Annotated in this window: 50 protein-coding genes (2 of these 50 only partly in view); 22 read left to right on the top strand and 28 right to left on the bottom strand. The window is 60.5% G+C overall.

Annotation, left to right across the window (positions count from 1 at the left end; all coding sequences use genetic code 11):
- The 5 genes from AB4O12_RS21425 to AB4O12_RS21405 form a co-directional block, all read right to left on the bottom strand.
- Window positions 1-415, bottom strand: the 5' portion of a protein-coding gene (locus tag AB4O12_RS21425; protein ID WP_423663693.1) for a metal ABC transporter substrate-binding protein. The gene continues 461 nt to the left of window position 1, outside the view; the window shows 415 of its 876 coding nt (coding positions 1-415); it begins with the start codon at window positions 413-415; its stop codon lies off the left edge, out of view.
- Between the two features lie 11 nt (window positions 416-426).
- Window positions 427-1,296: a metal ABC transporter permease gene (locus AB4O12_RS21420; protein WP_460059701.1), complete on the bottom strand. Its 870-nt coding sequence runs from the start codon at window positions 1,294-1,296 to the stop codon at window positions 427-429.
- Window positions 1,296-1,964: a metal ABC transporter ATP-binding protein gene (locus AB4O12_RS21415; protein ID WP_457264863.1), complete on the bottom strand. Its 669-nt coding sequence runs from the start codon at window positions 1,962-1,964 to the stop codon at window positions 1,296-1,298. Before AB4O12_RS21415 ends, AB4O12_RS21420 begins: the two co-directional genes overlap by 1 nt.
- Window positions 1,961-2,857 (bottom strand): GTP cyclohydrolase FolE2, encoded by an 897-nt coding sequence (folE2, locus tag AB4O12_RS21410; protein WP_460059700.1) that lies wholly within the window; start codon window positions 2,855-2,857, stop codon window positions 1,961-1,963. Before folE2 ends, AB4O12_RS21415 begins: the two co-directional genes overlap by 4 nt.
- An 83-nt stretch (window positions 2,858-2,940) precedes the next feature.
- A complete protein-coding gene (locus AB4O12_RS21405) occupies window positions 2,941-3,318 on the bottom strand; it encodes a glutamine synthetase (protein ID WP_460059699.1) in 378 nt (125 codons plus the stop codon).
- Window positions 3,319-3,527: 209 nt separating this feature from the next.
- Between AB4O12_RS21405 and zigA the strand changes: the two genes are divergently transcribed.
- Together zigA and AB4O12_RS21395 are read left to right on the top strand one after the other, a co-directional pair.
- The gene (gene zigA, locus AB4O12_RS21400) at window positions 3,528-4,733 is read left to right on the top strand and encodes a zinc metallochaperone GTPase ZigA (protein ID WP_460059698.1); all 1,206 of its coding nucleotides are present in this window, start codon (window positions 3,528-3,530) and stop codon (window positions 4,731-4,733) included.
- On the top strand, window positions 4,733-5,383 hold the full coding sequence (locus AB4O12_RS21395; protein WP_150743153.1) for a DUF1826 domain-containing protein: 651 nt from the start codon (window positions 4,733-4,735) through the stop codon (window positions 5,381-5,383). The genes zigA and AB4O12_RS21395 overlap by 1 nt, the downstream gene beginning before the upstream one ends.
- Before the next feature lie 4 nt (window positions 5,384-5,387).
- On the opposite strand, the gene AB4O12_RS21390 is transcribed toward AB4O12_RS21395, so the two are convergent.
- Window positions 5,388-5,744 (bottom strand): NADH:ubiquinone oxidoreductase, encoded by a 357-nt coding sequence (locus AB4O12_RS21390; RefSeq protein ID WP_375122895.1) that lies wholly within the window; start codon window positions 5,742-5,744, stop codon window positions 5,388-5,390.
- A 40-nt stretch (window positions 5,745-5,784) separates the two neighbouring features.
- Here AB4O12_RS21390 and AB4O12_RS21385 point away from each other — a divergent pair, with 40 nt between their 5' ends.
- Window positions 5,785-6,750 carry a CobW family GTP-binding protein gene (locus AB4O12_RS21385; protein ID WP_460059697.1) on the top strand — a complete coding sequence of 322 codons (966 nt, stop codon included), beginning with the start codon at window positions 5,785-5,787 and terminating at the stop codon, window positions 6,748-6,750.
- 6 nt (window positions 6,751-6,756) lie between these two features.
- On the opposite strand, the gene AB4O12_RS21380 is transcribed toward AB4O12_RS21385, so the two are convergent.
- Entirely contained in the window at window positions 6,757-7,170 is a 414-nt protein-coding gene (locus AB4O12_RS21380) for a DUF3301 domain-containing protein (RefSeq protein ID WP_038861179.1), read from the bottom strand.
- Between the two features lie 117 nt (window positions 7,171-7,287).
- On the opposite strand from AB4O12_RS21380, the gene pdxY reads away from it, so the two are divergent.
- On the top strand, window positions 7,288-8,160 hold the full coding sequence (pdxY, locus tag AB4O12_RS21375; protein ID WP_042608042.1) for a pyridoxal kinase PdxY: 873 nt from the start codon (window positions 7,288-7,290) through the stop codon (window positions 8,158-8,160).
- Window positions 8,161-8,265: 105 nt separating this feature from the next.
- Here the strand turns inward: pdxY and AB4O12_RS21370 are convergent, their stop codons facing one another.
- Window positions 8,266-8,748, bottom strand: coding sequence for an acyl-CoA thioesterase (locus AB4O12_RS21370; RefSeq protein ID WP_016772447.1), 483 nt, complete (start codon window positions 8,746-8,748; stop codon window positions 8,266-8,268).
- 279 nt (window positions 8,749-9,027) lie between these two features.
- Here AB4O12_RS21370 and AB4O12_RS21365 point away from each other — a divergent pair, with 279 nt between their 5' ends.
- Window positions 9,028-10,791 (top strand): cation:proton antiporter, encoded by a 1,764-nt coding sequence (locus AB4O12_RS21365; RefSeq protein ID WP_095181199.1) that lies wholly within the window; start codon window positions 9,028-9,030, stop codon window positions 10,789-10,791.
- Window positions 10,792-10,812: 21 nt separating this feature from the next.
- On the opposite strand, the gene AB4O12_RS21360 is transcribed toward AB4O12_RS21365, so the two are convergent.
- From AB4O12_RS21360 to uvrD, 3 genes are all read right to left on the bottom strand, one after another.
- Window positions 10,813-11,220: an SMI1/KNR4 family protein gene (locus AB4O12_RS21360; protein ID WP_460059696.1), complete on the bottom strand. Its 408-nt coding sequence runs from the start codon at window positions 11,218-11,220 to the stop codon at window positions 10,813-10,815.
- A gap of 135 nt (window positions 11,221-11,355) precedes the next feature.
- Window positions 11,356-12,231 (bottom strand): Tim44 domain-containing protein, encoded by an 876-nt coding sequence (locus tag AB4O12_RS21355; protein WP_016772449.1) that lies wholly within the window; start codon window positions 12,229-12,231, stop codon window positions 11,356-11,358.
- A gap of 300 nt (window positions 12,232-12,531) precedes the next feature.
- On the bottom strand, window positions 12,532-14,715 hold the full coding sequence (uvrD, locus tag AB4O12_RS21350; RefSeq protein WP_016772450.1) for a DNA helicase II: 2,184 nt from the start codon (window positions 14,713-14,715) through the stop codon (window positions 12,532-12,534).
- 256 nt (window positions 14,716-14,971) lie between these two features.
- Between uvrD and AB4O12_RS21345 the strand changes: the two genes are divergently transcribed.
- The 3 genes from AB4O12_RS21345 to AB4O12_RS21335 all read left to right on the top strand — a co-directional run bounded on the left by AB4O12_RS21345 (window position 14,972) and on the right by AB4O12_RS21335 (window position 19,275).
- Window positions 14,972-17,845, top strand: a complete 2,874-nt coding sequence (locus AB4O12_RS21345) for a putative bifunctional diguanylate cyclase/phosphodiesterase (protein ID WP_460059695.1) — start codon at window positions 14,972-14,974, stop codon at window positions 17,843-17,845.
- A gap of 127 nt (window positions 17,846-17,972) precedes the next feature.
- Entirely contained in the window at window positions 17,973-18,839 is an 867-nt protein-coding gene (gene hexR / locus AB4O12_RS21340; protein WP_007962240.1) for a transcriptional regulator HexR, read from the top strand.
- A gap of 232 nt (window positions 18,840-19,071) precedes the next feature.
- Window positions 19,072-19,275: a PA3496 family putative envelope integrity protein gene (locus AB4O12_RS21335; RefSeq protein ID WP_080902479.1), complete on the top strand. Its 204-nt coding sequence runs from the start codon at window positions 19,072-19,074 to the stop codon at window positions 19,273-19,275.
- Here the strand turns inward: AB4O12_RS21335 and AB4O12_RS21330 are convergent.
- Window positions 19,217-20,179: a LysR family transcriptional regulator gene (locus AB4O12_RS21330; protein WP_252868494.1), complete on the bottom strand. Its 963-nt coding sequence runs from the start codon at window positions 20,177-20,179 to the stop codon at window positions 19,217-19,219. The genes AB4O12_RS21335 and AB4O12_RS21330 overlap by 59 nt on opposite strands.
- A gap of 190 nt (window positions 20,180-20,369) precedes the next feature.
- Between AB4O12_RS21330 and AB4O12_RS21325 the strand changes: the two genes are divergently transcribed.
- Together AB4O12_RS21325 and oadA are read left to right on the top strand one after the other, a co-directional pair.
- Window positions 20,370-21,785 carry an acetyl-CoA carboxylase biotin carboxylase subunit gene (locus AB4O12_RS21325; protein ID WP_024014853.1) on the top strand — a complete coding sequence of 472 codons (1,416 nt, stop codon included), beginning with the start codon at window positions 20,370-20,372 and terminating at the stop codon, window positions 21,783-21,785.
- A gap of 11 nt (window positions 21,786-21,796) precedes the next feature.
- Entirely contained in the window at window positions 21,797-23,605 is a 1,809-nt protein-coding gene (gene oadA / locus AB4O12_RS21320; protein WP_252877141.1) for a sodium-extruding oxaloacetate decarboxylase subunit alpha, read from the top strand.
- A 211-nt stretch (window positions 23,606-23,816) separates the two neighbouring features.
- Here the strand turns inward: oadA and AB4O12_RS21315 are convergent, their stop codons facing one another.
- Window positions 23,817-26,006 carry an autotransporter family protein gene (locus AB4O12_RS21315; protein WP_460059694.1) on the bottom strand — a complete coding sequence of 730 codons (2,190 nt, stop codon included), beginning with the start codon at window positions 26,004-26,006 and terminating at the stop codon, window positions 23,817-23,819.
- Window positions 25,909-26,196, bottom strand: coding sequence for a hypothetical protein (locus tag AB4O12_RS21310; RefSeq protein WP_252878200.1), 288 nt, complete (start codon window positions 26,194-26,196; stop codon window positions 25,909-25,911). The genes AB4O12_RS21315 and AB4O12_RS21310 overlap by 98 nt, the downstream gene beginning before the upstream one ends.
- Before the next feature lie 179 nt (window positions 26,197-26,375).
- Here AB4O12_RS21310 and AB4O12_RS21305 point away from each other — a divergent pair, with 179 nt between their 5' ends.
- Together AB4O12_RS21305 and AB4O12_RS21300 are read left to right on the top strand one after the other, a co-directional pair.
- The gene (locus tag AB4O12_RS21305; protein ID WP_460059693.1) at window positions 26,376-27,725 is read left to right on the top strand and encodes a HipA domain-containing protein; all 1,350 of its coding nucleotides are present in this window, start codon (window positions 26,376-26,378) and stop codon (window positions 27,723-27,725) included.
- A complete protein-coding gene (locus AB4O12_RS21300; RefSeq protein WP_041476582.1) occupies window positions 27,722-28,000 on the top strand; it encodes a helix-turn-helix domain-containing protein in 279 nt (92 codons plus the stop codon). Before AB4O12_RS21305 ends, AB4O12_RS21300 begins: the two co-directional genes overlap by 4 nt.
- A gap of 7 nt (window positions 28,001-28,007) precedes the next feature.
- On the opposite strand, the gene AB4O12_RS21295 is transcribed toward AB4O12_RS21300, so the two are convergent.
- Both AB4O12_RS21295 and AB4O12_RS21290 read right to left on the bottom strand, forming a co-directional pair.
- Window positions 28,008-28,844 carry an amino acid ABC transporter permease gene (locus tag AB4O12_RS21295; RefSeq protein ID WP_122698746.1) on the bottom strand — a complete coding sequence of 279 codons (837 nt, stop codon included), beginning with the start codon at window positions 28,842-28,844 and terminating at the stop codon, window positions 28,008-28,010.
- Window positions 28,841-29,659 (bottom strand): ABC transporter substrate-binding protein, encoded by an 819-nt coding sequence (locus AB4O12_RS21290; protein WP_095181205.1) that lies wholly within the window; start codon window positions 29,657-29,659, stop codon window positions 28,841-28,843. Before AB4O12_RS21290 ends, AB4O12_RS21295 begins: the two co-directional genes overlap by 4 nt.
- 113 nt (window positions 29,660-29,772) lie before the next feature.
- On the opposite strand from AB4O12_RS21290, the gene AB4O12_RS21285 reads away from it, so the two are divergent.
- Window positions 29,773-30,675 (top strand): homocysteine S-methyltransferase family protein, encoded by a 903-nt coding sequence (locus tag AB4O12_RS21285; protein ID WP_460059692.1) that lies wholly within the window; start codon window positions 29,773-29,775, stop codon window positions 30,673-30,675.
- A 122-nt stretch (window positions 30,676-30,797) separates the two neighbouring features.
- Here AB4O12_RS21285 and AB4O12_RS21280 read toward each other — a convergent pair whose 3' ends face one another.
- From AB4O12_RS21280 to AB4O12_RS21270, 3 genes are read right to left on the bottom strand one after another with little or no spacing between them, the layout of a single operon-like run.
- Window positions 30,798-31,469, bottom strand: a complete 672-nt coding sequence (locus AB4O12_RS21280; RefSeq protein WP_460059691.1) for a GNAT family N-acetyltransferase — start codon at window positions 31,467-31,469, stop codon at window positions 30,798-30,800.
- 12 nt (window positions 31,470-31,481) lie between these two features.
- The gene (locus AB4O12_RS21275) at window positions 31,482-31,928 is read right to left on the bottom strand and encodes a GNAT family N-acetyltransferase (protein ID WP_236167797.1); all 447 of its coding nucleotides are present in this window, start codon (window positions 31,926-31,928) and stop codon (window positions 31,482-31,484) included.
- A 10-nt stretch (window positions 31,929-31,938) separates the two neighbouring features.
- Entirely contained in the window at window positions 31,939-32,562 is a 624-nt protein-coding gene (locus AB4O12_RS21270) for an FMN-binding negative transcriptional regulator (protein WP_236167796.1), read from the bottom strand.
- A 93-nt stretch (window positions 32,563-32,655) separates the two neighbouring features.
- On the opposite strand from AB4O12_RS21270, the gene pdxR reads away from it, so the two are divergent.
- Complete coding sequence (pdxR, locus tag AB4O12_RS21265) at window positions 32,656-34,206, top strand: MocR-like pyridoxine biosynthesis transcription factor PdxR (protein ID WP_460059690.1); 1,551 nt, start codon at window positions 32,656-32,658, stop codon at window positions 34,204-34,206.
- On the opposite strand, the gene AB4O12_RS21260 is transcribed toward pdxR, so the two are convergent.
- The 7 genes from AB4O12_RS21260 to aspA all read right to left on the bottom strand — a co-directional run bounded on the left by AB4O12_RS21260 (window position 34,163) and on the right by aspA (window position 46,954).
- On the bottom strand, window positions 34,163-38,767 hold the full coding sequence (locus AB4O12_RS21260) for a dermonecrotic toxin domain-containing protein (protein ID WP_460059689.1): 4,605 nt from the start codon (window positions 38,765-38,767) through the stop codon (window positions 34,163-34,165). The genes pdxR and AB4O12_RS21260 overlap by 44 nt on opposite strands.
- A gap of 141 nt (window positions 38,768-38,908) precedes the next feature.
- Entirely contained in the window at window positions 38,909-40,003 is a 1,095-nt protein-coding gene (locus AB4O12_RS21255; RefSeq protein ID WP_460059688.1) for a polyamine ABC transporter substrate-binding protein, read from the bottom strand.
- Entirely contained in the window at window positions 40,000-41,025 is a 1,026-nt protein-coding gene (locus tag AB4O12_RS21250) for a histone deacetylase family protein (RefSeq protein ID WP_460059687.1), read from the bottom strand. The genes AB4O12_RS21255 and AB4O12_RS21250 overlap by 4 nt, the downstream gene beginning before the upstream one ends.
- Window positions 41,026-41,180: 155 nt before the next feature.
- Complete coding sequence (locus AB4O12_RS21245; RefSeq protein WP_460059686.1) at window positions 41,181-42,176, bottom strand: AraC family transcriptional regulator; 996 nt, start codon at window positions 42,174-42,176, stop codon at window positions 41,181-41,183.
- 245 nt (window positions 42,177-42,421) lie between these two features.
- A complete protein-coding gene (locus tag AB4O12_RS21240) occupies window positions 42,422-43,426 on the bottom strand; it encodes an asparaginase (protein ID WP_460059685.1) in 1,005 nt (334 codons plus the stop codon).
- A gap of 171 nt (window positions 43,427-43,597) precedes the next feature.
- On the bottom strand, window positions 43,598-45,046 hold the full coding sequence (locus AB4O12_RS21235) for an alanine/glycine:cation symporter family protein (RefSeq protein ID WP_016772471.1): 1,449 nt from the start codon (window positions 45,044-45,046) through the stop codon (window positions 43,598-43,600).
- Window positions 45,047-45,529: 483 nt separating this feature from the next.
- Window positions 45,530-46,954: an aspartate ammonia-lyase gene (aspA, locus tag AB4O12_RS21230; RefSeq protein WP_016772472.1), complete on the bottom strand. Its 1,425-nt coding sequence runs from the start codon at window positions 46,952-46,954 to the stop codon at window positions 45,530-45,532.
- A gap of 180 nt (window positions 46,955-47,134) precedes the next feature.
- On the opposite strand from aspA, the gene AB4O12_RS21225 reads away from it, so the two are divergent.
- The 5 genes from AB4O12_RS21225 to AB4O12_RS21205 all read left to right on the top strand — a co-directional run bounded on the left by AB4O12_RS21225 (window position 47,135) and on the right by AB4O12_RS21205 (window position 50,950).
- A complete protein-coding gene (locus AB4O12_RS21225) occupies window positions 47,135-48,043 on the top strand; it encodes a LysR substrate-binding domain-containing protein (protein WP_024014837.1) in 909 nt (302 codons plus the stop codon).
- Window positions 48,044-48,378: 335 nt separating this feature from the next.
- Window positions 48,379-48,870, top strand: coding sequence for a 5-(carboxyamino)imidazole ribonucleotide mutase (gene purE, locus AB4O12_RS21220; protein ID WP_007920220.1), 492 nt, complete (start codon window positions 48,379-48,381; stop codon window positions 48,868-48,870).
- Between the two features lie 10 nt (window positions 48,871-48,880).
- Entirely contained in the window at window positions 48,881-49,963 is a 1,083-nt protein-coding gene (locus tag AB4O12_RS21215) for a 5-(carboxyamino)imidazole ribonucleotide synthase (RefSeq protein ID WP_041476593.1), read from the top strand.
- Window positions 49,964-50,074: 111 nt separating this feature from the next.
- A complete protein-coding gene (locus AB4O12_RS21210; protein ID WP_016772475.1) occupies window positions 50,075-50,320 on the top strand; it encodes a GlsB/YeaQ/YmgE family stress response membrane protein in 246 nt (81 codons plus the stop codon).
- A gap of 93 nt (window positions 50,321-50,413) precedes the next feature.
- The gene (locus AB4O12_RS21205) at window positions 50,414-50,950 is read left to right on the top strand and encodes a DUF3299 domain-containing protein (RefSeq protein ID WP_056790934.1); all 537 of its coding nucleotides are present in this window, start codon (window positions 50,414-50,416) and stop codon (window positions 50,948-50,950) included.
- A 213-nt stretch (window positions 50,951-51,163) separates the two neighbouring features.
- Here AB4O12_RS21205 and AB4O12_RS21200 read toward each other — a convergent pair whose 3' ends face one another.
- Both AB4O12_RS21200 and AB4O12_RS21195 read right to left on the bottom strand, forming a co-directional pair.
- Window positions 51,164-52,063 carry a D-hexose-6-phosphate mutarotase gene (locus AB4O12_RS21200; RefSeq protein WP_150637181.1) on the bottom strand — a complete coding sequence of 300 codons (900 nt, stop codon included), beginning with the start codon at window positions 52,061-52,063 and terminating at the stop codon, window positions 51,164-51,166.
- A 57-nt stretch (window positions 52,064-52,120) separates the two neighbouring features.
- Complete coding sequence (locus tag AB4O12_RS21195; RefSeq protein ID WP_460059684.1) at window positions 52,121-52,525, bottom strand: acyl-CoA thioesterase; 405 nt, start codon at window positions 52,523-52,525, stop codon at window positions 52,121-52,123.
- A gap of 377 nt (window positions 52,526-52,902) precedes the next feature.
- On the opposite strand from AB4O12_RS21195, the gene AB4O12_RS21190 reads away from it, so the two are divergent.
- The 3 genes from AB4O12_RS21190 to AB4O12_RS21180 all read left to right on the top strand — a co-directional run.
- Window positions 52,903-54,201 carry an MFS transporter gene (locus AB4O12_RS21190; protein WP_016772479.1) on the top strand — a complete coding sequence of 433 codons (1,299 nt, stop codon included), beginning with the start codon at window positions 52,903-52,905 and terminating at the stop codon, window positions 54,199-54,201.
- 234 nt (window positions 54,202-54,435) lie between these two features.
- On the top strand, window positions 54,436-55,434 hold the full coding sequence (locus AB4O12_RS21185; RefSeq protein WP_016772480.1) for a phosphate ABC transporter substrate-binding protein PstS: 999 nt from the start codon (window positions 54,436-54,438) through the stop codon (window positions 55,432-55,434).
- A 250-nt stretch (window positions 55,435-55,684) separates the two neighbouring features.
- On the top strand, window positions 55,685-56,877 hold the 5' portion of the coding sequence (locus tag AB4O12_RS21180) for an ABC transporter permease subunit (RefSeq protein WP_460059683.1). Its footprint extends 1,093 nt past the window's final position; the window shows 1,193 of its 2,286 coding nt (coding positions 1-1,193); its start codon is at window positions 55,685-55,687; its stop codon lies off the right edge, out of view.

Raw genomic sequence — 56,877 nt, 5'->3', positions numbered from 1 at the left:
CCTTGGTGATGTTGGCGACGTACAACTCAGCGTTCGCCAGATTGTGCCAGGCGTGTGGATCCGCAACAGTCTCGCCGTCTTCATCGAGCGAACGTGGAATCACCCCGCGACTGGCGCTGATCACCGTCGCCTTGCTGTCGGTGCTGGTCACCAGGCGATCCAGCCAAGGTTCGAAACCCAGGCCGTTCTTGATGATCACTTTGGCTTTGAGCAGCGCCTTGGCATCGTCCGGTGTCGGCTCGTAGGTGTGCGCATCGGCGTCCGCGCCGACCATGTTGGTAATCTGCACGTGCTCGCCGCCGACCTGATGAACCATGTCGGCAAGGATGCTGAAGCTGGTGACCACCGGCAGTTTTTCGGCGGCCGACAAGGACATCGACAGCATCAGGCTGAACAGCACAAGTAGAGCGCGCATCGGGAAACACCTCATTGGGATGTGAGCAAAGGCGGGCGGCGCAGCAAACCGTGAACCGGTCCAAACACCACCGACAGCAGATAGCCGACCCCCGCGACCAGCACGATGGCCGGGCCGCTGGGCAGCGAGTAGTAGAACGACAGCAGCAAGCCCAGCCACACAGACACGCAGCCCATGACGGCGGCGACGGCAATCAGTATCGGCAGACGACGACTCCAGAATCTCGACGCGGCAGCCGGAAGCATCATCAGTCCCACTACCATCAGCGCGCCGATGGCCTGAAAACCGATCACCAGATTCAGCACGACCAGAGTCAGGAACACGCCATGAGCCAGTGGCCCGAGACGACTGACTGTGCGCAAGAACAGCGGGTCGAGTGTGTCCAACAGCAGGGGTTTGTAGATCGCCGCCATGGCCATGAGGCTGATGGCCGAGACCCAAAGCATGCCGGTCAGCGTCGGTCCATCCACGGCTAGCGCCGAACCGAACAGCAAGTGCAGAAGGTCTAGGCGCTTGCCGGCGATGCCAAGGATCAAAACGCCGCTGGCCAGTGAGATCGGATAGATCGCGGCGAGGCTGGCATCTTCTCGCAACCCCGTTCGCCGGGTGATCCAGGCCGCAAGTCCGGCCATGCTCAGACCGGCTCCCAAGCCACCGAGGGTGAGTGCGGGAAGACTCAAACCGGCAAACCAGAATCCCAGCGCTGCACCAGGGAGAATGCCGTGGGCGACAGCGTCGCCGATCAGGCTCATCCGTCTGAGAATCAGAAACACGCCCAAGGGCGCCGTGCTGCACGCCAGCATCAGGCCACCGAGCAGGGCGCGGCGCATGAACACGAATTCGCTGAACGGCTGCCAGAAATGGCTGACGGTGGCGAGCATCAGGCGACCTGCATGTGCGGTGTCGGCTGGATCAGTTCTCGGCTGGTTCCGTACACGCAGTGGCCGTTTTTGATCAGCAGCGTATGTGGAACATGTTCTCGTACCGCCGCCAGGTCATGGCAGACCACGACCAGTGTCCGGCCCTCGGCGTGCCAGTGGTGAATGTGTTGCCAGAGCAATTGCTGGCCGAGATCGTCGAGTGCGGCGTGCGGTTCATCGAGCAACAGCACCGGGGCGTCAGCGAGGCTCAGTCGTGCGAGCAGGGCACGTTGTAGCTCACCGCCGGACAGGGCCATCAACGGACGCTGTTCGAGGCCACTCAAGTGCCAGTCTTCCAATGCGTTTTTCAGTCGCTGCGTGCGCAGTTGCGTCGACAGCCGGCGGCCCCAGAAACCTGCGGCGATGAGTTCTTCCAGGTTTATTGGAAATTGCCGATCCAAGTGCTGTTGCTGCGGCAGAAAGGAAATTCCGCTTTGGCGTGGAACAGCCATTTCCACTTTGCCAGCGAGAGGCTTCTGCAATCCGGCGATGACCTTTAGCAGGCTGCTTTTGCCGCAGCCGTTGGCGCCGATGATGGCGGTCAGGCTGGCGCTCTCGAACTCAAGACTCAGAGGCGTCGTCAGCGGTTGACCGGGAGCGCCCCAGACCAGCGATTGGCAGCGGATCATATTTGCTCCCGCTGCCAGCTGCTTTCGGCGACGGCGTCATGAGCATGCAGGCTTTCGGCGTGGATCACGCGGATATGCAATTGTTTGATGCCGGGTGTGCGTTGCAGTGCTAGGTTGAGGCGGCGCGCGGCGTCTTCGCAGAACATCAGGTTTTGCCCATTGGCGAGTGCGAAGGCTTGCTCGTCGGGGCGCTTTACTGCGGTCTGCACGGCTGTGCCGAGGGCTGCTTCAGCGTCATCGATGATCGCTGTCAGCGGTAGCTCGTCGATGAAATTGTCGAGATGCAGGTGCAGTTGCGCATAGCTACGTTGGCTGTGCGGCGTCGCTACGATCCCTTTGGTTGAGCCAAGCCATGCCAAAACATCGGCATGTTGCAGAGCGTTGTTGGCGAAGTCGTCGATGAATTGCTGCTGGATCAATTGCCTTGCCAAGGCTGCCGAGCAGGGGCATGTCGAGGAATAGGGCACCTCGAGTTTTAGTTCCACGTGGAACATTTGCTGTTTCAGGCTTGCTGAAATGGTTGTCGGATAGGATTTCCAGCCGGCTAGGGGGCTGACTAACGCCGGCCGTTTCAGCAATAAGTCGGTGTGAATGTTCAGATATGCGCAGGCGGATAGACCTTGGTGACTTATCAGAAAACCCTTGAGTACCTGATGCAGCAGAGCGGGAGAAAGGCTTCGCTGTTCGAGGGCTTCGAGTGCCAGATACAAGCGCGACATGTGAATACCACGCGCTTCACCATCATCGAGACTCACGCCAGCGTCGACTCTGGCGCTGAGGCGTTGGCTTTCGAGCACAACGGGTAGGGCAATCCCACGCATGCCTACCCAATCGAGTGGCAGTGCCTGGCGCGCAGATTGGGCGGCAATATCCGGGAGAGTAAGAGCATTCATGGTTGAGACCGTCGTATTGATCTCTATTTACGTTACATTATAACAATCCATTGGGCGATGCTTTTTTCATGAAGAGGTTTTCACTAGCAGCCCGTCATCCGGCTGCAAGTGAATCTGGCGCTGCTCCCTCCCGAGCTGGAAAAACGGTTGATGGTCGTCCAGCCGACACGACGGGTATAGCCAACCCAAGCCTCGCCATCGGAGGCTATGCCGGTAAAGAAGGTTAATTGGCCGAAGCGGCTGTTGGTTTGCGCCCAATAGCGATGGCCGTCCTTCTCGAATCCGCGCAGGTAAAGCGTGGTGTCGACCGTATTGACGCTATAGGCATTGCCGTCGGCGTCTACGCATGCCAGCAAATTAGCGCTGCGTGTGCAGTGCGCAAGCGAGGGCATCTGCGCTTGGGCTTGGCCGGCCAGCGACATAGCAAAGCTCAAAAGCAGGTATTTCAACCCATTGTTCATTGAGAATTTCCACGATCGGTGCTGCGGCAATTTGCGAAATCTCCTGCGTCGGACTGGCAAGCTCAAGTTGTTATACTATAACATCAACCGCCACCAGCCTGAGCTGCCGATCACAATCGTTTGCCTTCATTGTCCCGAGTAAATGGAGCGCAACACGCCAAGCGCACACCTGAAAGCGCAAATCGGCTGCCATTTAAGAGGATTATCCAATGTCAGCCAAATTGCCCGTCACCGTACTTTCAGGATTTCTCGGCGCCGGAAAAAGTACACTTTTGAATTACGTACTACGTAACCGAGACGGCTTGCGTGTAGCGGTGATCGTCAACGATATGAGCGAAATCAACATCGATGGCAGTGAAGTCCAGCGCGATGTCAGTCTTAACCGTGCGGAAGAAAAGCTCATTGAGATGAGCAACGGCTGCATTTGCTGTACGTTACGCGAAGACCTGCTTGAAGAAGTCAGCAAACTCGCCCGCGAGGATCGTTTTGATTACCTGCTGATCGAGTCCACTGGCATTTCCGAACCGCTTCCGGTCGCTGAAACCTTCACCTTTCGCGATGAACAAGGGCAAAGCCTCGCCGACATTGCTCGCCTGGATACCATGGTCACCGTGGTCGACGGTGTGAATTTCCTGCTCGATTACCAAGCGGCCGAAAGCCTCGCCTCTCGCGGCGAGATTCTCGGTGAAGAAGACGAGCGCTCCATCACCGATCTGTTGATCGAGCAGATCGAGTTCGCCGACGTCCTGCTGATCAGCAAAATCGACCTGATCAGCCAGCACGAGCGCGAAGAACTTACCGCGATCCTCAAGCGCCTCAATGCCCAGGCTGAAATCATTCCAATGGTGATGGGCGAAATCCCCCTGGAGAAAATCCTCAACACCGGTCGTTTCGATTTCGAGAAAGCCGCACAAGCCCCGGGATGGCTGCAGGAATTGCGCGGTGAGCACGTCCCGGAAACACAGGAATACGGCATCGCCTCGACGGCCTACCGCGCCCGCCGGCCATTCCACCCGCAACGCTTTTTCAGCTTCATCGACCGGCCTTGGCTGAACGGCAAGCTGCTGCGCTCCAAAGGCTTCTTCTGGCTCGCCAGCAAACCCACCGACGCCGGTAGCTGGTCGCAGGCCGGTGGTTTGATGCGGCATGGATTCGCCGGGCGCTGGTGGCGTTTCGTAGCAAAGAATCAATGGCCCGAAGATCAGGAAAGTGTCCAGGCGATCATGGAAAACTGGACTCCAAGCGTAGGAGATTGCCGCCAGGAGCTGGTTTTCATCGGTCAGAACATCGATTTCCTACAGCTCTCCGCCGAACTCGATGCCTGTCTTTTGACCGACGAAGAAATGGCCATGGGTGTAGAAGGCTGGCGTTTGCTGCCTGATCCATTCGGCCCGTGGCACGACGAGGCCGCCTGATGCTCGCACTCAAGGATCAGCCGCTTCTTGCCCGTCATCAGTACCAGGGCCTGACCCCGCAAACGTTGACGCGAATCCTCGAAGATCAGACCAATCTCGCCGTCTGGCAACGCCAGCTACCCGTGCACATCGCCGATTTTGCGCAATTGGTGCTGTCGCTCAACGAGCCCTTGGCGGAGTCGCTGTGTCTGGAATTGCCCGACGAAGATGCCGAACCGGATCTCGCCGGTCTGGCTGCAGGGCTGTGTGATCTGCAAGGATTCGAAGGCTTCATGAGCGACCTCAAGTGGCTGATCAGTGCCTTCGCCTGTCTGTTGGGCGCGCGGCGTATCGGCGTGCGTTTGCGCGTGCTGGACAAGGCCATGTGTCCGCGTTTCCACGTCGATCACGTGCCGGTGCGCCTGATCACTACTTACGCTGGCATCGGCAGCCAATGGCTTGAGGAGGGTGCGATGGACCGCGCGCAACTTGGCCAGTCCAATGCCGAACCGCAAGATCCAGCGTCGATTCGTCAGCTCAACAGCGGCGACGTCGCGCTGCTCAAAGGCGAAAAGTGGCACGGCAATGAAGGCTTCGGCCTGATCCATCGTTCGCCGCAACCGGCACCCGGTGAGCGCCGTCTGTTGCTGACCCTCGACTGGCTCGGCTGACACATCAGGGCTTGCGCCAGACGCCCTGGCTCTGGCCTTCGCAATATGGCTTGAGATACGCCGCATCGGTGGCCACGCCGTAATAGTGGATATCCTGGCGATAGGGCATATTGGCGACTTGCGCGTTGCTGCACACGCCGAAAGCGCCGCTCGGGCACTGGTCGACGTATTGCACCTCGACCTTCTGCCCGGCCAGCGTCGGTTGGCAGAAGCCGTCATTGAACAATTTCTGCGGAATCGTCCGGTTCTGCTGACAGACTTTGACGTCGAGCCGTTCGCCCTGTGTGTGCACCACGCAGGCCTCGGCCCACGCTTCACTCGACAGCAGCGCCAACAGCAACGACCATCCCGACCAGCGCATCTTCGATCTCCTCAATAACTGTCCGCAGAAAGTAGCCGCCATGTTGCAGAACATTCCGACCCACGTCATCGCCGGCCCGTTGGGCGCCGGCAAGACCAGCCTGATTCGCCAGTTGCTGGCGCAACGGCCGGCGGACGAACGTTGGGCGGTACTGATCAACGAGTTCGGCCAGATTGGTCTGGACGCCGCGTTGCTGACTCGCGACGACGATGGTATCGCACTGGGTGAGGTGGCCGGGGGCTGCCTGTGTTGCGTCAATGGCGCGCCATTCCAGATCGGCCTTGGCCGCCTGCTGCGCAAGGCCAGGCCGGATCGACTGTTTATCGAGCCATCCGGGCTGGGCCATCCGGCGCAATTGCTCAAGCAACTTAACGAGGCGCCGTGGCCGGGCGTGCTGGCGGTTCAGCCCTGTGTTCTGGTTTTGGACGCTCAGGCATTGCACGCAGGTAGAGCCTTGCCGGACGCCCAGCAGCAAGCGTTGGCCAGCGCGGGGTTGTTGCTGTTGAACAAGGCGGAAGATCTCGATGAAACAGCTCGAGACAGAATCGCCAGCCAGTTGCCGCCCGTCAGGCTGATCTGGACGCAGCAAGCCCAGCTGCCTCTGAGCGAGCTTCCGGGGCTGGCAGTAAAAGCGAACGAAGGCGCAGGGCATCTGCCGCTGCCCACTGGATTGGCACAGCTGCCAGCGCTCTGGAGCGATCCGGCCGAACCGATTTGCCTGAGTCAGGCGCAGGAGGGTGGGTGGAGCATCGGTTGGCGCTGGCATCCGCAGCAGGTATTTGATCAAGCACGCATCGCCTATTGGCTGAGCGCGCTCGACTGGAAGCGGGCGAAACTGGTTATCCACAGCACGGATGGCTGGGTTTCGGGCAATGCCCTGGAGCATGCCGAGCTGAGTTGGCAAGCCAGCGAATGGCGAAAAGACTCAAGAATCGAGCTGATCTTCGCTGAACCGCAGAACATCGAACAGCTGCAAGCCGGTTTGGCTGAATGCCGGATTCAGTGAGTCAGCTCAAGGCTTCCACTTGGTATGTTCCTGGCGCCACTGGCTCAGCTCAATGACTTCTGCGCGAGGCTTGTGCACTTCGACCACCGGCGGCGTGTCGTCGAACGGCGCCGGGTAGGGCGCCAGTTCAATCTGCGCACTGTGCGCGCCGAACTGGGTGACGGTGCCGTTGTGGCGGCTTTCACCAGTCACGGTGAACTCGAAGTTGTAGACCCGCGCCAGTCGTCGGCGACCGTTGGCATCCCTGATCAGCCCGATCTTTTTCAGCGCGACGTTACCGTCCAGCAGCTCGACGCCGACATTGGTGCAATGCTGTTTGACCCGTTCCAGTGCACGCTCGCGCAAGCCGTGGTTGTGCCATAGCCAGGCACCAGCGGCGGCGAACAGCATCAGCACGAAGATGTTTTCCAGGGTCAGCATCGACATCGAACTCCAAAAGATGGCGTCAGCTTAACTGTCTCGCCGGTCTGTCGTACAGGCTGTGTTTCGTCGCATACTGCGCGGCTTGAATTTCAATCGTTTTACGGAATGACCCGAATGAAACGTACGCCTCATCTGCTCGCCATCCAGTCCCACGTGGTGTTTGGCCACGCCGGCAACAGCGCTGCGGTTTTTCCGATGCAGCGCGTCGGGGTCAATGTCTGGCCGCTCAACACCGTGCAGTTCTCCAACCACACCCAGTATGGTCAGTGGGCCGGTGAAGTGCTGGCGCCGCAGCAGATTCCCGAGCTGATCGAAGGCATCGCTGCGATTGGCGAGCTGGGCAATTGCGACGCGGTGCTGTCCGGCTATCTCGGTAGCGCCGCGCAGGGCCGGGCGATTCTCAGCGGTGTGGCGCGGATCAAAGCGGTCAATCCGAAAATGCTGTACCTGTGTGATCCGGTGATGGGCCATCCAGAGAAGGGTTGCAGCGTGCCCACCGAGGTCAGCGATTTCCTTCTCGATGAAGCGGCTGCCGTGGCGGACATCATGTGCCCGAACCAGTTGGAGCTGGACAGTTTTTCCGGGCGCAAGCCGCAGTCGCTGTTCGATTGCCTGGCGATGGCACGGGCGCTGCTGGCGCGCGGGCCGAAAGCGGTACTGGTCAAGCATCTGGATTATCCGGGCAAACCGGCGGATGGCTTCGAAATGTTGTTGGTGACGGCTGAGGGCAGTTGGCATTTGCGCCGTCCCTTGCTGGCGTTTCCGCGTCAGCCGGTGGGGGTGGGCGACCTAACGTCCGGCCTGTTTCTGGCGCGGGTGCTGCTGGGCGACAGCCTGCTCGCAGCGTTCGAATTCACCGCAGCGGCGGTGCATGAGGTGTTGCTGGAAACCCAGGCGTGCGCCAGTTATGAGCTGCAACTGGTGCGGGCGCAGGATCGCATTGCGCATCCGCGGGTGAAATTCGAGGCTACCGCGATCAGTCTGTAATTTCGTCGTTGTTCAAAAAAGATCGCAGCCTTCGGCAGCTCCTACATGGGTTTGCATTCCAAAATGTAGGAGCTGCCGAAGGCTGCGATCTTTTGCTTTTTGGTCTCAGGCGTCGCCCTTGATCTCCTGATAACGCTTCTCCAGTTCCTGACGAATCTGCCGGCGCTGCTGCGCCTGCATGAAGCGGCGTTTGTCTTCGCTGTTCTGCGGTTGCAACGGCGGCACGGCGGCCGGTTTGCGCTGATCATCCACCGCGACCATGGTGAAGAAGCAGCTGTTGGTGTGGCGCACCGAGCGTTCGCGGATGTTTTCGGTGACCACTTTAATGCCAACTTCCATCGACGTGTTGCCGGTGTAGTTGACCGAGGCGAGGAACGTCACCAGTTCGCCGACATGAATCGGCTCGCGGAAAATCACCTGATCCACCGACAGGGTCACCACGTAGCGCCCGGCATAACGGCTGGCGCAGGCGTAGGCCACTTCGTCGAGGTATTTGAGCAGGGTGCCGCCGTGAACATTGCCAGAGAAGTTGGCCATGTCGGGGGTCATCAGTACCGTCATCGACAGCTGGGCGTTTCCGGGTTCCATAACGTTCTCACGGATCAAGGCTGATTGCAGGAAGCGCCTCTGCGGGCACCTGGTGGCTTTTCAAGAAGCACCGTTATCGGGACGCCGCGCGGCGGGCCGCCGTCACGCCGGTAGCGATCTGTTTCCATATATTGCACCGGCTTCCAGAGCGAAGTCGCGGTGTTAACCTGCAAAAGCCCTGCCCAAGGGCAATTCCTACATTAAAAGCGGATTTTTACCCTGCTCGCGCAGAACGTTCTGACGTCTGTCCGCGCGCCTCGTCATCAAGGAGCCCACGCCATGCATGCCATCAGTTTCATTCAGGATCTGGCAGTGATCATGCTGGTCGCGGGCGTAGTAACCGTACTGTTTCATCGTTTCAAACAACCGGTGGTGCTCGGCTACATCGTCGCCGGCTTCATCATCGGCCCGCATACGCCGCCGTTCGGCCTGATTCACGATGAAGAAACCATCAAGACCCTGGCCGAACTCGGGGTGATCTTCCTCATGTTCTGCCTTGGCCTGGAGTTCAGCCTGCGCAAGCTGTTCAAGGTCGGCGCCACGGCGTTCATTGCCGCATTTCTCGAAATCATCCTGATGATCTGGATCGGTTACGAAATCGGTCGCTGGTTCGACTGGAACACCATGGATTCGTTGTTCCTCGGCGCGATTCTGGCGATCTCCTCCACCACGATCATCGTCAAAGCGCTGAATGATCTGAAGATGAAAAACGAGCGCTTTGCGCAGTTGATCTTCGGCGTGCTGATTGTCGAGGACATCCTTGGCATCGGCATCATCGCGCTGCTGTCGAGCATCGCCGTCAGCGGCACGGTGAGCTCGGGGGAAGTGTTTTCCACGGTCGGCAAGCTGTCGCTGTTCATGATCGTCGCGCTGGTCATCGGCATTCTGTTGGTGCCGCGTCTGCTGGCTTATGTGGCGAAATTCGAAAGCAACGAGATGCTGCTGATCACCGTGCTCGGCCTGTGTTTCGGCTTCTGCCTCCTTGTGGTCAAGCTCGAATACAGCATGGTTCTCGGGGCTTTCCTGATCGGTGCGATCATGGCCGAGTCGAAGCAGTTGTTGAAAATCGAGCAGTTGGTCGAGCCGGTTCGCGACTTGTTCAGTGCGATCTTTTTTGTCGCCATCGGCTTGATGCTCGACCCGCTGATTCTCATCGAATACGCCTGGCCGATTGCGGTGATTACCGTGGCCGTAGTGCTGGGCAAGATGTTGTCCTGCGGCCTCGGTGCGTTTATCGCTGGCAACGACGGACGGACCTCACTGCGGGTCGGCATGGGTCTGTCACAGATCGGCGAATTTTCCTTCATCATCGCCGCGCTGGGTATGACCTTGCAGGTGACCAGCAACTTCCTCTACCCGGTCGCTGTAGCCGTGTCGGTGATCACCACGCTGCTGACGCCGTACCTGATTCGCGCGGCAGATCCGTTGTCGATCAAGCTCTCGGCAGTCGTGCCCAAGCGTCTCGGGCGTGTACTCGGCATGTATGGCGAATGGTTGCGCAGCATCCAGCCGCAAGGTGAGGGCGCGCTACTGGCGTCGATGATCCGGCGGATCCTGTTGCAGGTCGGGGTCAATCTGGCGCTGGTGATTGCGATCTTCTTTGCCGGCGCATACTTCGCCGAGCGCATGTCGTTGTGGCTGCAGGACTGGATCAGCGATCCGAGCTGGCAGAAGGCACTGATCTGGGGCGGTGCGTTGCTGGTCTCGCTACCGTTCCTGATTGCGGCTTATCGCAAGCTCAAGGCGCTGTCGATGCTGCTGGCAGAGATGGGCGTCAAGCCGGAGATGGCCGGGCGTCACACGCAGCGAGTGCGCCGGGTGATCGCCGAAGTGATCCCGATTCTCTCGCTGCTGGTGATTTTCCTGCTGTTGGCAGCCTTGTCGGCCAGTATCCTGCCGACCAACAAGCTGCTGGTGCTGATCGCCGTCGTCGCGGCCGCCGTTGCGGCGCTGCTCTGGCGCTGGTTCATCCGCGTGCATACGCGGATGCAGGTGGCCTTGCTGGAAACCCTCGACAACCATAAGGAATCGTCGGGGCATTGACCCACAGGGGCGTTTGGCGGCTCAGCTTTCCAGCCAGACGTCCCGCGCCCAGTGCCACACCGATTCCCAGGTTTCTTCAGCAATCAGTTCTTCTTCGGCCTGCCACAGCACCACGGTGCCGTCTTCTTCGACACAGTAGTAGTCATCGTCGTCCTGACAGATCGGGATCAAGCTGCGATCAACACCCGCGTCCCATGCATTGGCCGCCACGTCCGGCAGATAGGTGCGCGATTGCGGATCAGTGACGGTCACTGGCTCAAGGCTGCCATAGACCACATCGCTGACGGTCAGCAAAAATTCTTTGAAGACGAACGGAATGTCGATGAACAGTTGTTCTTCGATTTCCACCAGCAGGTCTTCGTCAGGCAATTCCAAAGGAACCGGCACGGGTTCGTTGGCTTCGCGCAGTTGTTCGATGATTTCTTCCACGTCCGGGATCCTCTTGCTGAATGGCGCGGTTTATATGGGCCGGTTTATACAGTAGCTCGCCATAGATGCAACCGTGAAATGAAAAACCCCGGCCGGGGCCGGGGTTCTGTTACCGCAAGTGAAGCGCAGCAGGGATCAGCCGTTCTGGCGGATACCGGCGACCAGCCAAGGCTGGTTGTCGCCCTGCGGACGTTCCATGTTCCAGCTTTCGCTGAACACTTCGCCCTGGTCGAAACGCGAGGTTTTCGACACGCCGGTAAAGGTCAGGGTGGCGATGGTCTTGTCGGCACGATCGTCGACGCCGTCCAGTTGCACCTGCAGGTTGTCGATGTAGGTCGACTGGAAGCCATCGCCCAGATCCGCACGCTCACGCTTGAGGAACTCAAGCATTTGCGGGGTCACGAACTCGGCGATCTTGTCCATTTCGTTGGCGTCCCAGTGCTGCTGCAGCGACTGGAAGTGGCTGCGCGCAGCTTCAAGGAAGCGTTCTTCGTTGAACCAGGCCGGTGCGTTGATCACTGGACGGGCGGCAGCCGGAGCAGCCGAACCACCGAAGATCGAACCCATGGCGGCAGGCTTCTGCTCGAACACTTCACGCTGCATCGGCGCGCCGGCTGGAGCGAATTGCTCCTGCTGCTTGCGACGACGGGCGGCGATGAAGCGGAAGATCACGAACGCGATCAGGGCCATGATCAGGATGTCGAAGATCTGCATGCCCTGGAAACCGTCGCCCATGAACATCGACGCGAGCAGGCCACCGGCGGCGATGCCCGCCAATGGGCCGAGCCAGCGCGAAGCACCGCCGGCCTTGGCCGCGGCGCCAGCAGCACCGGCAGCGCCAGCGGTCGCTGCTGCGCCGCCCACGCCTGGAGAAGAAGGAGCCATCTGGCTGGTCTGGTGCGTCGGCGCAGCGCCGGCGCTTTTGCCACCACCAAAGCGCTTGGCGTTGGCGTCGAGGCTCATCGTCAGGCCGATGCACAACGCCATGGCGATGCTAAGAAAACGTTTCATAAAGGGTATTCCCGTTTTGTGGAGACACGCGCGCCATGTTGCACAGCTGAAGTGTTACTGGCTAGCGAGAGAGTGTTTCGGGCTTTTGCCTGACAGGTTGCGTTCAGCTTGGCGAGGCAATCAGCCGATGTACTTTTGTCTGTAGGAAAAGGCGATAGGTTCAGAGGGATTGATGCACTTGCGTCGCATAACCTGTGGGAGCGAGCCTGCTCGCGAAGGTGTCGTGTCAGGCAAATGATTGCTTGATGACACAGCGCTTTCGCGAGCAGGCTCGCTCCCACATGGGTTCAGTGCCGGTGATTAGATCGCTTCCAGCTTGGCATAGCCGAGCATCAGCCACTTGCTGCCTTCGCTGAAATTCACCTGCACCCGGGCCTGGGCGCCGGAACCTTCGAAGTTGAGGATCACCCCTTCGCCGAAGATCGAGTGACGTACGGCCTGACCGAGCACAAAACCGGTTTCCGGAATCTCGCTGCCGCTGAACAGGCTGCTGCCGCTCATCGACTGGTTGCCGCCGAACGGTCGGCTGACGCTATTGGACAGGCGCACTTCCTGGATCAGGCCTTTGGGCACCTCGCGGACGAAACGCGATACCTTGTTATAGGTTTCGCTGCCGTACAGGCGCCGGGTTTCCGCGTAGGTCATGACCAGATTCTGCATCGCCCGGGTGATACCGACGTAAGCCAGACGCCGTTCTTCCTCGAGACGACCCGGTTCTTCCAGGCTCATCTTGTGCGGGAACAGGCCTTCTTCCATGCCAACAAGGAACACGTAAGGGAATTCCAGACCTTTGGCGCTGTGCAGGGTCATCAACTGAACACTGTCTTCGTGCTCGTCGGCCTGAGTATCGCCGGCCTCCAGCGATGCGTGGCCGAGGAAGGCCGCCAGTGGCGTCAGTTCTTCGTCCTCTTCGGTGTTCTCGAAGTTACGTGCAGCGCTGACCAGTTCCTCAAGGTTTTCCACCCGGGCCTGGCCTTTCTCACCTTTTTCCGCTTCGTGATAAGCGATCAGGCCGGATTGCTCGATGACGGTTTGCGTCATCAGGTGCAGCGGCATCTCGGCGCACTTGGCGGCGAGGTTCTCGATCAGTTCGATGAACGCACCGAGCGCACTCGCGGCGCGCCCGGTCAGGCCTTTGTTGGCCACCAGTAGGCGCATCGCTTCCCACATCGACACGTCGCTGTGTCGCGCATGCTCGCGGATCGCTTCGACGGTTTTCTCGCCGATGCCCCGCGCGGGTACGTTGATCACTCGCTCCAGCGCCGCGTCGTTGCCACGACCTTCGAGCAAGCGCAGGTAGGCCATGGCGTTCTTGATTTCCGCGCGTTCGAAGAAGCGCTGACCGCCATAGATGCGGTACGGGATGCGCTCGCGCAGCAGGGCTTCTTCGAGCACCCGCGACTGGGCGTTGGAGCGGTACAGAATCGCAATATCGCTACGGGCCAGACCGGTTTTCAGCGCGCTTTCGATGGTTTCCACCACGTAACGCGCTTCGTCGTGTTCGTTGAACGCGGCGTACAGGTTGATCGCTTCGCCGTCGCCGCCGTCGGTCCACAGCTCTTTACCGAGACGCCCGGTGTTGTTGGCGATCAGCGCGTTGGCGGCTTTGAGGATACCGGCGGTGGAGCGGTAATTCTGTTCCAGACGAATTGTTTCGGAGTCCGGGAAGTCCGAAGAGTACTGATGGATGTTCTCGATCTTCGCCCCGCGCCAGCCGTAAATCGACTGGTCGTCGTCGCCGACCACCATCAGGCTGTCGCCGCCCTTGCCGAGCAGGCGCAACCAGGCGTACTGCACGGCGTTGGTGTCCTGGAATTCGTCGACCAGAATATGGCGGAAGCGCTTTTGGTAGTGCGCCAGCAGGCCCGGGTGATCGCGCCACAGATCGAGCGCGCGCAGCAGCAGTTCGGAGAAGTCGATCACGCCAGCCCGCAGGCACGCTGCCTCGTAGGCTTCGTAGATGCCGCGCATGGTGGCGAGGAACAGGTCGCCGCTGGCCTGAATGTGTTGCGGCCGCAGACCTTCGTCTTTCTGGCCGTTGATGAACCACTGCGCCTGACGCGCCGGCCAGCGTTGCTCGTCCAGGCCCAGTTCGCGGATCACCCGCTTGACCAGACGCTGCTGGTCATCGCTGTCGAGAATCTGAAAGGTCTGGCTCAGGCCCGCTTCCTGCCAGTGCGCCCGCAGCAAGCGGTGCGCGAGGCCGTGGAAGGTGCCGACCCACATGCCGGCCGGGTTGATGCCCAGCAACTGCTCGATGCGATGGCGCATCTCGGCAGCGGCCTTGTTGGTGAAGGTCACCGACAGGATGGAGTGAGGCGAGGCGTTTTCGACCTGGATCAACCAGGCGATACGGTGCACCAGCACTCGGGTTTTACCGGAACCGGCGCCGGCCAGGACCAACTGACGGCCAACGGGGGCTGCTACGGCCTGGCGTTGGGCATCGTTGAGGGAGTTCAGCAGAAGGGAGAGATCATCGCGCATCGGGGCATTCTAGGGTGCGCCGCAGGCCCGGGCAAACCGTGCGTTGCATTAGCCGATGAAAGTGCTGCCGATGACGACCGGTCGGTCACTGGCTGCAGGCTTCGGCCCGTCTCGCCTGAGGGGTTGCAGCGGTGCGCAAGCGGCGGAAAATTTCCCCGCAATTGTGATCGGCAGCAGTTTGGCATCGGGATCGGCTTGTGTATGCTCCGTCCACGTTTCGGGCGCACGCCCTCCTATAAGAACAAGAACGTTGCCCATGATCCTCAGCGCCGAACTGTCGGGGCCCTCCGTGGACCCCCGGGTGATCCGCAAGCACTATGCCGTCGAAATGGCGGTGGAGCGCACGCGTCTGCTGTATCAGGGCTCGTTGTTGCCCACGCTTTTCATGTTGATCAATGGTCTGGTCTGCGCCGCTTTGCTCTGGAGCCCGCAGCGCTACTTTGTGGTCAGCGTCTGGCTGGTGTGGCTGCTGTCGCTGGTCGCGCTGCGGGTGATTCAGGTGGCCGCGTTCGATTCGGCGATTCCCGATCGTCAGGCCCGGCCGATTTGGTTCCGCATGTTCCTGCTCGGTTCGACCATGACTGGCCTGACTTTGGCCGGAGCCGGCATCGCTCTGGTACCCGCTGACAACTTCATTCAGCAGGCCTGGGTATTCGGTCTGATTGGCGCGGCAACGTTGTCGGCCAGTGTCGCCTACGCGGTGAGCCTGCCGGCGTTCCTCTCGTTTACCTTACCGTGCCTGCTGCCAGCGATCGGTTACCTGTTCTGGGGCGGCGACGATCAGGCGCGGGGCTGGGGCTGGCTGGGGCTGATCCTGCTCGGTTCGCTGAGCGTGGTGGCATGGCAGGTCAATCGGCTGATCGACCGTGGATTGCTGCGGCGTTTCCAGAATGAGCACCTGATCGAGCATTTGCAGCAAGCGCAGACGCGCAGCGAACAACTCAATCAGGAGCTTGGCAAAGAGATCGAACAGCGCCGCTGTGCCGAGGCGCAATTGCGTGAAGCGCAGGTCGATCTGGAAGATCGCGTGGCCCAGCGCAGCCGCGAACTGGATGCCGCCAATCAGGCCCTGAGCAAAAGCGAAGCGCGCCTGGCGCTTGCGCTCAAGGCCAGTGAGCTCGGATTGTGGGACTGGAACCTGCAGACCGACGAAGTCCATCACACACAGATTCAGGAACTGTTTGGCCTCGCCCCGGAGTACGTCACCGCGCTGCTGCGCGACCTCAAGCCACGACTGCACCCCGAAGACGTGCCGTCACTCAAGTTCGCCCTGGTCGAGCATTTGAAGGGGCGCACCGAGGATTATCAGGTTGAGTATCGCCTGCGCCACGGCGACGGCCACTGGGTGTGGATCGAGGACCGTGGCCGCGCCGTAGAGCGCAGCGCCAGCGGCCGGGTGATCCGCATGGTCGGCACTCGCCGCGATATCAGCGCCAGCAAAAGCCTTGAAGAGCAGCAGCGGCTGGCGGCCACGGTGTTCGAAGCGGCCAGCGAAGGCATCGTGATTCTCGACCCGAACTACGCGCTGATTGCGATCAATCAGGCTTTTAGCCGGGTCACCGGTTACGAGATCGACGACATGCTCGGGCGCAACGTCGTCGAGTTGCCTTGCAGCCGCGATGCCCATCGCCACTATGTGGCGATCCGTCATGCACTGGAGCAGCACGGCAGTTGGCAGGGTGAGTTGGTGGAAACCCGCAAGAACGGCGAGTTGTACCCGCAGTGGTTGCAGCTCAACGCGGTGCGCGACAGCCGGGGCAATGTCAGCCATATTGTCGGCTTCTTCGCCGACCTCTCGGCACGGCGTGCGTCGGAAGAACGCCTGCGTTATCTGACCCATTACGACGAGCTCACCGGCCTGGCCAACCGTTCACTGTTCCGCGAACGCCTGCACGAAGCCCATCAGCGGGTGCGGCAGGGCGGGCGCCGCAGTCTCGCATTGCTGCACATCAATCTGGATCGCTTCAAATTGCTCAATGACAGCCTCGGCCATGAAGTCGCCGATCAGCTGCTGCAAAAAATGGCGCGGCGGCTGGTCAATGCCTTGCCTGAGGCCGACACCATTGCGCGCTTGTCCGGAGACGAGTTTGCCGTGCTATTCGATGCCTACGGCAATCTGTCGAGCCTGGCGCGGGTGGCGACGCGGTTGTCGGCCAAGCTGCGTTTGCCGCTGAGCGTCGACGGGCATGAACTGGTGGTCAGCGCTTCGATGGGCATCAGCCTGCTGCCGGACAACGCGCGGGAGATTTCCGCGCTGGTCAGCCAGTCGAACATGGCCATGCAGCATGCCAAACATCTGGGCGGCAACAATTTCCAGTTCTTCACCGACAGCCTGCAAGCCAGCACACTCGAACGCTTGCAGCTGGAAAACCACCTGCGCAGAGCTATTGAAGAACAGCAACTGACGGTGTTCTACCAACCGAAACTGTGCCTGCAAACCGGCCGCATGAATGCCGCTGAAGCGCTGGTGCGCTGGGATCATCCGAGCATGGGCCAGGTGCCGCCGGCAGATTTCATTGGCCTGGCCGAAGAGACCGGTCTGATCGGGCCGATCGGCGAATTCGTTTTGCGTCAGGCGTGCTGGCAAGCCTGCGAATGGCAACGGCAGGGGCTGGCGCCGATCCGCGTGTCGGTGAACCTGTCGGTGCATCAACTGCGCCAAGGCAAGCTGGTCAGTCTGGTCCGGCAAGTGCTGGAAGAAACCGGGCTGGCGCCGCACTACCTCGAGCTGGAGCTGACCGAAAGTCATTTGCTCGACAGCGTCGAACACATCATTGCGACGTTCCAGCAACTGCGCGATCTGGGAGTGAAACTGGCGATCGATGATTTCGGTACCGGGTATTCGTCGTTGAGTTACCTCAAGCGCATTCCGGTGGATTACGTGAAGATTGATCAGGCGTTCATTCGCGGCTTGAGCGAGGGCAGTGCGGACGCGGCGATCACGCGCGCGATCATCGCCATGGCTCACGGACTGGCCCTCAAAGTCGTCGCCGAGGGTGTCGAGCGTGAGGATCAGCTGGCATTTCTGCGCGCCGAACGCTGCGACGAAGTGCAAGGTTATCTGATCAGCCGGCCGGTGGACGCTGCCCGTCTGGCCGGGCTCTTGCGTGATCAGGCAAATCCGCAGTAAGGGCTACATGCACCTCAGCGCGCCTGATGCCGGGACATCGAGTTACGCATTGAGCAGGCAAAATGCCCATTCATGTAGTATAACTACAAGCTTGCTACATCCTTGCCCACAAGAAGAGTCCAGCCCCTTGAATCTGCTGCAACACATCGCCCAGTCACGTCACCTGTTACGCAAGTCGGAGCTCAAGGTCGCCGACCACGTGCTGCTTGACCCTGCGGCAGTGATGCACAGTTCCATGGCCGACCTGGCTCACAGCGTCGGTATCAGCGAGCCGACCATCGTGCGTTTCTGCCGCGCCATCGGTTGTTCCGGCTTTCAGGATCTCAAGCTGAAACTGGCGCAAAGCCTGGCCGCCGGCGCCAGCTTCGGCCAGTTCGCGATCCACGAAGATGACTCCGTCGCCGACTACAGCCTGAAGATTTTCGACACCACGCTGCACACCCTGATGGAAGTGCGCGAGAAGCTCGATCCAGTGGAGCTGCAGCGCGCGGTGACGCTGATGTCCCAGGCGCAGCGTGTCGAGTTCTATGGCTTCGGTGCTTCCGGAGCGGTGGCCGCGGATGCACAGCACAAGTTTTTCCGTTTGCTGCTGACCGCGGCGGCGTATTCCGATCCGCACATGCAGGCGATGTCGGCTGTGACGCTGAAGCCGACCGATGTGGCGATCTGTATTTCCCAGTCAGGGCGCTCCAAGGATTTGCTGATCACCGCTAACCTCGTTCGCGAGAGCGGGGCATCGCTGATCACCCTGTGCCCGAGCCAGACGCCGTTGGCCGAACTGTCGACCGTCAATCTGGCGATCGATGTGCATGAAGACACCGAAATCTACACGCCGCTTACCTCGCGAATCGCCCATCTGGTGGTGATCGACGTGCTGGCGATGGGCGTGGCCATGGCGCGCGGGCCGAGCCTGGTCAATCATCTCAAGAGCGTGAAGCGCAGTCTGCGCAGTCTGCGCTTGTCGCCCAAGGCCGTGAAAGCGCTGGACGATTGAGCAAGGTCGTTCCGACCTTGTTCGCGAGCAGGCTCGCTCCCAGAGGGGGCTTCTGAGAACATAAATTCTGGGTCATAACGGGATCAAATGTGGGAGCGAGCCTGCTCGCGAAAGCGTCCTCAACAACAGCACATCCCTGCGCACATTTCATCACATTGTCATCCCCGCGCAGCCAAACCGTCATCCCCCACGCCTATCGTGAAACTCCCGTACTCGCCCTGGGAGACTCGAAATGGCTCAGCCCTACGAAGAACGCAACAGCGCCGCGAAAACCCGTCGTCAGCAGGAAGATCAGCGCCGCATGGAATTTCGCCGCGCAATCGAGGATCGCTTCGAACTTCGCCAGCTTCAGGCCGAGATCGGCGATTTTCCCGAGATCACGCACTGGCAGGCAGCGCCCGCCGCTTCCCGTCGAAACGCTCAACCAGCGCAATAATCTGCGCCCGCTCGCTGCGGATGAACGCCAGGAAGGCGTGCGCCACCGGTGACAGCCGTTTGGCTTTGGCTTGCACCAGACACCAGCTGCGCATCAGCGGCAACTCCTCGACCGGCAGCTCGATCAGGCCGCCGGTCGCCAGCTCCAGGTTCAGGGCGTGGCGCGTTAGCAGCGCCAGGCCCAGACCCGCCAACACGCATTCGCGCTGAGCTTCGGCCGAGGCCACTTCCTGGGTCTGAGTGAAGTGCACGCGCTTTTCCTTGAAATATTCTTCGCAGGCCAGACGTGTGCCCGAGCCCGGCTCGCGGATCAGCAGCGTATACGGCTCCAGATCCTGCAAGCGCAACGGGCCCATGTGTGCCAGCGGATGATCCGGGCGCGCCACGGCGACAATCGGATTGTTGAGGAATGGCAGGAATTCCAGGCCCATGTCCTGCGGCACCATCGACATGATCACCAGATCATCGCGATTGTCCGAGAGGCGGCGGATGACCTGGCCACGGTTGACCACGGTCAGCTGCAAATTGACTTCCGGATGCTGGCGCTTGAACGCGGCGAACAGATGCGGCACGAAATATTTGGCGCTCGATTCCACCGCCAGTTTCAGCTGACCCTGCAGTGAACCCTGCATGTCCGACAGTTGCATGTCGAGGTTTTCCAGGCGCCCGAAAATGTCGCGGCTGGCGCGCTGAAGCGCTTCCGCCGCCTCGGTCATGTAGAGTTTTTTGCCGACATAGTCGAACAGCGGCTGGCCAATCAGCTCTTCCAGCTGACGAATCTGTAGGCTGACGGCCGGTTGTGTGAGGGACATTTCCTCGGCGGCGCGGCTGTACGAGCGTAAATCACACACCTCATTGAAGATCTGCAATTGACGCAATGTCATACGCATCAATGACTTACGCATAGTTTTCAGGCTCGGTCAGCGGTCAGGTAATTCAACTATAAGTGTTTGCTTATGCCTGACCCAATTTTTATTCATTTTTGTTAATCCCTCAGCAGCGCTAGTGTGGACCTGCGACTGAATTGAAACATTTGGTCACGCGTCGACCTGGGTCTAGCAGGTCGTGGTGCCACCGGCTCAAGGGAACCTCCAAGTGATAAAAAAGATCCTGATCGCCAACCGTGGTGAGATTGCCGTACGCATCGTACGAGCCTGCGCCGAAATGGGCATTCGCTCGGTTGCGATTTTCTCCGACGCCGATCGCCATGCCTTGCATGTGAAGCGTGCGGACGAGGCCCACAGCGTGGGTGCCGAGCCACTGGCCGGCTATCTGAACCCGCGCAAGCTGGTGAACCTGGCGGTGGAAACCGGCTGCGATGCGCTGCACCCCGGCTACGGCTTCCTTTCGGAAAACGCCGAGCTGGCGGAAATCTGCGCCGAGCGCGGCATCAAATTCATCGGCCCGTCGGCGGAGGTCATCCGGCGCATGGGCGACAAGACCGAAGCGCGCCGCAGCATGATCAAGGCCGGCGTACCGGTAACGCCCGGTACCGAAGGCAACGTCTCCGGCATCGAAGAAGCCTTGGTCGAAGGCGACCGTATCGGTTATCCGGTAATGCTCAAGGCCACCTCCGGTGGTGGCGGGCGCGGTATCCGTCGCTGCAACAGCCGCGAAGAACTCGAACAGAACTTCCCCCGGGTCATCTCCGAAGCCACCAAGGCGTTCGGTTCGGCGGAAGTGTTCCTGGAAAAATGCATCGTCAATCCCAAGCACATTGAAGCGCAGATCCTTGGCGACAGCTTCGGCAATGTCGTGCACCTGTTCGAGCGTGACTGCTCGATCCAGCGCCGCAACCAGAAGCTGATCGAGATCGCGCCGAGCCCGCAGCTGACCCCGGAACAGCGCGCCTACATCGGCGACCTGTCGGTACGTGCAGCCAAGGCTGTGGGCTACGAGAACGCCGGCACCGTGGAGTTCCTGCTCGCCGAGGGCGAGGTGTACTTCATGGAAATGAACACGCGGGTGCAGGTGGAACACACCATCACCGAAGAAATCACCGGCATCGACATCGTCCGCGAACAGATTCGCATCGCTTCCGGCCTGCCGCTATCGGTGAAGCAGGAAGACATTCAGCACCGTGGCTTTGCATTGCAGTTCCGTATCAACGCCGAGGATCCGAAGAACAACTTCCTGCCGAGCTTCGGCAAAATTACCCGTTACTACGCCCCCGGCGGCCCGGGCGTGCGCACCGACACGGCGATCTACACCGGCTACACCATTCCGCCGTTCTACGACTCGATGTGCCTGAAACTGGTGGTCTGGGCGCTGACCTGGGAAGAGGCGATGGACCGTGGCCTGCGCGCCCTCGACGACATGCGTCTGCAGGGCGTGAAGACCACCGCCGCGTACTACCAGGAAATCCTGCGCAACCCGGAATTCCGTAGCGGCCAGTTCAACACCAGCTTCGTTGAAAGCCACCCGGAACTGACCAACTACTCGATCAAGCGCAAACCCGAAGAGCTGGCCCTGGCCATCGCCGCCGCCATCGCCGCCCACGCAGGCCTGTGAGGAATACAAGAATGAGCAAGAAAATCTTCGTAACAGACACCATCCTGCGCGACGCTCACCAATCGCTGCTCGCCACCCGCATGCGCACCGAAGACATGCTGCCGATCTGCGACAAGCTCGACAAGGTCGGCTACTGGTCGCTGGAATGCTGGGGCGGCGCGACGTTCGACGCCTGCGTGCGCTTTCTCAAGGAAGACCCGTGGGAGCGCCTGCGCCAACTGCGTGCGGCGCTGCCCAACACCCGCCTGCAAATGCTCCTGCGCGGGCAGAATCTGCTCGGCTATCGCCACTACAGCGATGACGTGGTCAAAGCCTTCGTCGCCAAGGCAGCGGTGAACGGCATCGACGTGTTCCGCATCTTCGATGCGATGAACGATGTGCGTAACCTGCGCGTTGCCATTGAAGCAGTGAAAGCTGCAGGCAAACATGCGCAAGGCACCATCGCCTACACCACCAGCCCGGTGCACACCATCGACGCTTTCGTCACCCAGGCCAAGCAAATGGAATCCATGGGCTGTGACTCGGTAGCGATCAAGGACATGGCCGGTCTGCTGACCCCGTATGCCACTGGTGAACTGGTGCGTGCTCTGAAAGCCGAGCAGTCGTTGCCGGTGTTCATCCACTCCCACGACACCGCCGGCCTGGCCGCCATGTGCCAGCTCAAGGCGATCGAAAACGGCGCCGATCACATCGACACCGCGATCTCCAGCTTCGCCTCGGGCACCAGCCACCCGGGCACCGAATCAATGGTTGCCGCGCTCAAGGGCACCGAGTACGACACCGGCCTGAATCTGGAGCTGCTCCAGGAAATCGGCCTGTACTTCTATGCCGTGCGCAAGAAGTACCACCAGTTCGAAAGCGAATTCACCGCCGTGGATACCCGTGTGCAGGTCAACCAGGTACCGGGCGGGATGATCTCCAACCTCGCCAACCAGTTGAAAGAGCAGGGCGCTCTGAATCGCATGGGCGAAGTGCTCGCAGAAATCCCGCGCGTACGTGAAGACCTCGGCTTCCCGCCGCTGGTGACCCCAACCTCGCAAATCGTCGGCACCCAGGCGTTCTTCAACGTACTGGCCGGCGAGCGCTACAAGACCATCACCAACGAAGTGAAGCTGTATCTGCAGGGCGGCTACGGCAAGGCACCGGGCGTGGTCAATGAAAAGCTGCGGCGTCAGGCGATCGGCAGCGAAGACGTCATCGACGTGCGCCCGGCCGATCTGCTCAAGCCGGAAATGACCAAGCTGCGTGCCGATATCGGAGCACTGGCCAAATCCGAAGAAGACGTACTGACCTTCGCCATGTTCCCGGACATCGGCCGCAAGTTCCTTGAAGAACGCGCCGCCGGCACTCTTACGCCGGAAGTGCTTTTGCCGATCCCGGAAGCGGGCGCCGTTGCCTCGGCGAGCGGCGAAGGCGTGCCGACCGAGTTCGTCATCGACGTCCACGGCGAGACTTACCGCGTCGACATCACCGGTGTCGGCGTCAAGGCCGAAGGCAAGCGCCACTTCTATCTGTCCATCGACGGCATGCCGGAAGAAGTGGTGTTCGAACCGCTCAACGAATTTGTCGGTGGTGGCAGCAGCAAACGCAAACAGGCCTCGGCACCAGGCCACGTGAGCACCACCATGCCGGGCAACATCGTTGATGTGCTGGTCAAGGAGGGCGATACCGTCAAGGCAGGCCAGGCGGTACTGATCACCGAAGCGATGAAGATGGAGACCGAAGTCCAGGCTGCCATCGGCGGCAAGGTCACGGCGATTCATGTGGCCAAGGGCGACCGGGTCAACCCGGGCGAAATCCTCATCGAGATCGAAGGCTGAGATAACAGTCGCGATCCAATGCTTTAAACCTCGGGGGGGCATGTGCTCCCCTTTTTTTTGCCTGTGATTTTCCGACCTGTCAGGTCATTGTCAGGGACCGCATGTGGGAGCGAGCCTGCTCGCGAATGCGCCAGGTCAGCCAATAGCATCTTTTGTATGATGCACCGCTTTCGCGAGCAGGCTCGCTCCCACAGGAGGCGTGCTTAATCCATCAGAACGCCATGCGCCATTGACCCGCCACGCCATACGTTCGGCTGTCGCTGCCCAGCTCACCCGTCAAGCCCACGCCCAGTGTGTGCGCCGCCGAAAGGCCAAGATCGAACCCCGCATCCAGCGACAGACTGTTCCGATCCAGTGCCGCGCCGTTCACTTCGAAGCGCTTGCCGCCCTTGCGCAGTTGCTGGCGGGTGTCACTGTTGATGTCACCGTAGGTATGTTTCCAGCCTGCGCTCAATCGCGGGGTCAAATGCATGCCGTTATCCAGCGTATTGACCTGCGCAACACGCAGACCGAAGGTGCTGCTGAAGTTGTCGCGGGTCTGGCCGTAGACTTTCAACGCCGCGTCGCCGCCCTTTTCGTTGTAGCTGTCGCGCTGATAGCGCTGATAGCCGAGGCTGGCGAAGGGTTCGAGGGTCACGTTGTTGCGGCCCAGGTTGAACCCGGCCTCGGCAAATGCTTGCTGAGTATTGGCGTCGTAATTGCCCTTGAGACGATCGCTGAAACCCTTGAACGCTACCCGCCGTGTGCTGCTGCCGTCATGGCTGGCGTAGGTCGCGCCGAGACGCAGCGACAGCGGGCCGTCCTGACGCACGGCATAGGCACCGAGGTGCCAGCTGTCGAGGTCGCCGTCGTACTGGCGGGCATCGAGTTTCGTCTGCGATTTGCCGCCAAGCAGGCCGACATGCCAGTGCTCGTCGAGTCGCCAGTCAGCGCCCACGACCAGTCCTTGCGTGGCATGTTGGAGGATGCCGTCAGCGTCGCGGTCAACCTTGCCGCCGTGGCCCAGCGCCTGAACCCACACCCGTCCGGAGTCTTCGTTGCCTGCGGCCTGACGCGGTGAACTGCGCGAGCCGTAGGTCGAGGCGGAATGATTGTCCAGCTGCCGCATCGCCGAAAGCATGCTCGCACTGACCGGCGTGATACTGCTCAGCGTGGCTTTGGCGAGGTTGGCATTGCTGCCTGCGGCAAGTTGATCGAGCGCGATGGGTGCGGTGGTTTTATCGCTGGTCAGCAGTGCGGCGACGGCGGTGTTAATGGGCTTTGCAGGCTCCGACGCGGGCTGTGCGGTGGTTTGTGCAGTTACGATTTCGTCGGGTATCGATGATTCCACCGATGCGGAGTCTTCAATCAAGGTCGCAACTGAGGTCAGGGCGGGGGCTGGAGTTGCGATCCCCGCTGTCATTGAAGCTGGAGCGGGCGTTGTCGCGATCGGTACAGCGGGAGAAGTCGGCTGCTCTGGCTCGATAATACTTCCTGCAAGTGCGCCTGCATTTTCTGTAGGAGCGAGGCTTTCAAGCGGTTCACCATTGCGAGCGTAAGTCAGCCCAACCGATTTCTTGTTGTATTGAGCCGTGGCCGTCATATACGCCAGATCGTTCTCGATCCGGCCAAACTCGCCTTTCACCTCACGGGCTTCGATGATTTTGTATTGGCTGCTCTGCGGATATTCTCCGGGAGCCGAAACAATCTTCAGGGTGGCACCTTCGAGTTGGGCGGTGCCATCGACCTTGATCGTCTGACCACCAGCGGGAGTGACCTCGTAAGCCAATTCGGCGCCAGGCGCCAAGTGCAAATTACCCTTCACTCGTGGTGCGCCAAGCGCTGCATTGACGGTGAGCAGCCCACCCACCTCAAGATTTCCCACCGTGCCTTTACCGGCGAAACTGCCGCCATTCTGGACATACACATCACCCTTGATGCTGCCGAGGTTGGTCAACGCTCCACCGCTGTCGACCAGAACACCTTCATGGAAATCGCCTTTGGAGCTCAATGTCCAGTCGCCTTGGGCGACGAATAACCCATTGAAGTTGCGCGTGTCGTTCAACGTGCCGCCATCCGCAGCATTCAGGAACAACACGTTATCGCCCTTGCCGCCATCCAGCCGGCCAGTGAAGCTTGCCCCGTCTGCAAGGGTGATCAAGTCGTTGACTTCAGTCCCTTTGAACACGGCTTCCGGTGTCGTAAAGGTAATCGGCACTGTGCTCGCGTCGTTGAGAAAACCCTGGAGCCGTTCCAAAGCCTGTTGCTTGGGGTTGGCTTCGGGCTGCTCCGTCGTTTCCATGCTTGGGGGCTGCTCGATTGCTTCAGTGGATTGCTCGGCGTTCGCCAGCGCTACGCAACCCATTGCCAATGAAATAGCCAGAGCCAGGTGTTTTGGTGCGAATAGGTGTTGAGTGGGCATCAGGTTCGATTTCCGTATCGAGAAAATCCAACTCTATTGCTGCCTGAAAAAAACCGATGTCGGCCGCTTCCCACATCCACGCAGGCGACATCGGATCGTTCTGTGGAAAATCCTCACTGGATTTCGCAAACAATTCTTTTGCGCGGCGCCACTTGTTCTTTTTCCTACAGCTTTCGCTTGAAGACGGCATTTTTATCAGCGTGAAGTTAAATGCTTGTCTGCATTATTTTGCATTTGGTAAGTCAGTAGCGAGCGCTAATGTGCATTTAGTTGCAGATTTGGGGCGTCTTTGGCTGCCAGAATGCACTATATTGCAATTGTCGAAGATTTCTCTTTCTTGAAACGCATTAAAATGCACACGGAATCAACATGTACAACCTGACACTCCAGATCTTCACCGCTGGGCAATGGCACGACGCGATGATTCTTGACTTCGATGATCCGGAAAAAGGCTTCGAAAGCCGCTGCAGTTTTGGCTATGAAGCGGACTATCTGGTGGAAAACATCGAGTTGATCGGGTCGCCTTTTTCCCAAGCCGTGAGTGCCCTGTATCCGCTGGATTGGGAAGGTCGGCGCGCGAAGACGCCGGCCTTTGTCCACGACATCGCACCGGCAGGCGCAGCCAAGCGGTTTCTACTCGCCCGCCTGGGTCAGGAAAGACCCGCCGAGATCAGCGCCGATCTCTTTCTGCTGGGTCGCAGTACACCGGCACCCATTGGCAACATGCGAATAAAGGAATCGGCGGAAGCAGTCGATGACAGGAAGCCGATCGGATTCAAGCGCGAGGAGGTCATTAGCCGCGACAACCGCTTTCTTGAATATGCCTACGAGCTGGGCGCGGCCATCGGTGGCGCGACGGGGGCAGGTGGGGAAGCTCCGAAGCTCTTACTGGCAGAGAACAGCGCCGGGCTTCTGTATCCCGATGCGGTATTGGACGATGAAGAAGTGCGACAGCACTGGTTCGTGAAATTCGCCAGAAACAGGGGCGGGCAGACCGACCAGGACATCCTGCGCAGCGAATTCCATTACTACAAAGCGCTGCAGACATTGGGCATCGCAACCGTCGCGGCACAAGGCCTGGCCTTGGAAGAGGCGACCAAACCGAGTTTGTGGATGCGGCGTTTTGATCGACAAGTGAAAGATGGGGCGGTGTCGCGTTTCGCCGTCGAATCGATTTATTCGCTGGCTGAAGTGACGACGCCAGGCAGCGCCATGAATCATCTGGAAGTGATCCGCATGCTCGCCGGGCTCTGGAGCAAAGCGGGTCAGGCCAGCCAGATTCCCGGCCTCGTCGCCGATTATCTGCGTCGCGACCTGATCAATAAAATCCTCGGAAACTCCGATAACCACGGTCGTAACACGGCGATCATCCGGCAAGAGAATGCTTTCCAACTCGCGCCGATCTATGACCTCGCCCCGATGGTCATGGATGACGAAGGCGTGACTCGTACGACCAAGTGGCCAAAAGAGTTGGAGCGGGCGGGAGATGTCGATTGGCGAGGTGTCTGCCGCGTATTGGCAGATAGCGCAGATCCGCACGAATCTTTGACGGGGCTGGATGCCTCGGCGCTGTTCGAAGGCCTGCGCGCGGATGCCCGCCGTCTGGCCGCACTGCCGGATATTCTTGCGGCCAGCGGTTTGCCCGCCAGAACCATGAATCACCCGAGCGTTCATCTGAAAAACCTCGAGCAACGTTTGAAAGAGTGGGACCTGCAATGAGTCTGACCGTCCTCGAGCGCACGGCGCTCATCGAAAGCATTCAGCAATCACTGGCCGAAGGCACTCTGGAAATCGGTGACGCCGTGCGCCGTTTACGGGTCGAAGTCACCGGTCTGCATCAGACCCAGTTCGCGAAGATGTGCAAGATTTCAGTGCGCACGCTGGTGCATATCGAACATGGCGAAGGCAATCAGACCCTGAAGTCGCTGAACGCGGTGTTCCGCCCCTTCGGCATGAAAATGGGCGTAGTGCGGATTCGCCGGGACACCATTTGAATGCACCTCAACTACGGCGCACATAAGCCTTGCCGTAATGCCGCTCCATCCGTGCCTGAATCAGCTCCAGCCCGATCGACATCAGCCAGTAGATGATCGCCGCCGTGGTGAGCATTTCGATGTAGCGATAGCTTGAGCGCCCGTAGGACTGAGCGAGAAACATGACTTCCCAGACACCCATCACCGAGATCAGCGACGAGTCCTTGAGCATCGAGATGAACTGGTTGGTAGTCGGCGGGATAATCGTGCGCATGGCCTGGGGCAGGGTGATGCGCCAGAAGATCACGCTTTCGCGCAGGCCCAGTGCCAGGGATGCTTCGCGTTGGCCGTGATCGACGCCGAGGATGCCGGCGCGGAAGATTTCGCTCAGGTAGGCGCCATAGTTCAGCGACAGGGCAATGATGCCGGCGACGATGGCGCCGGGGACGATGCCCAGTTGCGGCAGGCCGAGGTAGATCAGCAGGATCTGGATCAGCAATGGCGTGCCGCGAAAGAACGAGGTGTAGAAACTGGCGATGCCAAACGCCACGGCGCTGCTCGACAGGCGCGCCAGCGCGGTGATGAAACCGAGCAGCGACGAGGCGATGATCGAGCAGGCGCAGAGAAACAGCGTCAGCGCTGCGCCTTGCAGGAAGCCGTTTGGCGCCAGCTTCAGGCCAACGAGGTTGGGCAGTTTGTCGAGGATGATCGCGAACTTCAGGTCGAAGCTCAGGAAGAATCCGGCGAACAGGCAGAACAGCGCCGCCCACGTCAGGTACAGGCGCGTGCGGAAACCAAAGAGCTTTTGCAGGCGGGTTTCAGCCACCGGTTGCGGTGGCTGGGGCGGGGTCGGAAAGGAAGTCATTGGCTGATATCGGCGCCGATCCATTTCTGCGACAGCTTGCTCAGGGTGCCGTCCTGTTTCAGCTGGGCGAACACCTCGCGCACCTTGGCGTCCCATTGCGGGTCACCCTTTTCGATGGCCACCGAGTTCGGTTCCGAGTACAGCGGTTCGCCGGCCAATTTGAAGCGCTGATCCTGATTCAGGCGCGGCTGTGCGGTGACCAGATTGGTAAGGATTGCATCCAGGCGCACGCCGGCGCCCAGGCCCAGATCCTGGAAGGCGACGTTGTCGGTGTCGTACGGGGCGATCTGCACATCCTCGAACGGATACTGCAACTGCGTATCCTCGGCGCCTTCGATCACCAGATTTTTGTTCAGATAACTTTCGTAGCTGGAGGCGCTGGTCAGGCCGACCTTTTTGCCGCTCAGATCCTTGGCGCTGTGGATGCGATCGTCCTTGGCATTGACCACGATTACCGCTGGCGAGGCGTAGTACTCGACCGGGAAGTCGAACACTTCTGCGCGGGCCTTGCTCGGGGTCATCGAGCAGATGCAGATGTCGTAGCGCCCGCTCCAGCGACCGGCGGCGATCACGTCCCAGGACGGCGTTTCGAGACGCAGTTTGACGCCAAGCTTGTCCGCCACCGCTTTGGCAACGTCGACATCGAAACCGTCGAGTTGATTCTGCTCATTGAGAAATGAGAAGGGCGGATAGCTTTCCATGAGCACGCCGACCAGCTCTTTTTTCTGTTCGACACGGTCCAGCGTCGCGCCGCCGAAGGCTTGGGTGGAGGCCAGAATGGTCAGGCCCAGGGCCAATAGCGGTTGGAATTTCACAGTCGCTTCCTGTTGAAAAAAGAGGTTGTTATTAACCGAGTGGTGCGTATTAAATAGTTATAAGAACGACTCTGATAGTGAGTTATTTTCATAAGCATATGAGTGAAAAGCATATGGGCGCAGCAAGTACGGTCATTCTCGATGGCGGCATGGGCCGTGAACTGCAACGCGCCGGGGCGCCATTTCGCCAGCCCGAGTGGTCGGCACTGGCGCTGAGCGAAGCGCCGCAGGCGGTCGAGGCGGTGCATGCCGCTTACATCAACAGCGGCGCCGACGTGATCACCAGCAACAGTTACGCGGTGGTGCCATTTCACATTGGCGAGGCGCGCTTTGCGGCTGAAGGCCAGGCGCTTGCGGCACTGGCGGGGGAGTTGGCGCGGCGGGCGGTGCAGACATCCGGCAAGCCAGTGCGTGTTGCCGGTTCGTTGCCGCCGCTGTTTGGTTCGTACCGTCCGGATCTGTTCGAGGCTGGTCGCGTGACCGAACTGTTGACGCCTTTGGTTAACGGTCTGGCGCCACATGTGGACCTGTGGCTGGCAGAAACGCAAAGCTCGATCGTCGAGGCGCGGGCCATTCACGCCGGGCTGCCGAAGGATGGCAAACCGTTCTGGCTGTCATTCACGCTCAAGGATGAAGACACCGATGAAGTGCCGCGCCTGCGCTCTGGCGAGCCAGTGGCCGAAGCGGCTGCGGTGGCGGCTGAACTCTGCGTCGAAACCCTGCTGTTCAACTGCAGTCAGCCTGAAGTGATTGGCGCAGCAATCGACGCGGCGCGCGCAACCTTTGAGCGTCTCGGTGTGGATATCAACATCGGCGCGTATGCCAACGCGTTTCCTCCGCAACCGAAAGAAGCCACGGCCAACGACGGCCTCGACCCGTTGCGTGACGATCTCGATCCGCCGGGGTATCTGCACTGGGCGCTGGACTGGCAACAGCGCGGCGCCAGTCATCTGGGTGGCTGCTGCGGGATCGGGCCAGAGCACATTGCGGTGCTGGCGCAAGAACTGCGTCGTTAAGAAAGACCCCGCCAATTGTGGGAGCGAGCCTGCTCGCGAAAGCGGTCAGTCAGGCCACATTTGCAGTGACTGACACAGCGCCTTCGCGAGCAGGCTCGCTCCCACAGGGGTATCCGTGAAGTTCAGCTACGGCATTCGGCCAGACCTTTGAGTTGGCCAGCAGGCGTCTGGTTTTCATCGCTCAGCCAGCGCTCGAACCCTGCACCAATCGCCGGCCATTCCGCATCCAGAATCGAATACCACGCGGTATCGCGGTTCTGCCCCTTGACCACCATGTGCTGGCGAAACACGCCTTCGAAGCTGAAGCCCAGACGCTCGGCCGCGTATTTGGAGCGGGCGTTGCCGTTGTTGCATTTCCATTCCAGGCGCCGATAACCCAGCCCGAACGAGTACTTGGCCAGCAGATACACCGCCTCGGTGCTTTTCGGCGAGCGCTGCATTGGCGCACCGAAAGTGACGTGGCCGATTTCGATGCGGCCCTGCGCCGGGACGATCGACATCAGGCTGAGGATGCCTTGGACCTGACCAGTCGCACGGTCGATGATGCTGAAGAAATACGGGTCGCTGTTGGCTGCATGATTGTTCAGCCAGTCGTTGAACGCGCTGCGCTCGGGAAACGGACCGTAAGGCAAGTAATCCCAAAGCTTCGGATCGGCACCCGGCCCTTCGAGGGCGGCGTAAAGCTCATCGCCATGACGCGCCGGGTCGAGTTTTTCCAGACGAATGAAACGGCCCTCGAGCAGGGTGGCGGAGGGGGCGGGGACGCCTTTCCAGTCAGCGAGTGAAGCAGTCATGTGCGCGTCTCCTTAAAGGGCTTTACGAAACTGGATGAAGCCCGGACGTTCGGCAATGCGCTCGTAGAGCTGGATCGCCGTGGCGTTGGTTTCATGGGTCAGCCAGTGGACTTTGCAGCAACCATCGGCCTTGGCGGTAGCGTAGACATGCTCGATCAACAGCCGACCGACTCCCGTGCCACGGGCTTCCGGCACCACCAGCAGATCCTGCAAATAGCAGGAATTTTCGATGCTCCAGTTCGAGCGATGATAGATGTAATGCACCATGCCCAATGCTTTGCCATCGGCCCACGCGAGGGCGGCGTGGGTCGGTTCATTCGGGTCGAGAAAGCGCTGCCAGGTGCTCTGGGTGACGGCGTCCGGCAGTTCGGTGTTGTAGAAGCGCAAATAGGCTTGCCACAACGGCAGCCAGGCATCGTGGTCGTCGGCGCTGACCTGGCGAATGTCGATCTCAGTCATGGTGATTTCCTTAGCGCATCAAGCGGGCGAGGGTTTGATCGTTGGCGTCGGGGCTGGCGGCGAGGCCTTCGCGCACGCCGGCAATGTCTTCAGCGCTGCGGTTCTGGCTGAGCTTGCGTTTGCCTTCGAGGCGGTCGATGGGAATGGCAAACCCGACGATGGCCTTGAGCATGCCGTCGATGTATTCGGCTGGCGCATCGTCCACCGACCATGGCTGGGCGCGGCCCGCTTCGTGACGGTCAGTCAGGGTGCTGACGATGTCGAGCAAGCGGCCGCCATCGCTGAAGGTCTCGGCCTGACCGTAGGCGTGCACGGCGATGTAGTTCCAGGTCGGCACGACCTTGCCGTGCTCGGCCTTGCTCGGATAGAAGCCTGGGCTGACGTAGGCGTCTGGTCCGGCAAAGATCAGCATCGCCTCGGCGCCGTCCCGCAGGTCCTTCCACTGCGGATTGGCCTTGGCCAGATGGCCGTAGAGCGTGCCGTATTCGCCCTGTTCGCGATGCAGCAGCACCGGCACGTGGCTGGCTTGCAATCCGCTGTCACCGTGGCTGACCAGAATGGCCAGGCGCGTGGCGAGGATCAGTTCGTGCAGTTGGGACAAGTCTTCGATGGCAAAGGCGCGTGGCGTGTACATGGACAGATTTTCCTTGGCGAATGCCTGCATCCTAGGCAGGCTATTGGTCCGTTGTAAGAGCCATTGCCGAGCCATTTCATAGGTCCATTCGCCATGCCCGATCTGCCACCCTTGTCGATGCCCTTCAACCCGGCCGGTATCGAGCTTGATCGCCGCCAAGGCCTGAGTCGCCAGCTCTATCAGTCTTTGCGCCTGCGGGTGCTTGATGGACGTCTGGCCAGTGGCACGCGATTGCCGGCCAGCCGTGACCTGGCCTCGGCGCTGGGCATTTCCCGCAACAGCGTGGTGCGCGCTTACGATCAGTTGTATGCCGAGGGCTTTATCGAAGGGCGCGTGGGCGACGGTACTTACGTGGCGCAATTGGCTCAGGCATCCACGCCTGAGAAAAAACTATCCACAAATTCATCCACAGGCTTGTCAACAGGCTTACCCACAGCCTTATCCACAAATTGGCTGGATTTACCTGTGAATTCATCCAGCAAAGTTATCCACAGCGACGGATTTTCCCGCATTGAAAAGCATCATTTGCCACGACCACCGAGCGGTCCGCCGCGTGCTTTTCGGGTGGGTGTGCCTGCATTCGATCTGTTTCCGTTCGAGGTCTGGGCCAAGCTCAACGCGGCTTTCTGGCGTAAACCGGATCTGCAGCAGCTGTGTTACGGCGACCCGGCCGGTGATGCGCGGCTGCGCGGCATGATTGCTGCGTATTTGCGCAGCTCGCGCGGTATGCAGTGCACGGCTGAGCAAATTGTGATCACCAGTGGCGCACAGCAGGGCATCAGCCTTTGTGCACAGTTGCTGGTCGAGCCGGGGGACGGTGTGGCGATCGAGAATCCGGGCTATCGCGCCGCCGGGCATGCCTTCGCTGTGGCGGGGGCGAAATTGCATGGGGTGGCGGTAGATAGTGACGGCATCGATTGCAGCGCCATGGCCCGGCTCAGCGATTGTCGGGTGGCTTATGTCACGCCGTCTCATCAGTACCCGACCGGAGTGGTGATGAGTCTGGCCCGGCGTCTGGAATTGCTCGCCTGGGCCGAGCGGGTCGGCGGCTGGATCGTCGAAGACGATTACGACGGCGAGTACCGCTACACCGGCGCACCGCTGGCGCCGTTGGCCGCACTTGATCGTCAGGGGCGTGTGCTCTACGTCGGCACCTTCGGCAAGGTCGCTTTTCCGGCGTTGCGCCTTGGTTATCTGGTGCTGCCGCCAGCGCTGGTCGACGCGTTTGCGCAACGCCGCGCCGTCGATGTGCGGCACTCGGAGGTCAGCACCCAAGCGGTGATGGCCGAATTCATGGCTGCCGGGCATTTCCAGCGGCATATCCGTCGCATGCGCCGGGCTGCGCTGAGCCGGCGCAACTGCCTGCTCGAAGGCTGGCCGATGATCGCCGGTGTCGGTCAGTTGCCCGCCGTGTCGGCCGGGCTGCACCTGACCGTCGCCGTGGACAGCATCGCGCGCGAGCAGCAATTGATCGCTCAGGCCGCTGATGTCGATGTCGAAATCAACGGCCTGAGCAGCTACTGGTTACCCGACTCGACTACGCCCATGGATCAGCGCGCCGGCCTGGTGCTGGGTTTTGCCGCCGTACCAGAGCCTGCGATCAAAGCGGCGCTGTCGCGTCTGCGGCAGGCTTGGAGAGATTGAAGAACAGCGTTTCGGCGCTGCGAGTGGAAATTTCGCTGCGATGGATTTCTATCAGCCTCTGATTATCCACACCCGTTATTTCGGCGACGCCCCCCATGCGGTGCTGAGCGAGCGTTTTCATATGTCCACGCACAAATGCAGCAACGGGCGCGTCGACGCTGCTGTAATGGAAATGCGCATAGCAGAGGACCTTGTCGGTATGCGCATCACGAATCTGATACTCGTCGAGAAAATCGTTCTGATGGCGCCTCAGACGCCGTCGGGTCAGGGTTTTCGAGATGCTCACTTCGCCCTTGTCCTTGAGCCACTCGACCCCGGCAGCTGTTGGCAGTTGTTGCTTGACCAGGCGGATTCGCGTGCTGGTGCCTTTTTGCTCCAGTGTCGTAGCCGCAGCGTCGAGCTTGTGGTTGAGCTCTTCGGACGGTTCATGCAGAGCAGCGGTGAGGTTACTCGCCGTTAACGCTTCATCGATCGCCGCACAGGCTTTGCGCAATAGGGTGGCGTGGTTGTGGTATTCCTCTTCGACCTCCACGGGGATGCGCGAGCCGCGTTTGAGACGCGCCTCGATGCGCCGATGAAACGCCGCCAGCCCGTCGATCAATGCCTGCCCTTCGCTGATGCTCTTGTTGAGGTTGGGCCGGGCTTTAGGCAACGGTGCAGGCCGTGCATTCTGCTCGACCCAGATACCTGGCGATTCCTCCTTGAATGTCGCGATCACTCTCGTCAGCGCCGTACCGACTTCGACCAGATCGGTGTTCTTGCCGTCGAGGCTTTTTTTCCGCTGGCCGACCAGGGTGCCCTTGTTGCGTGTCTTGATGATCTGCCGATTCGAAGCTGACGTTGCGGGTCTCGACGGACCGGCTTGCGGCACCAGTAAGTGCCGGTAGCGCAACAGGTCGGCGAGTCGGTTGTCGGCGCTATCCTTGAATGCGGCCACGCGCGCCTGCAATTGCCTGAGTCGTTCCGTGTGTATGTGTTCGGAATATTCACTCGCCAGGTCATCGAAACGCTTGTCCACGGAAGCGAACTGTTCGCTCACCTGACTCAGGGCGTCGATGCGTATGCGCAGATCACTGAGGCTTTCATCGGCGCTCAGGTCCCGGGAACTCTGAACGTTCAGCGCAGCATCTTCGAACAGACTGGCCAGCGCTTGTTGCGCCTCGACATGAGCGGTGGAATCGCCGGGCTTGATGCAGGTGTACTGGCCGAGACTGATCTGCAGAGTCTTCAGATCATCCAGCGGGTAGGGCGCCAGGCTGATGTTGTATTTCTGCTTTATCTCCAGGCCATCAGGTCCCAGCCTGGTAAGTTCATCCAGGCAGGCTTCAGCCGACTCCATTTTCTCGATAATGGTTTGAGTGGCATCGTTCAACTGTTCGAACGCAGAGGTGACCGCCTGCGATTCGCCGCGCAGTTCGTCGTCCAGTATCGCCTGCACCCTCAGTACGCGTTGCTGGTAATCCGAAGCGTTATTACTGAGCCACTCCTGCCCCAGAAACAACTGCATGTCCAACCGCTCCGGCATGACCGTGCGGTAGTTAGGAATCGATTGCTTGCAGTTGAGTGTCTTGATCAGCTGAATGTTCGCGGCATATTCGTTGTGCTGTGAATCGAGCGTGGCGAGGTACTGCGCAAGCGCTTGTTCGCGTGCCTGCGCAGGGGCATCGCGCAGGCTGTTGCGTTCGGTATCGAGAAGGCTGCCTTTGCTCTCCATCGTCAAATCGAACGCGGTGATCTGCTCGGACAATACGGCCACCTCTTGGTTTTTTTTGCCTTGCGCCACCTTGCGACCGTCCTCCAGCCCGCCTCCGCGCAGGCGCAAACGCAGATCTATCACCCATTGGCCATTGGCGGTATAGGCAAGCCTGGGCCCGGCTGGTCGGGTGGGCTGACGCGTATCGACGATGTGCACATCGCCATGCACGTTGCGCGCGACTTCGAACCAGCGCTCACCGACCCGGGCGTACCATTTGTCTGCCTGGGCGTAGAGGTCTCGGTACGCGCCTTCCCGGGTGGCTGCGCCAAGGGCTTTGGGCTTGCCGACCTCGAACCCGTCCAATAGCGTGGCGAGTGCCGTCGGGGATCGTTTCAGCGCCGTGATGCTGTCGATCGATGTGCCATGGAATTGGGTTAACTGCGGGCCGGTGATATCGGGCTGGCGCAGCGCTTTGACGATTCTGGCGGCAGGTCTGGTCGTCGCTGGGTCCTCTTCGAGCTCCGTGGCCACGGGTGTCGATGGCGCATCGCCCACCGCCGCACGGTGGGCGAGCACCATGCCCAGCGCCAGGAGAATATCGGCGATGGCCGTCCAGGCGATCTTCCCCGATTGCTCGTTGGCGCCGTCGGTGATTTCCTGCAGATCATCCATGATCTGCCAGATCCACGCCGCTGTGCCTACGCTGCGGCCCAGGAACGGCAGCGCGGCATTGAGCATCACCCAGCCGCCCTGTTTCAGCGAGGCCCAGCGTGCTTCGGCATCGGAGACCGACTGCCGGTCGGCTTGAGTGACAAGCGCCTTGACGTTGCGTTCGTGCAGGGTTGCGAGGACATCGCTGGCGATCACCTGAGTGCCCAGCGCAACCGCGCCTGACATATCCAGCGCAGTGGTCGGATTGATCATCAGTTGCGGGATCGTCCACACCGACGGCAGCCTGGCGGTAAAGACGAACTGGCTGTAATTGAAGCGCACATCGTCCGGCAACCAGGCCAGTACCGAGTCACGCAAATGTCGCGAATGCTGGATCGCAAAAAGCAGATTCGCGGGCCCCGGATATTGCAGCAGAGTCTTGTCGAACAGCGGTCGATACAGCACGCACGGCCCTTTGTCGGCATCGCGCGGGCCTATGACATACATGTTGTCGACAGTGTCTGCGGTGGAGCGGCTGCGATGAGCGACGAAGGCCAAAGGGCGAATGACGATTTCCTCGCCATCGACGTAGCGTTCCGCGCCAGTCGTGGCGAATGCGGCGACCACGTATCGATAACCCGATTCATCGAGGCCGGCTCTACCCCGGATCTTGTGCTGCAACGCCAGCAATGGCAGCTCAATGCGCAACTGACTGGTGTAGAGCCCTTGCAACAGCGGCGCTTGCACGGGGTCGTCTAGCAGCATGGCCTTGAGATGCGCCGGGTAGGTCTTGCCGATGTCGACCGTGCTGACCAGTTTTTCCAGAAAAGTCGCGCTCATCCACTCGGGTACCGGGCTGCCATCCTTGTACCGCACAGTCTTGTTGCCCAAGGGCAGGCCTGCGAGGTTTTGCAGGGCAAGCTCGGTCAGCGTCCATGTCTGAGCCTGAGTATTTCCCGGCAATACAAACGTGCCCCAGACCACGAGACTGGTGATGGTGATTTCGATGTTGTCGATGTTCACGTCTTTGGCGCCGGGCTGCTCCTTGAGAATCTGTTTGATCAGCGCTGCACGAGTGAACGCCTGCAGGCTGGTGATTTCGCTTTGAAAGGATTTGCCGTTGTTCTCGTGCTGCAGCGTTGTCAGATCCAGCAGGTGCCGGCTGTAACGCGTCTGATCCATGGGCAGTGCGTCGTTCAGCCAGTCCGGAAGCATCGGCTGCAAACGCTCGAAGTGCGCTTCGAGGCGCGGTGTCGGTTGAGCCGGTTTGCCGGCCGTGCCGGTATGCGGATAGACGCGTTTACCAGGGGAATCCTGAAAAAAACTGATTTCGCCCAAGGCATCCGCTTCCATGGAAATCAGCGTGCACGCCTGCTGGTCGAAGAAATTGCCCTGGGGTTCGACCAGCCGCCACTTGAGATCTTCGCCCGAGGCGCTTGCGCCATATATCCGCAGCAGAGCCTCGCCGAGCTCCTCCAGTGAATCGAAACGCTGAAAGCCCTGGGTGACCGCGTGGGTGAGAATCAACTTGCGGTCTGCGATTGTGCCGATCACTACTGCGGCATCGACCAGGGTCAAGTGCGATGACTTGTCGGAGCTACCGCGATCGAGGTCAATCAGATATGCCTTTGCCGAGTACGGGGCGGGGGCCAGGCGTTGTTGCGGGTCGGGCTGTTTGAAAATCGCCCGGGCCATGGCGATCTCGTCAGCGTCCCAGCCGACGCTGGCATCGACGTTCCACAGGTTGCGCAGTGCCTCGGACAACTGCTGCCAGCGCGGTTGCCCGGGGTAGGTGAACTCGTCCCAGTATTCGACGTGCTGCTCCTTGTAGGCGATGAACAGCAGTGGCGCCAGTTCGTTGAGCAACAGGCCGATGGCATCGATCTTTACCGGCAGATGCGCGGGTGCGGGCATGCCGGGTTGCAGGGTCAGATAATGCTCGCCATCAAGGTACGTCACCGTGGTGCCGGACAGGCCGAGCCGCACCAAGGCGTTGGTCAGCGATCCAGCCTGATACCCATCGGGTACGACTCGACCATCCACAATAGCCCAGGTGGGTTGCACGACCATCGCCAGACGCGGGTCTATGTCGAGATTCGGATACAGCGTCTTGAGGGCATCGCGCAGCGTTTTTGAAGCGACTTCCTGCAGTGAGGGGCCAGTAACCAGCTGAGTCACGATATCGACGGCACTGGCTTTGGGAATGGCGGTCATGGTGGTTTCCTGCTCTGTCGGGACGCCGCAAGGGCGGCGGAGCAGGGCAAGTTAAAAGGCGCAACAGCGACCCGTGCGGTAGATAAAGCTGCCAGGCAAAAAAAGACCCGCCGAGGCGGGTCTTGAGCAAACGAGCCGGTTTCAGGTCCCGGACTTGATTTTCGTCCACGCTCGCGTGCGTGCGCGTTCGGCATCCCGAGGCAGCGGCTGCAAGGTGTAGAGCGTGCTCATTGCCGCGTCGGTCGGGTACAGGTTCGGGTTGTTGCGAATGGCTGGATCGACCAAGCCGGTGGCGTCCTCGTTCGGGTTCGGATAGCCGACAAAATCGCTGACCGGGGCAATCACCGCCGGTTGCAGCAGATAGTTGATGAAGGTGTAGGCGTCCTCGGTGTTCTTCGCGCCCTTGGGAATGGCGAGCATGTCGAACCAGATCGGCGCGCCTTCTTTGGGCAAGCGCATTTCCACCACCACGCCGTTTTTCGCTTCCTTGGCGCGGTTGGCCGCTTGCGAGAAGCTGCCGGAATAACCGACGGCCACGCAGATGTCGCCGTTGGCGATGTCGGCCATGTACTTGGACGAATGGAAGTAGGTCACGTAAGGACGAATCTTCATCAGCAGCGCTTCGGCCTTGGCGTAATCCGCCGGCTTCTTGCTGTTGGGGTCCAGGCCCAGGTGTTGCAGAGCCAGCGGCAGAATCTCCGACGGCGAGTCGAGCAGGGCGACGCCGCACTGCTTGAGCTTGCTGATGTTCTCTTCCTTGAAGATCAGGTCCCAACTGTCTACCGGCGCGTTATCGCCCAGGGCTGCTTTGATCTTGGCGGGGTTGAAGCCGATCAGAATGGTGCCGTACATGTACGGCACGGCAAATTTGTTTCCAGGATCATTGGCTTCGATCAGCTTCATCAGCTTCGGATCGAGATGATTCCAGTTCGGCAACTTGCTGCGATCAAGCGGCTGGAACACTCCGGCCTCGATCTGCTTGGCGAGGAACACGTTGGACGGCACCACCACGTCATAGCCGGAGTTGCCGGTGAGCAGCTTGGCCTCGAGCGCTTCGTTGGTGTCGAAGATGTCGTAGATCAGTTTGGTCTGGCTGTTCTGTGCCTTGAAGTCGTCCAGCGCCTTGGGCGTGATGTAGTCGAACCAGTTATAGACGCGCAGCGTGCGTTCTTCGGCGTGGGCGCCAGCGCTTAGCAGGGCCGCGCACAGCGCCGAGGCGATCAGTCGCTTTTTCATTGTTCAAAACCTTCCAGCACGTTCACTGCGTTGATGCCGATCTCCTCCACCGCGTAGCCACCTTCCATGACGAACAGGGTCGGCTTGCCGAGGGCGGCGATGCGCTTGCCCATGGCCAGGTAATCCGGGCTGTCGAGTTTGAACTGCGAGATCGGATCGTCCTTGAACGTATCGACGCCGAGGGAGACGACAACGATGTCCGCTCCGTAGCGATCAATCTCGTCGCAGGCCTGATCCAGCGCTGCACTCCAGACATCCCAGCCGGAACCGGCCGGCAGCGGATAGTTGAAATTGAACCCTTCACCGGCGCCTTCGCCACGCTCGTCGCCATAGCCGAGGAAGAACGGAAACTCCGCTTCCGGGTGCCCGTGGATCGAAGTGAACAGGACGTCGCTGCGTTCATAGAAAATCGACTGAGTGCCGTTGCCGTGGTGGTAGTCGACGTCAAGGATCGCGACTTTCTTGTGGCCCTGATCGAGAAAGGCCTGAGCGGCGATGGCGGCGTTGTTGAGGTAGCAATAACCGCCCATCAAGTCGCTGGCGGCGTGATGTCCCGGCGGACGGCACAGGGCGAAGGCCGCGCGTGCGCCACGCTGGATTTCTGCCTGCGCGGTAAGCGCCACTTGCGCCGCGCTATAGGCCGCTTGCCAGGTGCCGGCGGTAATCGGCGCGCCGCCGTCGAAGCTGTAATAACCGAGCTGGCCGTGCAGGCTGGTCGGTTTGATCGCACGCAAGGTCCGCGCCGGCCAGGTGTAGGGCAGCAGGTCGCCGTCGGTGTTGAACTCGGTCCAGCGTTGCCATGCACCTTTGAAAAATTCCAGATAGTCGCGGCTGTGAATGCGCGCGATCGGCTCCAGGCCGAAATCCTTCGGCGCTTCGACCGCACCGAGGTTTTGCTTCTGCACGCGTTGCAGCACATGGTCGGCACGCGACGGCATTTCGAAGCACGGCTTGAGCTGGCCATCGATGAGTTCGCAGCGGCCATGGTGCAAGTGGTGATCGTCTGAGTAGATCGTCAGCATTTGTTGTTCTCCGCAAGGCTGATTCGGTGGCTTTCAGTGTTGCGGCGCAGTTTGAATCGGAGAACGTCGGGAGCGGCCAAAAGGGGATCGATATGGCCAAAACCTCTGACCGCAATTCGCCCCTTGTTCATGCAGGCTCATGCCTGAAGTAGACATCAATGCGGTCTGAACTGACTCGGCGCCACGCCACTCCAGCGCACAAATGCATGACGGAAACTCGCGGTCTCGCTGAAGCCCAGCGTCTCGGCGATCCGATAGATTGGTAACTGGTCCTCACACAGCATCTGCTTGGCCCGTTCGAAGCGCAGTTCATCGAGCAGTTCCTGATAGCTGCTGCCCATGTCTTTCAAATGCCGGCGCAGGGTGCGCGGTGAGCACTTCATTTGCTGCGCGAGCCCCTCGAGCCCCGGCGCGGCATTCAATTGTGCGCTGAGCAACTGACGAATCCGCCCCAGCCAGGCCTGACGTCCGGTGAACTCAAGATTCTGCTTGCGGCAACGTTCGGCCATGGCCTGATGAGTGATCGCGTCGGCCAGCGGCAGCGGCTGATCGAGCCAATGGCGGTCGAAGGCGAAGGCGTTGACTTTGGCCGAGAAGTGCAGTGGCGAGTTAAAGGGTTCGGCATAGCTGTCGCGGTAGTCCGGCGCTGCATGTTCGAAGCGCGTGGCGCGCAGCGGCAGGGAATGGCCGAGCAAGTCGTCGCAGATGACTTTCAGTGACACCAGACAGAATTCGGCGTTGAACACCGCCATCGCCGCGCTTTCACGGTAATCAGCAGCGACGAACCAGACCTGCTCGCCATCGTCTTCCAGGCTCAGTTCGAACAACGTGCCCAACAGCGCCGGATAACGGATAGCCAGACGCAAAGCGTCACCGAAGGTGGCACAGGTCAGCAGGGCGTAACCGAGCATGCCGTAACAGGACACGTGCATGCGTCGACCCAACTCAAGGCCAATGTCACGTTTGAGCGCGACCGCGTTGGTGCAGACCTGCATCTCTTGATGGGTGGTGATGCGCGTATCGGCACGCTGCAGATCCGCTGCCACGATGCCGCTGCCGGCCAGTAACGCCTCGCTCGACAGGCCTTCGGCCTTGAACGTGTTGAGGATCAGCGAGACCGCGTTGAGGGTGGTGAGGTGGGAGTGGAGCATGGGATCTTCCAGCCTGGAGATGGCTGGGACGCAGCAAGTTGCATGCCGCAGGCCCTCACCCCAGCCCACTCCCAGAGGGAGAGGGGGCCGAACGGGGGATATTGCAGAAATACACCGACGTGAGACACCGCCGCCGAATCCATAATCGACACTGTTTATAAGGTCGGTGTATAGCGCAAGACACTACGGTCAGTTCCCTCTCCCTCTGGGAGAGGGTTAGGGTGAGGGGCAATCCAGCGCCGAGCTCAGTTCAACTCACCACACAAATCCAGTTCGATCAATCGGCGCACTTCAGCCGTTTCCAGCCCGGCCCCCAGCAAGCCATGCAACTTGCCGAACGCCGCCTCGCGGGTCATGCCGCCACCGGACAACACGCCCACCCCACGCAAGCGGCTGCCAGCCTCGTAGACATCCAGCTCTACCCCGCCTTCATGGCATTGCGTCACTGCCACCACCACCACGCCGTTATCCCGTGCACGGCCAAGGCTGGCGAGGAACTCGGGGTTATCGCTCGGCCCGGTCCCGCTGCCGTAGCATTCCAGCACCAGACCTTGAATGCCGCTGTCGAGCAGGCCGTCGAGGACTTCGGCACTGATGCCGGGAAACAGCGGCAACACCGCGACTTTCGCCAGTTGCTTCGGCTGGTTGTAGTTCAGCGCGCCTGGAATCGAAGGCGCCTTCACACCACCGTCCTGACGCTCCAGGCGTTTGAACGGATGGCGGCCGAAGCTGCGCACTTTCGCGCAGCGGGTCGGTGCCAGCAGTTCGCCGTGGAAGTACAGGTGCACGCCTGGCGCCAGGCCCTGGCCGAGGGCGACCAGCGCGCCGCCGAGGTTTTCCCAGGCATCACTGTCGGTCACGCCCGCCGGCAGCATCGAACCGGTGAAACACACGCGGGCATGCAGGCCGAGCAACTGAAAACTCATCGCCGCCGCGCTGTAGGCCAGGGTGTCGGTGCCGTGCAGAATCAGCACGCTGTCGCAGCCTTGCACGTCCACGGCATTGACCACCGCTTCGCGCAGTTGCTGCCAGTAGGCCGGGGTCATGTTGGCGCTGTCGATCAGCGGCGACATTTCCCGAAATTGCCACTGCGGCACTACCAGCTCAGGCTGACTGTGCAGGTAGTCGCGCATCCGCGCTTCGAAACCGGACGCCGGGGCCAGACCGTTGGCGCTGGCCTGCATGCCGATGGTGCCACCGGTGTAGAGCACCATGACGTGTTGAGCGGCGGGATAGGTCGACGAGCTCATAGGATTCTCCGAAACGATGAGGGCCCTGTGGGAGCGAGCCTGCTCGCGAAAGCAGTGTGTCATTCAACAATGATGTTGGCTGAAAGTCCGCCATCGCGAGCAGGCTCACTCCTACAAGTTATTGCATCACAATAACTGACGGGCGCAGGGGATGCGCCCGTCATTCACCTGTCAGCGTTGCGCTGCAGGTACGCCTTGCGGCGCAGTTTCAGTCTGGCCCGCCGCTGCTGGCGGGTTCACCGGCCAGGCGTTGCGATCCAGATCCAGATCGGCGAATTTGCTCGAATCAAACACTGGCTGTTTGACGCCGGCGCGACGCTGCTCGTCGTAGTCGCGCATCACCCGCAGGCCGACCTTGAACAGCATGGCCAGGGCCACGAGGTTGACGAAGGCCAGACAGGTCATGGTGATGTCGGCGAAGGCGAACACCGTCGTCAGGTCCTGCATCGAACCCCATACCACCAGCGCCAGCACAAGGCCGCGGAACAGCATCAGCAGGGCGCGGTTGCGGCTGAGGAACTGCAAGCTGTTCTCGCCCAGGTAGTAGTTGTAGAGGATGCAGGTGAAGACGAACAGCGACAGCGCGACGCTGACGAACATGCGACCCCAGTCACCGACCACCGCAGCCAGCGAGTTCTGGGTCAGGACGATACCGTCACCTTCGAAACCCGGGGTGTAGAAGCCCGACAGCAGGATCAGCAGCGCGGTGCAGGTGCAGATCACGAAGGTGTCGAGGAATACGCTGAAAGCCTGGACCACGCCCTGCGCGCCCGGGTGCTTGACGGCGGCCACGGCCGCGACGTTCGGCGCACTGCCCAGGCCCGCTTCGTTGGCGAACACGCCACGCTTCACGCCCATGACAATGGCGCTGCCGAGCAGGCCGGCAAAGGCCGGGTCGAGGCCGAAGGCGCTCTTGAAGATGGTTTCCAGCATGGCCGGCACGTGTTCGATCTGGGTGCCGATCACGTACAGGGTCACGCCGATGTAGGCCAGGGTCTTGATCGGTACCAGCAGGTCGGACACCGAAGCGATGCGCTTGATCCCGCCGATAAAGGTGATGGCCAGCAGCACCGCCAGGACGATACCGGTGTGTTGCGGGTTGAAGTCAAAGGCGTTCTGCAGCGAGTGGGTCACGGTGTAGGACTGCAGGCCGATGAAGGCGAAGCCGTAGGTGACCAGCAGCAGAACGGAGAACACTATCGCCATGCCTTTGAGCTTGAGCCCGTGCTGGATGTAGTAGGCCGGACCGCCACGGTACAGGCCGTCGCCATCCGCGCGCTTGTAGACCTGGGCCAGGGTGCACTCGAAGAAGCTGCTGGACATGCCGACCAGTGCGGTCACCCACATCCAGAACACCGCACCCGGACCACCGAGAGTCACGGCGATGCCGACACCGGCGATGTTGCCTGCACCGACGCGGCCGGCGAGGCTGAGCATCAAGGCCTGGAACGAGCTGAGTTGCCCGGCGCTGCCTTTGAGGCTGTCGCGGAACACCGCGAACATGTGGAAGAAATGACGCAGTTGAACGAAACGCGAGCGAATCGTGAAGTAACTACCGAGCCCGACAATGAGCACGATCAGTACTTTCCCTGAGAGGAAGTCGTTGATGACTTCGAGCATGGATTTATCCTCGCTGTTTTTTGTGGGTGCAAATGCTGGATCGGAGAAACATCGTGTTACACCGGTCTGCGCACGGCACGACGGGTGAGGCGAAGGTTTCGTCCCGGATCCATATCGCGGGTTTTGTTATTAGTTCGGGTTTCGCATGGGTTATGGCCTCGTTACCAACGACCGCTCACGCGAAGAGGGGCGGCACTATACCGATCAGTGGCGCGCCCGTCTGCACGGTAGTGGTGCAAGCGACGAAACGAGGTTGCTGCAAATCAAAAGATCGCAGCCTTCGGCAGCTCCTACAGGTGCACGTCAATCCTGTAGGAGCTGCCGAAGGCTGCGATCTTGGCGGTATCGAATACACAAAGCATCTAACGTCCTGCCCGCAAAGAAGTTAAAAAAAGGGCTCGGGGACAAAATCCCCAAGCCCTCAAAAGGTGAGAGGTGTCTAGTCCCTCGACCTGGTGAGCGGTGCTACAAGTTCGCGTCGGCTCAGGCTTTGAGCGGAACCAGACGCGGGGCAATCATGTTTTCCGGGCGCAGGATGTCGGCGAGCATAGCTTCGTCGAGCAGACCTTCTTCGCGCACCAGTTCCAGCACGCCGCGGCCGCTTTCGAGAGCGATACGGGCGATGCGGGTGGCGTTTTTGTAGCCGATGTACGGGTTCAGTGCGGTGACCAGACCGATCGAGTGCTCGACCAGTTCACGGCAGCGCGCTTCGTTGGCGGTGATGCCGACGATGCAGTGCTCGCGCAGCATGTCCATGGCACGTTGCAGCAGGCGGATCGAGTCGAGGATCTTGAAAGCGATCAGCGGCTCCATCACGTTCAGTTGCAGCTGGCCGCCCTCGGCTGCCATGGTCAGCGCCAGATCGTTACCGATGACCTGGAACGCGACCTGGTTCACGGCTTCCGGGATCACCGGGTTGACCTTGCCGGGCATGATCGAGCTGCCCGGCTGACGCGCCGGCAGGTTGATTTCATTGATGCCGGTGCGTGGGCCGCTGGACAGCAGGCGCAGGTCGTTGCAGATCTTCGACAGCTTGACCGCGGTGCGCTTGAGCATGCCGGAGAACAGCACGAACGCGCCCATGTCGGAGGTCGCTTCGATCAGGTCGGCGGCCGGTACCAGCGGTTGCCCGCTGATCAAAGCCAGACGCTGTACCGCCAGTGCCTGATAACGCGGGTCGGCGTTGATGCCGGTGCCGATCGCGGTGCCGCCCAGGTTGACTTCGGTCAGTAGCTCCGGGGCCAGCGTCTTCAGACGCGCGAGGTCTTCGCCCATGGTGGTGGCGAACGCGCGGAATTCCTGGCCGAGGGTCATCGGCACGGCGTCTTGCAGCTGGGTACGGCCCATTTTCAGGACGTGGTCGAACTCTTTGCCCTTGGCCGCGAAGGCCTGAATCAGGCTGTCGAGACTGGCCAGCAGCGCGTCGTGACCCAGCAGCAGACCCAGGCGGATCGCCGTCGGGTAGGCGTCGTTGGTCGACTGCGCCATGTTCACGTCGTCGTTCGGGTGCAGGTACTGGTACTCGCCTTTCTCGTGGCCCATCGCTTCCAGAGCAATGTTGGCGATCACTTCGTTGGCGTTCATGTTGGTGGAGGTGCCGGCGCCACCTTGAATCATGTCGACCACGAACTCTTCGTGGTAATCGCCGCGGATCAATCGCGCACAGGCTTCGCTGATGGCAGCGTGCTTGGCTTCGCTCAGGTGACCCAGCTCGCGGTTGGCGTCAGCGGCGGCCTGTTTGACCATCGCCAGGCCCACAACCAGTTTCGGGTAATGCGAAATCGGAACGCCCGAGAGGCGGAAGTTATTCACCGCTCGCAGGGTCTGGATGCCGTAATACGCATGGGCCGGTACTTCGAGGGCGCCAAGCAGGTCGGTTTCTGTGCGGAAAGATGCAGCGGAGGACATGATAGAAATCATCTCGATAAGGACCCGGTCTGTGCCGGAACGCTGCGAATGCTAGGCTTGTGGGGATTTTTGGGCCAATGCTGTTCAGCACTGCCCTATGCACATTCGGCATAATGCCCGTGTGACGCCGCCTGTGCGGCAGACGTGTGACCTATTTTGGTGCGTGTCCGGGAGGACGTGATGAATCTGGAAAGCAAATGGCTTGAGGACTTCAGTGCCCTGGCCGCCACCCGCAGCTTCTCGCAGGCGGCCGAACGGCGCTTCGTGACCCAGCCGGCGTTCAGTCGGCGGATCCGCAGCCTCGAAGCGGCGCTGGGGCTGACCCTGGTCAATCGCTCGCGCACGCCGGTCGAACTGACGGCGGCGGGGCAGTTGTTTCTGGTGACTGCGCGCACCGTGGTCGAACAACTCGGTGAAGTGCTGCGCCATCTGCATCATCTGGAAGGCGGGCAGGGCGAGGTCATGCAAGTCGCAGCGGCGCACTCGCTGGCGCTAGGCTTTTTCCCGCGCTGGATCGCCCAGTTGCGCAACGAAGGGCTGAACATCGCCACACGGCTGGTGGCGACCAACGTTGGCGACGCCGTGCACGCTTTGCGTGAAGGTGGCTGCGATCTGATGCTGGCGTTCTACGACCCGGATTCGGCGATGCAGATGGACCCGGAGATTTTCCCGTCGCTGCACTTGGGCCAGACCGAAATGCTGCCGGTGTGCGCGGCGGATCTGGATGGCAAACCGCTGTTCGATCTGGAAGGCGAGGCCAGCGTGCCGTTGCTGGCTTACAGCGCCGGGGCGTTTCTCGGCCGTTCGGTGAACGGCTTGCTGCGCCAGCGCCAGTTGCGCTTCACCACGATCTACGAAACCGCGATGGCCGACAGCCTGAAAAGCATGGCCCTGGAAGGCCTCGGCATTGCCTGGGTGCCGCAACTGAGCGTACGCGCCGAACTGGCTCGCGGTGAACTGGTGGTGTGCGGCGGCCCGCAATGGCATGTGCCGCTGGAGATCCGCCTGTACCGCTGCGCCCTGGTGCGCAAGGCCAACGTGCGGTTGCTGTGGCGAAAACTAGAAGGTGGCGCCGCACAAAGCGCTTGAAGCTGATGAAGATCGAATGTGGGAGCGAGCCTGCTCGCGAATGCGGAGTTTCAGGCGCTGAGGTATCGTCTGACGCAACGCTTTCGCGAGCAGGCTCGCTCCCACAGGGGGATTTTTGCGGTGTTCTTTCGCTGACCTCAAGGTCAATAAAACCGGGCGTTTCGCTCATTTGACAGATGGTCGTTTCGGGGGCTGTTTATTGCTTTCTTTGCGGTATACTGCGCGGCCTTCGGCCGGCACGTCCGGCCATTTTTCGTACAATCAAGCCACGCAACCTGCGTGGCTTGTTGTTTTATGACGCGCCTGCGGGCGCTCCAGAGAGAAGAGGCGCGACGATGAGTGCACTGGTTGGCGTGATCATGGGCTCCAAGTCCGATTGGTCCACCCTTAGCCACACCGCCGATATGCTGGAAAAGCTCGGCATCCCGTACGAGGTCAAGGTGGTTTCCGCCCACCGCACCCCGGATCTGCTGTTCCAGTACGCCGAAGAGGCTGAAAGCCGCGGCATCGAGGTGATCATCGCCGGTGCCGGTGGCGCAGCCCACTTGCCGGGCATGTGTGCGGCCAAGACCCACCTGCCGGTGCTGGGCGTGCCGGTGCAGTCGGCCATGCTCTCGGGCGTCGATTCGCTGCTGTCGATCGTGCAGATGCCAGCTGGCATTCCGGTTGCCACCCTGGCCATCGGCAAGGCTGGCGCAATCAACGCCGCCCTGCTCTCGGCGAGCATCCTCGGCGCCAAGCACCCGCAATTTCACGCGGTACTGAAAACCTTCCGTGCCGAGCAGACAGACAGCGTCCTGGACAATCCAGACCCACGTATTGCCTGAGGTTGTTGAGATGAAGATCGGTGTAATCGGTGGCGGCCAGTTGGGTCGCATGTTGGCCCTGGCGGGCACTCCGCTGGGCATGAACTTCGCTTTTCTCGACCCTGCGCCGGACGCCTGTGCGGCCGCGCTGGGCGAACACCTGCGGGCCGATTACGGCGATCAGGATCATCTGCGCCAACTGGCCGATGAAGTCGATCTGGTGACCTTCGAATTCGAAAGCGTCCCGGCCGAAACCGTGGCGTTTCTTTCGCAATTCGTGCCGGTCTACCCGAGCGCCGAAGCCCTGCGCATTGCTCGTGACCGCTGGTTCGAAAAGAGCATGTTCAAAGACCTCGGCATTCCGACCCCGGCCTTCGCCGACATCCAGTCGCAAGCCGACCTGGATGCCGCCGTCGCTTCCATCGGTCTGCCGGCCGTGCTGAAAACCCGCACCCTGGGTTATGACGGCAAGGGTCAGAAAGTCCTGCGCAAACCGGAAGACGTGGCCGGTACGTTCGCCGAACTGGGCAGCGTTGCCTGCCTGCTGGAAGGCTTCGTGCCATTCACCGGCGAAGTGTCGCTGATCGCGGTGCGTGCCCGCGATGGTGAAACGAAGTTCTATCCGCTGGTGCACAACACCCACGACAGCGGCATTCTCAAGCTGTCGGTTGCCAGCACCGATCACCCGTTGCAGGCGCTGGCGGAAGATTATTCCAGTCGCGTGCTCAAGCACCTCGACTACGTCGGCGTGATGGCTTTCGAGTTCTTCGAAGTCGACGGTGGCCTCAAAGCCAATGAAATCGCCCCGCGCGTGCACAACTCCGGGCACTGGACCACCGAAGGCGCCGAGTGCAGCCAGTTCGAAAACCACCTGCGCGCCGTGGCCGGCCTGCCGCTGGGTTCGACCGCCAAGGTCGGCGAGAGCGCGATGCTCAACTTCATCGGCGTAGTGCCGCCGGTGGAGAAAGTCATCGCCATCGAAGACTGCCATCTGCATCACTACGGCAAAGCTTTCAAGGCCGGACGCAAGGTCGGCCACGCCAACCTGCGCTGCGCCGACATGGCCACCCTGCAAGCGCAGATCATCAAGGTCGAAGCGCTGATCGCCGAGTAAAACAGTTTCATGTGGCCGCGGCGGAACCATTCAGGGGCCGCCGTTCTCTCATGGCAGGATGCGAAACACTGGCTAGTCTTTCGCATATCTTCCAAATCAGAGGGAAATGCCATGGGAATTATCGGAACCATCTTTATCGGCTTGATCGTCGGCCTGCTGGCTCGGTTCCTGAAACCGGGCGATGACAGCATGGGCTGGATCATGACCATCCTGCTCGGTATCGGCGGTTCGCTGGCGGCCACCTACGGCGGCCAGGCTCTGGGCATCTATCAGGCGGGCGAGGGCGCGGGTTTCCTCGGCGCACTGGTCGGCGCTGTCGTGTTGCTGGTGATCTACGGTCTGATCAAAAAGAACTGATCGAAAGCGACAAAGCCCTCTCGGCCAGCGCGGCCGGGAGGGCTAGAATGCGCGGCGACTCACCGTCCATTCCTTTGCCTGCCGAGCACCTTCATGCGCCGTCTTCTGTTGACTCTCCTCTTGCTGGGCAGCTATCTCGCCCACGCCGGCGAACTGCCGGAAACCGACTGGCTGGAACTGATGCCCAAGTCGGATCAAAAGGCCCTTGAGGCCATGCCGGAAATCGACCACAACTCCCCCGAAGCCACCGGCACCTTCACCGAGAAGGGCGGGATGAAGCAGGCCAAGGGTCTGCCAGCGGTGATGTATTCGACGAAAACCGTGGCGTCAATGAACGACAAGCACATCCGCATCGGTGGTTACCCGGTGCCGCTTGAGTCGGATGCCAAGGGCCGCAGCACGCTGTTCTTCCTTGTGCCGTATCCGGGCGCCTGCATCCACGTGCCGCCACCACCGCCGAATCAACTGGTGCTGGTGCGGTATCCAAAAGGGTTGAAGCTGGAGGACATCTACACACCGCTGTGGGTGACCGGCACGCTTAAAATCGAAAAGGTCAGTAATGACCTGGCGGATGCGGCGTATGCGCTGGAGGCGGAGAAGGTGCGGGTGGTGCAGGAGGCTGACCTCTAAAGCGCGCCGCACATAAATTTGGGAGCGAGCCTTTGTGGTGAGGGAATTTATCTGTGGTGAAGGGATTTATCTGTGGCGAGGGGATTTATCCCCGCTGGACTGCGCAGCAGGCCCCAGCTTTTGATTTAAAAAAAAGCGGGGGCAGCTTCGCGACCCAGCGGGGATAAATCCCCTCGCCACGGGGCTCTTTGCCCTTTTGTATTGCGCTAGAGCTTAGAACGGCGTAGCGGCTACGCTGACACCCATGGTATGGCTCGCACCCGGCGCCAGGGTCACCAGATCATCCATCACATTCGCCGTTTCGATGCACAGCATGCGCTGCCAGCCATCGTTGTCCATGTCCGGCAGTGCGGCGGCGCGGTCGATCCACGGGTTCCAGATCACCGCAGTGCGCGAGCCGGTAGAGGTCAGCACGATGCGTCGTTCCCAGGTCGCATCAACGATGCTCAATTGCGGCGGAACGTCGAGGTAGATGCGGTCGGTCTCGCCGGCGAAATGCAGATCGCCGCTTTGGCTGGCCGTGTTCCAGTCGTCCAGGGTCTCGATGTAGTTGAGCCCGGCCACGCCGTCGACATGCACATTACGCACGTCACTCACGGCGAAATAGGTGTGCAGCGCCTGACTCAGCGTGACGCTGTCAGTCCCCCGGTTATGGCTGGTCAGACTGTAATGCAGTTGATCCGCCAGATGCAGGGTCAGGGTCAGATCGACTTCGTGGGGCCAGCCCGGCAGGCCACCTTCCGGGTAGGGCAGCTTGAATTCGACCTTGATGCCGTCAGCCTCTGATTCGATGTTGCCCAACTCCCAGTCCATCGCCCGCACCAGACCGTGCGCGGGGGCCGGCTGCTCGCCGGTGTACATGGCCTGCACGCTGCTCGGGTTGCGTTCGAATTTGCCAAACCACGGCCAGCACACCGGCACGCCGGCGCGGATGCTTTTGCCGGTCTTGAACTCGGCCTTGTCGTTGAGCCAGATGATCGGCGGCTGGCCGTCGATCTGATAACTGAGGATGTGCGCGCCTTGCTGGGCCACCAGCACTTCGGCCTTGCCGTGGCGGATGCGCCAGCAGTTCAGTTCATCCTGTTTCACGGCTTCAACGTTGGGCGTGTTCATGGGCAACTCTCGATCAGACACTGGGGACGACTATCGACCGCAAAACGGTCGCGAGGTTTAACGCGCGCGTGGCGGCACCGAACGGGTGCGACCGCTGCCGTCGATGGCGACGAAAACGAAAACCGCTTCGGTGACCTTGCGCCATTCGCTGGAGAGTGGGTCATCGCTCCACACTTCGACCATCATCTGGATCGAGCTGCGTCCGATTTCCGGGGTCTGGGTATAAAAGGACAACTGCGCGCCGACCGCGACCGGGACGAGGAACGCCATGCGGTCGATGGCGACAGTGGCAACGCGGCCACCGGCCACCCGGCTGGCCATGGCGGTGCCGGCCAGATCCATCTGCGCGACCAGCCAGCCGCCGAAAATATCGCCAAAGCCGTTGGTTTCGCGGGGAAGTGCGGTGATTTGCAGGGCCAGGTCGCCCTGTGGGATCGGATCTTCTTGTTCGAGCTCTATCATGCCGAGGGGCCTCTGACCCATGACTCTTCGTGGGTATTGCGAGTGGTAGCCGTCTTCAAGAAAAACGATTCAACACCGAACACACTGCGTTCGTCACGTTTTCCATCAGGCGCCTAAAGGGAAACTCTGCGAAAAAGGCTAAATCCCGAGCAAAGGACGGGCCAACAACGTTTTCGCACAGCAACCTCTTACAAATCCTGCGCAGGTGGCGAGTATATCGGTCGATAGACCCCGCGACGACCACCCGGTTCTGATTTCGACCGTCAATTACGCGCCTCTATGTGCTTTTTCGAACAATTTGCTATGGTGCCGAACCTGTCCAAGCCACCGCCAGCGTTGTTGTGGCGACAGATTCGACTATAAGAGAAGCCCTTGCCATGACCACAGCGCCTTCGAGCCTCGCGCAGCCCGAGCAACCCGCACGACCGTTGACCCGCAATGACTACAAGACTCTGTCGCTGTCCGCCCTTGGCGGGGCGCTGGAGTTCTACGATTTCATCATCTTCGTCTTCTTCGCCACCGTCGTCGGCAAGCTGTTCTTCCCGGCCGACATGCCCGAGTGGCTGCGCTTGATGCAGACCTTCGGCATCTTCGCCGCCGGCTATCTGGCGCGTCCTTTGGGCGGCATCGTCATGGCGCACTTCGGTGACCTGCTGGGGCGCAAGAAGATGTTCACCCTGAGCATTTTCATGATGGCCGTGCCGACGCTGATCATGGGGCTGCTGCCGACCTACGCGCAGATCGGCATCTGGGCACCGATCCTGTTGCTGCTGATGCGGGTGATCCAGGGCGCCGCTATTGGCGGTGAGGTGCCGGGAGCGTGGGTCTTCGTTTCCGAACACGTACCGCAAAAGCACATCGGTTATGCCTGCGGCACGCTCACCAGTGGCCTAACTGCCGGCATCCTCCTCGGCTCGCTGGTCGCCACGGCAATCAACAGCATTTATACGCCAGCCGAAGTGTCGGATTACGCCTGGCGGATCCCGTTCCTGCTCGGCGGCGTGTTCGGCCTGTTCTCGGTGTACCTGCGCCGCTGGCTGCACGAGACACCGGTGTTCGCCGAACTGCAATTGCGCAAGGCACTGGCCGAAGAAGTGCCGTTGCGCGCGGTGCTGCGTGATCATCGCGGCGCCATCGCCATTTCGATGTTGCTGACCTGGCTGCTCTCGGCTGGCGTCGTCGTAGTGATCCTGATGACCCCGACCGTGCTGCAAACGGTCTACCACTTCTCGCCGACCACGGCGCTGCAGGCCAACAGCCTGGCCATCGTCTTCCTCAGCCTCGGCTGCATTGGCGCTGGCGCGCTGGCCGATCGCTTCGGCGCCGGTCGCGTCTTTGTCTTTGGCTGCCTCGGTCTGCTGATCAGCTCCTGGACCTTCTACCACAGCCTCGCCGACCACCCGGACTGGTTGTTCCCGCTGTACGCATTGACCGGTTTGCTGGTCGGCACCATCGGCGCGGTGCCGTACGTGATGGTCAAGGCGTTCCCGCCGGTGGTTCGCTTCAGTGGCCTGTCGTTCTCGTACAACGTCGCGTACGCGATCTTCGGTGGCTTGACGCCGATGGTGGTGAGCCTGCTGCTGAAGGAAAGCGCAATGGGGCCGGCTTACTATGTGGCAGTGCTGTGCGGGATGGGGATTCTGGTAGGCGCCTGGCTCTGGAAGAAGGGGCGCTAAAGCCCAGGATCTACTCCACCAATACCGGCCACTTCGCGAGCAGGCTCGCTCCCACAGTTGGAATGCATTTCAATTGTGGGAGCGAGCCTGCTCGCGAATGGGGACGCCACAAATCATCCAGCAAAACCCGATGCTGGCCTTTCATCCAATTGTCATATTTCAGCCATAGAGTGTTCACATGGCCTGCTGATACTTGGCCCCGACTTAACACACCCTATCTGCTAGGAGTAAGGCATGAAACTGAAGCGTTTGATGGCGGCAATGACTTTTGTCGCTGCTGGCGTTGCGACTGCCAACGCGTTCGCCGCTGTTGACCCTGCTATCCCGAGCTACACCAAGACCACTGGTGTGTCGGGCAACCTGTCCAGCGTCGGTTCCGATACCCTGGCCAACCTCATGACCCTGTGGGCCGAGAACTACAAAAAAGAATACCCGAACGTCAACATCCAGATTCAGGCTGCCGGTTCTTCCACCGCGCCACCTGCACTCACCGAAGGCACCGCCAACCTGGGCCCGATGAGCCGCAAGATGAAGGACAACGAGCTGCAGGCTTTCGAGCAGAAGTACGGCTACAAGCCGACGGCGATCCCGGTTGCCGTGGATGCTCTGGCCGTGTTCGTGCACAAGGACAACCCGATCAAGCACCTGACCATGGCTCAGGTCGATGCGATCTTCTCCTCGACGCGCCTGTGCGGTGCCAAAGCTGACGTCAAGACCTGGGGTGACCTGGGCGTGACCGGTGACCTGGCCAACAAGCCGGTCCAGCTGTTCGGCCGTAACTCGGTGTCCGGCACCTACGGCTACTTCAAGGAAGAAGCCCTGTGCAAAGGTGACTACAAGCCAAACGTCAACGAACAACCAGGTTCGGCGTCGGTGGTGCAGTCGATCAGCAGCTCGCTTAACGGCGTCGGCTACTCGGGCATCGGCTACAAGACCGCCAGCGTGAAAACCGTAGCCCTGGCCAAGAAAGAAGGCGGCGAGTTCATCGAAGACACCGAAGAAAACGCCCTGAACGGCAAGTATCCGCTGTCGCGCTTCCTCTACGTTTACGTCAACAAAGCCCCGAACAAGCCTCTGGCCCCGCTGGAAGCCGAGTTCGTGAAGCTGGTGCTGTCGAAGCAGGGCCAGGAAGTGGTAGTGAAAGACGGCTACATCCCGCTGCCAGCCAAGGTTGCTGCCAAAGCACTGGCTGACCTCGGTCTGCAAGAAGGCGGCGCTGTCGCCAAGAAGTAACACCGCAGATCCGGGGCAACCCCCGGACCTGCTGGAACCGTGTAGGAGCTGACGAGTGAAACGAGGCTGCGATCTTTGATCTGGCCTCTGATCGCAAGATCAAAAGATCGCAGCCTCGGTTCCCTCGACAGCTCCTGCACAGGTTTCACAACCTCGAATTCTCGACTCCGCTGCCGGACTTCCGGCTGGCGGATTTGCTGCGTCACTGCACTGTCATCTTTCTGTCATACAGGATCGCTAGGGTGTGCGCATGAATGATCTGGCCAATTCCCCAATGACTACGTCTTCCCCTCCCAAGCGCATTGATTTCAATACGCCTGAGCTGCAACGCAAGCGCCGCATCCGCGCGCTCAAGGATCGCTTCACCCGTTGGTACGTCCTCGTTGGCGGCCTGGCGGTGCTCGCGGCCATCACCCTGATCTTCTTCTTCCTCGCCTACGTCGTTGCGCCACTGTTTCAAGGCGCCGACCTGACCGCGAAAGACTCGATCACCCCGGCCTGGATGCAGGACGCGGGCAAGCCGCTGATGATCTCGCTCGAAGAGCAGAATCAGGTGGCCATGCGTGTATCCGACAAGGGCCAGGCGCTGTTCTTCGATCTCGACAGTGGCGCTGAATTGAGGCGTGTCGATCTGCCGCTGCCTGCGGGCGCCACTGTGACGTCTATTGGCGAAGACCAGCCGGGTCATCCGCTGGTGGCCGTGGGTCTGTCCAACGGTCAGGCGCTGGTGTTCCGTCATACCTATAAAGTCAGCTATCCCGATGGCAAGAAAACCATCAGCCCGGCCATCGAATATCCCTATGGCGAAGCACCGGTCGCGCTGAACGAAAGCGGCGGCGCGCTGGAGCATGTCAGCCTCAATGCCACCGATTCGACCCTGATGCTGGTCGGCTCCACTGGCTCGCAACTCAATGTGCTGTCGCTGACCAGCGAAGAAAACATGATGACCGGCGAAGTCACCAACGAGCAGACGCGCATCGATCTGCCGCAGATGACCGAGCCGGTGAAAAACATCTTCGTCGACCCGCGCCAGCAGTGGCTGTACGTGGTCAACGGTCGTGCTCAGGCCGACGTGTTCAGCCTGCGCGACAAGAGCCTCAACGGGCGCTACAAACTGCTGGAAAATGCCGACGCCCAAGTCACCGCCACCGCGCAGCTGGTCGGCGGTATCTCGCTGATCGTCGGCGATTCCAAGGGCGGTCTGGCCCAGTGGTTCATGGCTCGCGATACCGATGGCGAGCAGCGTCTGAAGCAGATCCGCACCTTCCAGATGGGCACCACGCCGATCGTTGAAATCGCTGCCGAAGAGCGCCGCAAAGGCTTCCTCGCCCTCGATGCCAGCGGCAAGCTCGGCGTGTTCCACAGCACCGCACACCGCACGTTGCTGGTCGATCAGGTGGTTGAAGGCCAAGGCCTGTTCGGTCTGTCGCCGCGCGCCAACCG

Source organism: Pseudomonas sp. S2_A05 (assembly GCF_054668485.1).
The sequence above is the reverse complement of the archived record's forward strand: the minus strand, read 5'-3'. Positions and strand labels throughout refer to the sequence as shown.

Coding starts and splice junctions, on each gene's coding strand:
- AB4O12_RS21420 (WP_460059701.1), bottom strand. CDS start 1,296: ATGCTCGCCACCGTCAGCCATTTCTGGCAGCCGTTCAGCGAATTCGTG.
- AB4O12_RS21415 (WP_457264863.1), bottom strand. CDS start 1,964: ATGATCCGCTGCCAATCGCTGGTCTGGGGCGCTCCCGGTCAACCGCTG.
- folE2 (WP_460059700.1), bottom strand. CDS start 2,857: ATGAATGCTCTTACTCTCCCGGATATTGCCGCCCAATCTGCGCGCCAG.
- AB4O12_RS21405 (WP_460059699.1), bottom strand. CDS start 3,318: ATGAACAATGGGTTGAAATACCTGCTTTTGAGCTTTGCTATGTCGCTG.
- zigA (WP_460059698.1), top strand. CDS start 3,528: ATGTCAGCCAAATTGCCCGTCACCGTACTTTCAGGATTTCTCGGCGCC.
- AB4O12_RS21395 (WP_150743153.1), top strand. CDS start 4,733: ATGCTCGCACTCAAGGATCAGCCGCTTCTTGCCCGTCATCAGTACCAG.
- AB4O12_RS21390 (WP_375122895.1), bottom strand. CDS start 5,744: ATGCGCTGGTCGGGATGGTCGTTGCTGTTGGCGCTGCTGTCGAGTGAA.
- AB4O12_RS21385 (WP_460059697.1), top strand. CDS start 5,785: ATGTTGCAGAACATTCCGACCCACGTCATCGCCGGCCCGTTGGGCGCC.
- AB4O12_RS21380 (WP_038861179.1), bottom strand. CDS start 7,170: ATGCTGACCCTGGAAAACATCTTCGTGCTGATGCTGTTCGCCGCCGCT.
- pdxY (WP_042608042.1), top strand. CDS start 7,288: ATGAAACGTACGCCTCATCTGCTCGCCATCCAGTCCCACGTGGTGTTT.
- AB4O12_RS21370 (WP_016772447.1), bottom strand. CDS start 8,748: ATGGAACCCGGAAACGCCCAGCTGTCGATGACGGTACTGATGACCCCC.
- AB4O12_RS21365 (WP_095181199.1), top strand. CDS start 9,028: ATGCATGCCATCAGTTTCATTCAGGATCTGGCAGTGATCATGCTGGTC.
- AB4O12_RS21355 (WP_016772449.1), bottom strand. CDS start 12,231: ATGAAACGTTTTCTTAGCATCGCCATGGCGTTGTGCATCGGCCTGACG.
- uvrD (WP_016772450.1), bottom strand. CDS start 14,715: ATGCGCGATGATCTCTCCCTTCTGCTGAACTCCCTCAACGATGCCCAA.
- AB4O12_RS21345 (WP_460059695.1), top strand. CDS start 14,972: ATGATCCTCAGCGCCGAACTGTCGGGGCCCTCCGTGGACCCCCGGGTG.
- AB4O12_RS21335 (WP_080902479.1), top strand. CDS start 19,072: ATGGCTCAGCCCTACGAAGAACGCAACAGCGCCGCGAAAACCCGTCGT.
- AB4O12_RS21330 (WP_252868494.1), bottom strand. CDS start 20,179: ATGCGTAAGTCATTGATGCGTATGACATTGCGTCAATTGCAGATCTTC.
- oadA (WP_252877141.1), top strand. CDS start 21,797: ATGAGCAAGAAAATCTTCGTAACAGACACCATCCTGCGCGACGCTCAC.
- AB4O12_RS21315 (WP_460059694.1), bottom strand. CDS start 26,006: ATGCCCACTCAACACCTATTCGCACCAAAACACCTGGCTCTGGCTATT.
- AB4O12_RS21310 (WP_252878200.1), bottom strand. CDS start 26,196: ATGCCGTCTTCAAGCGAAAGCTGTAGGAAAAAGAACAAGTGGCGCCGC.
- AB4O12_RS21305 (WP_460059693.1), top strand. CDS start 26,376: ATGTACAACCTGACACTCCAGATCTTCACCGCTGGGCAATGGCACGAC.
- AB4O12_RS21300 (WP_041476582.1), top strand. CDS start 27,722: ATGAGTCTGACCGTCCTCGAGCGCACGGCGCTCATCGAAAGCATTCAG.
- AB4O12_RS21295 (WP_122698746.1), bottom strand. CDS start 28,844: ATGACTTCCTTTCCGACCCCGCCCCAGCCACCGCAACCGGTGGCTGAA.
- AB4O12_RS21285 (WP_460059692.1), top strand. CDS start 29,773: ATGGGCGCAGCAAGTACGGTCATTCTCGATGGCGGCATGGGCCGTGAA.
- AB4O12_RS21280 (WP_460059691.1), bottom strand. CDS start 31,469: ATGACTGCTTCACTCGCTGACTGGAAAGGCGTCCCCGCCCCCTCCGCC.
- AB4O12_RS21275 (WP_236167797.1), bottom strand. CDS start 31,928: ATGACTGAGATCGACATTCGCCAGGTCAGCGCCGACGACCACGATGCC.
- AB4O12_RS21270 (WP_236167796.1), bottom strand. CDS start 32,562: ATGTACACGCCACGCGCCTTTGCCATCGAAGACTTGTCCCAACTGCAC.
- pdxR (WP_460059690.1), top strand. CDS start 32,656: ATGCCCGATCTGCCACCCTTGTCGATGCCCTTCAACCCGGCCGGTATC.
- AB4O12_RS21260 (WP_460059689.1), bottom strand. CDS start 38,767: ATGACCGCCATTCCCAAAGCCAGTGCCGTCGATATCGTGACTCAGCTG.
- AB4O12_RS21255 (WP_460059688.1), bottom strand. CDS start 40,003: ATGAAAAAGCGACTGATCGCCTCGGCGCTGTGCGCGGCCCTGCTAAGC.
- AB4O12_RS21250 (WP_460059687.1), bottom strand. CDS start 41,025: ATGCTGACGATCTACTCAGACGATCACCACTTGCACCATGGCCGCTGC.
- AB4O12_RS21245 (WP_460059686.1), bottom strand. CDS start 42,176: ATGCTCCACTCCCACCTCACCACCCTCAACGCGGTCTCGCTGATCCTC.
- AB4O12_RS21240 (WP_460059685.1), bottom strand. CDS start 43,426: ATGAGCTCGTCGACCTATCCCGCCGCTCAACACGTCATGGTGCTCTAC.
- AB4O12_RS21235 (WP_016772471.1), bottom strand. CDS start 45,046: ATGCTCGAAGTCATCAACGACTTCCTCTCAGGGAAAGTACTGATCGTG.
- aspA (WP_016772472.1), bottom strand. CDS start 46,954: ATGTCCTCCGCTGCATCTTTCCGCACAGAAACCGACCTGCTTGGCGCC.
- AB4O12_RS21225 (WP_024014837.1), top strand. CDS start 47,135: ATGAATCTGGAAAGCAAATGGCTTGAGGACTTCAGTGCCCTGGCCGCC.
- purE (WP_007920220.1), top strand. CDS start 48,379: ATGAGTGCACTGGTTGGCGTGATCATGGGCTCCAAGTCCGATTGGTCC.
- AB4O12_RS21215 (WP_041476593.1), top strand. CDS start 48,881: ATGAAGATCGGTGTAATCGGTGGCGGCCAGTTGGGTCGCATGTTGGCC.
- AB4O12_RS21210 (WP_016772475.1), top strand. CDS start 50,075: ATGGGAATTATCGGAACCATCTTTATCGGCTTGATCGTCGGCCTGCTG.
- AB4O12_RS21205 (WP_056790934.1), top strand. CDS start 50,414: ATGCGCCGTCTTCTGTTGACTCTCCTCTTGCTGGGCAGCTATCTCGCC.
- AB4O12_RS21200 (WP_150637181.1), bottom strand. CDS start 52,063: ATGAACACGCCCAACGTTGAAGCCGTGAAACAGGATGAACTGAACTGC.
- AB4O12_RS21195 (WP_460059684.1), bottom strand. CDS start 52,525: ATGATAGAGCTCGAACAAGAAGATCCGATCCCACAGGGCGACCTGGCC.
- AB4O12_RS21190 (WP_016772479.1), top strand. CDS start 52,903: ATGACCACAGCGCCTTCGAGCCTCGCGCAGCCCGAGCAACCCGCACGA.
- AB4O12_RS21185 (WP_016772480.1), top strand. CDS start 54,436: ATGAAACTGAAGCGTTTGATGGCGGCAATGACTTTTGTCGCTGCTGGC.